Origin of the sequence: Rhizobium phaseoli, assembly GCF_010668805.1 — a bacterium.
Taxonomy (GTDB): domain Bacteria; phylum Pseudomonadota; class Alphaproteobacteria; order Rhizobiales; family Rhizobiaceae; genus Rhizobium; species Rhizobium phaseoli_A.
In genome coordinates, this window is record NZ_WUFT01000001.1 from 335863 (window position 1) to 390967 (window position 55105).

General features: G+C 61.1%; 58 protein-coding genes, 1 tRNA gene and 2 pseudogenes (2 of these 61 running past the window's edge). 35 read left to right on the plus strand and 26 right to left on the minus strand.

Going from position 1 to position 55105, the window contains the following annotated elements; genetic code table 11:
* A protein-coding gene (locus tag GR197_RS01745) for an LOG family protein (protein ID WP_007633718.1) crosses the window boundary here: on the plus strand, positions 1–53 show its end. The gene continues 814 nt to the left of window position 1, outside the view; 53 of the gene's 867 nt are visible here — the last part of the coding sequence; its start codon lies beyond the left edge, outside the window; the stop codon is at positions 51–53.
* A 93-nt stretch (positions 54–146) separates the two neighbouring features.
* Here the strand turns inward: GR197_RS01745 and GR197_RS01750 are convergent, their stop codons facing one another.
* Both GR197_RS01750 and GR197_RS01755 read right to left on the minus strand, forming a co-directional pair.
* Complete coding sequence (locus GR197_RS01750) at positions 147–773, minus strand: EF-hand domain-containing protein (RefSeq protein ID WP_164006317.1); 627 nt, start codon at positions 771–773, stop codon at positions 147–149.
* A gap of 105 nt (positions 774–878) precedes the next feature.
* Positions 879–1595, minus strand: a complete 717-nt coding sequence (locus GR197_RS01755) for a pyrimidine 5'-nucleotidase (protein ID WP_164006318.1) — start codon at positions 1593–1595, stop codon at positions 879–881.
* A 103-nt stretch (positions 1596–1698) separates the two neighbouring features.
* Here GR197_RS01755 and GR197_RS01760 point away from each other — a divergent pair, with 103 nt between their 5' ends.
* Together GR197_RS01760 and GR197_RS01765 are read left to right on the plus strand one after the other, a co-directional pair.
* A complete protein-coding gene (locus tag GR197_RS01760) occupies positions 1699–2772 on the plus strand; it encodes a bifunctional transcriptional activator/DNA repair enzyme AdaA (protein ID WP_164006319.1) in 1074 nt (357 codons plus the stop codon).
* On the plus strand, positions 2769–3539 hold the full coding sequence (locus tag GR197_RS01765; protein ID WP_164006320.1) for an isocitrate lyase/PEP mutase family protein: 771 nt from the start codon (positions 2769–2771) through the stop codon (positions 3537–3539). The genes GR197_RS01760 and GR197_RS01765 overlap by 4 nt, the downstream gene beginning before the upstream one ends.
* Positions 3540–3594: 55 nt before the next feature.
* Here the strand turns inward: GR197_RS01765 and argB are convergent, their stop codons facing one another.
* Positions 3595–4482 (minus strand): acetylglutamate kinase, encoded by an 888-nt coding sequence (gene argB, locus GR197_RS01770; protein ID WP_007633711.1) that lies wholly within the window; start codon positions 4480–4482, stop codon positions 3595–3597.
* Positions 4483–4625: 143 nt separating this feature from the next.
* Here argB and GR197_RS01775 point away from each other — a divergent pair, with 143 nt between their 5' ends.
* The 3 genes from GR197_RS01775 to GR197_RS01785 all read left to right on the plus strand — a co-directional run bounded on the left by GR197_RS01775 (position 4626) and on the right by GR197_RS01785 (position 6577).
* Positions 4626–5165: a sigma-70 family RNA polymerase sigma factor gene (locus GR197_RS01775; RefSeq protein ID WP_164006321.1), complete on the plus strand. Its 540-nt coding sequence runs from the start codon at positions 4626–4628 to the stop codon at positions 5163–5165.
* On the plus strand, positions 5162–5881 hold the full coding sequence (locus tag GR197_RS01780; protein ID WP_164006322.1) for an anti-sigma factor: 720 nt from the start codon (positions 5162–5164) through the stop codon (positions 5879–5881). Before GR197_RS01775 ends, GR197_RS01780 begins: the two co-directional genes overlap by 4 nt.
* Before the next feature lie 141 nt (positions 5882–6022).
* Entirely contained in the window at positions 6023–6577 is a 555-nt protein-coding gene (locus tag GR197_RS01785) for a fasciclin domain-containing protein (protein WP_164006323.1), read from the plus strand.
* 87 nt (positions 6578–6664) lie between these two features.
* Here the strand turns inward: GR197_RS01785 and GR197_RS01790 are convergent, their stop codons facing one another.
* The 3 genes from GR197_RS01790 to GR197_RS01800 all read right to left on the minus strand — a co-directional run bounded on the left by GR197_RS01790 (position 6665) and on the right by GR197_RS01800 (position 9461).
* Positions 6665–7741, minus strand: a complete 1077-nt coding sequence (locus GR197_RS01790) for a sensor histidine kinase (protein ID WP_164006324.1) — start codon at positions 7739–7741, stop codon at positions 6665–6667.
* Between the two features lie 314 nt (positions 7742–8055).
* Positions 8056–8709, minus strand: a complete 654-nt coding sequence (gene yihA / locus GR197_RS01795; RefSeq protein WP_164006325.1) for a ribosome biogenesis GTP-binding protein YihA/YsxC — start codon at positions 8707–8709, stop codon at positions 8056–8058.
* A 119-nt stretch (positions 8710–8828) separates the two neighbouring features.
* A complete protein-coding gene (locus tag GR197_RS01800) occupies positions 8829–9461 on the minus strand; it encodes a TetR family transcriptional regulator (protein ID WP_164006326.1) in 633 nt (210 codons plus the stop codon).
* 87 nt (positions 9462–9548) lie between these two features.
* Here GR197_RS01800 and GR197_RS01805 point away from each other — a divergent pair, with 87 nt between their 5' ends.
* A complete protein-coding gene (locus GR197_RS01805) occupies positions 9549–10205 on the plus strand; it encodes an O-methyltransferase (protein ID WP_164006327.1) in 657 nt (218 codons plus the stop codon).
* Between the two features lie 216 nt (positions 10206–10421).
* Here the strand turns inward: GR197_RS01805 and yidC are convergent, their stop codons facing one another.
* Genes yidC through rpmH form a run of 3 tightly spaced genes read right to left on the minus strand, consistent with a single transcriptional unit; the run spans position 10422 to position 12772 of the window.
* Positions 10422–12215 (minus strand): membrane protein insertase YidC, encoded by a 1794-nt coding sequence (yidC, locus tag GR197_RS01810; RefSeq protein ID WP_164006328.1) that lies wholly within the window; start codon positions 12213–12215, stop codon positions 10422–10424.
* Entirely contained in the window at positions 12215–12616 is a 402-nt protein-coding gene (rnpA, locus tag GR197_RS01815) for a ribonuclease P protein component (RefSeq protein WP_164006329.1), read from the minus strand. The genes yidC and rnpA overlap by 1 nt, the downstream gene beginning before the upstream one ends.
* Positions 12617–12637: 21 nt before the next feature.
* The gene (gene rpmH, locus GR197_RS01820) at positions 12638–12772 is read right to left on the minus strand and encodes a 50S ribosomal protein L34 (RefSeq protein ID WP_007633697.1); all 135 of its coding nucleotides are present in this window, start codon (positions 12770–12772) and stop codon (positions 12638–12640) included.
* Between the two features lie 419 nt (positions 12773–13191).
* Between rpmH and GR197_RS01825 the strand changes: the two genes are divergently transcribed.
* The 4 genes from GR197_RS01825 (at position 13192) to GR197_RS01840 (ending at position 18107) form a co-directional block, all read left to right on the plus strand.
* Positions 13192–15189, plus strand: coding sequence for a methyl-accepting chemotaxis protein (locus tag GR197_RS01825; protein WP_164006330.1), 1998 nt, complete (start codon positions 13192–13194; stop codon positions 15187–15189).
* A gap of 344 nt (positions 15190–15533) precedes the next feature.
* Complete coding sequence (locus GR197_RS01830) at positions 15534–17066, plus strand: ATP-binding protein (RefSeq protein WP_164006331.1); 1533 nt, start codon at positions 15534–15536, stop codon at positions 17064–17066.
* 122 nt (positions 17067–17188) lie between these two features.
* Positions 17189–17265 (plus strand) — tRNA-Arg (locus GR197_RS01835).
* 185 nt (positions 17266–17450) lie between these two features.
* Positions 17451–18107 (plus strand): DNA methyltransferase, encoded by a 657-nt coding sequence (locus tag GR197_RS01840; protein WP_164006332.1) that lies wholly within the window; start codon positions 17451–17453, stop codon positions 18105–18107.
* A gap of 56 nt (positions 18108–18163) precedes the next feature.
* Here GR197_RS01840 and GR197_RS01845 read toward each other — a convergent pair whose 3' ends face one another.
* The 3 genes from GR197_RS01845 to GR197_RS01855 all read right to left on the minus strand — a co-directional run bounded on the left by GR197_RS01845 (position 18164) and on the right by GR197_RS01855 (position 19783).
* Entirely contained in the window at positions 18164–18589 is a 426-nt protein-coding gene (locus tag GR197_RS01845) for a hypothetical protein (protein ID WP_164006333.1), read from the minus strand.
* A gap of 295 nt (positions 18590–18884) precedes the next feature.
* Entirely contained in the window at positions 18885–19130 is a 246-nt protein-coding gene (locus tag GR197_RS01850; RefSeq protein ID WP_003588894.1) for a DUF982 domain-containing protein, read from the minus strand.
* Between the two features lie 131 nt (positions 19131–19261).
* On the minus strand, positions 19262–19783 hold the full coding sequence (locus tag GR197_RS01855; protein WP_164006334.1) for a hypothetical protein: 522 nt from the start codon (positions 19781–19783) through the stop codon (positions 19262–19264).
* Between the two features lie 189 nt (positions 19784–19972).
* Here GR197_RS01855 and GR197_RS01860 point away from each other — a divergent pair, with 189 nt between their 5' ends.
* Positions 19973–20176 (plus strand): hypothetical protein, encoded by a 204-nt coding sequence (locus GR197_RS01860; protein ID WP_164006012.1) that lies wholly within the window; start codon positions 19973–19975, stop codon positions 20174–20176.
* A gap of 53 nt (positions 20177–20229) precedes the next feature.
* Positions 20230–20526 (plus strand): eukaryotic translation initiation factor eIF-2-beta/eIF-5 family protein, encoded by a 297-nt coding sequence (locus tag GR197_RS01865; protein WP_164006335.1) that lies wholly within the window; start codon positions 20230–20232, stop codon positions 20524–20526.
* Between the two features lie 27 nt (positions 20527–20553).
* Here GR197_RS01865 and GR197_RS01870 read toward each other — a convergent pair whose 3' ends face one another.
* The gene (locus tag GR197_RS01870) at positions 20554–21429 is read right to left on the minus strand and encodes a LysR substrate-binding domain-containing protein (RefSeq protein ID WP_164006336.1); all 876 of its coding nucleotides are present in this window, start codon (positions 21427–21429) and stop codon (positions 20554–20556) included.
* Positions 21430–21545: 116 nt separating this feature from the next.
* Between GR197_RS01870 and GR197_RS01875 the strand changes: the two genes are divergently transcribed.
* Positions 21546–22250: an SDR family oxidoreductase gene (locus GR197_RS01875; protein WP_164006337.1), complete on the plus strand. Its 705-nt coding sequence runs from the start codon at positions 21546–21548 to the stop codon at positions 22248–22250.
* A gap of 4 nt (positions 22251–22254) precedes the next feature.
* Positions 22255–22863: a pyridoxamine 5'-phosphate oxidase family protein gene (locus GR197_RS01880; protein WP_204330004.1), complete on the plus strand. Its 609-nt coding sequence runs from the start codon at positions 22255–22257 to the stop codon at positions 22861–22863.
* Positions 22864–22907: 44 nt separating this feature from the next.
* Here GR197_RS01880 and GR197_RS01885 read toward each other — a convergent pair whose 3' ends face one another.
* On the minus strand, positions 22908–24365 hold the full coding sequence (locus GR197_RS01885; RefSeq protein WP_164006338.1) for a hypothetical protein: 1458 nt from the start codon (positions 24363–24365) through the stop codon (positions 22908–22910).
* A 268-nt stretch (positions 24366–24633) separates the two neighbouring features.
* On the opposite strand from GR197_RS01885, the gene GR197_RS01890 reads away from it, so the two are divergent.
* Positions 24634–25221, plus strand: coding sequence for a hypothetical protein (locus GR197_RS01890; RefSeq protein WP_164006581.1), 588 nt, complete (start codon positions 24634–24636; stop codon positions 25219–25221).
* An 89-nt stretch (positions 25222–25310) separates the two neighbouring features.
* Here GR197_RS01890 and GR197_RS01895 read toward each other — a convergent pair.
* Positions 25311–26009: pseudogene (locus tag GR197_RS01895) on the minus strand (class I SAM-dependent methyltransferase).
* A 183-nt stretch (positions 26010–26192) separates the two neighbouring features.
* Between GR197_RS01895 and GR197_RS01900 the strand changes: the two are divergent.
* The 9 genes and pseudogenes from GR197_RS01900 (at position 26193) to GR197_RS01940 (ending at position 34677) form a co-directional block, all read left to right on the plus strand.
* Positions 26193–26513: a hypothetical protein gene (locus tag GR197_RS01900; protein ID WP_164006339.1), complete on the plus strand. Its 321-nt coding sequence runs from the start codon at positions 26193–26195 to the stop codon at positions 26511–26513.
* Positions 26514–26703: 190 nt separating this feature from the next.
* Entirely contained in the window at positions 26704–27075 is a 372-nt protein-coding gene (locus GR197_RS01905; protein ID WP_164006340.1) for a cell surface protein, read from the plus strand.
* Positions 27076–27229: 154 nt separating this feature from the next.
* Complete coding sequence (locus GR197_RS01910; RefSeq protein ID WP_164006341.1) at positions 27230–27529, plus strand: hypothetical protein; 300 nt, start codon at positions 27230–27232, stop codon at positions 27527–27529.
* Between the two features lie 311 nt (positions 27530–27840).
* Positions 27841–28512, plus strand: coding sequence for a class I SAM-dependent methyltransferase (locus GR197_RS01915; RefSeq protein WP_164006342.1), 672 nt, complete (start codon positions 27841–27843; stop codon positions 28510–28512).
* Positions 28513–28531: 19 nt separating this feature from the next.
* Entirely contained in the window at positions 28532–29167 is a 636-nt protein-coding gene (locus GR197_RS01920) for a TetR family transcriptional regulator (RefSeq protein ID WP_164006343.1), read from the plus strand.
* Between the two features lie 352 nt (positions 29168–29519).
* Positions 29520–30319 (plus strand): annotated as a pseudogene (locus tag GR197_RS01925) (aldo/keto reductase).
* A gap of 565 nt (positions 30320–30884) precedes the next feature.
* Positions 30885–32162: an alpha/beta hydrolase gene (locus GR197_RS01930; RefSeq protein WP_164006344.1), complete on the plus strand. Its 1278-nt coding sequence runs from the start codon at positions 30885–30887 to the stop codon at positions 32160–32162.
* 182 nt (positions 32163–32344) lie between these two features.
* Complete coding sequence (locus GR197_RS01935) at positions 32345–33595, plus strand: NAD(P)/FAD-dependent oxidoreductase (protein ID WP_164006345.1); 1251 nt, start codon at positions 32345–32347, stop codon at positions 33593–33595.
* A gap of 44 nt (positions 33596–33639) precedes the next feature.
* Entirely contained in the window at positions 33640–34677 is a 1038-nt protein-coding gene (locus tag GR197_RS01940) for a 4-hydroxyproline epimerase (protein WP_164006346.1), read from the plus strand.
* A gap of 310 nt (positions 34678–34987) precedes the next feature.
* Here GR197_RS01940 and GR197_RS01945 read toward each other — a convergent pair whose 3' ends face one another.
* The gene (locus GR197_RS01945) at positions 34988–35194 is read right to left on the minus strand and encodes a hypothetical protein (protein ID WP_164006347.1); all 207 of its coding nucleotides are present in this window, start codon (positions 35192–35194) and stop codon (positions 34988–34990) included.
* Positions 35195–35661: 467 nt separating this feature from the next.
* A complete protein-coding gene (locus GR197_RS01950; RefSeq protein ID WP_164006348.1) occupies positions 35662–37209 on the minus strand; it encodes a putative bifunctional diguanylate cyclase/phosphodiesterase in 1548 nt (515 codons plus the stop codon).
* Between the two features lie 512 nt (positions 37210–37721).
* Here GR197_RS01950 and GR197_RS01955 point away from each other — a divergent pair.
* Entirely contained in the window at positions 37722–38759 is a 1038-nt protein-coding gene (locus tag GR197_RS01955; RefSeq protein ID WP_164006349.1) for an Ldh family oxidoreductase, read from the plus strand.
* Between the two features lie 68 nt (positions 38760–38827).
* Here the strand turns inward: GR197_RS01955 and GR197_RS01960 are convergent, their stop codons facing one another.
* The 6 genes from GR197_RS01960 to GR197_RS01985 form a co-directional block, all read right to left on the minus strand.
* Positions 38828–39790, minus strand: coding sequence for a dihydrodipicolinate synthase family protein (locus tag GR197_RS01960; RefSeq protein WP_164006350.1), 963 nt, complete (start codon positions 39788–39790; stop codon positions 38828–38830).
* 118 nt (positions 39791–39908) lie between these two features.
* Positions 39909–40613 carry a GntR family transcriptional regulator gene (locus GR197_RS01965; RefSeq protein ID WP_164006351.1) on the minus strand — a complete coding sequence of 235 codons (705 nt, stop codon included), beginning with the start codon at positions 40611–40613 and terminating at the stop codon, positions 39909–39911.
* 144 nt (positions 40614–40757) lie between these two features.
* Complete coding sequence (locus GR197_RS01970; RefSeq protein ID WP_164006352.1) at positions 40758–42479, minus strand: cis-3-hydroxy-L-proline dehydratase; 1722 nt, start codon at positions 42477–42479, stop codon at positions 40758–40760.
* 88 nt (positions 42480–42567) lie between these two features.
* Positions 42568–42951 carry a TfoX/Sxy family protein gene (locus tag GR197_RS01975; protein ID WP_164006353.1) on the minus strand — a complete coding sequence of 128 codons (384 nt, stop codon included), beginning with the start codon at positions 42949–42951 and terminating at the stop codon, positions 42568–42570.
* Entirely contained in the window at positions 42944–43306 is a 363-nt protein-coding gene (locus tag GR197_RS01980) for a nuclear transport factor 2 family protein (protein WP_164006354.1), read from the minus strand. The genes GR197_RS01975 and GR197_RS01980 overlap by 8 nt, the downstream gene beginning before the upstream one ends.
* Positions 43303–43884, minus strand: a complete 582-nt coding sequence (locus GR197_RS01985; RefSeq protein WP_164006355.1) for a TetR family transcriptional regulator — start codon at positions 43882–43884, stop codon at positions 43303–43305. The genes GR197_RS01980 and GR197_RS01985 overlap by 4 nt, the downstream gene beginning before the upstream one ends.
* Before the next feature lie 263 nt (positions 43885–44147).
* On the opposite strand from GR197_RS01985, the gene GR197_RS01990 reads away from it, so the two are divergent.
* The 3 genes from GR197_RS01990 to GR197_RS02000 all read left to right on the plus strand — a co-directional run bounded on the left by GR197_RS01990 (position 44148) and on the right by GR197_RS02000 (position 47215).
* Positions 44148–45011: an alpha/beta fold hydrolase gene (locus GR197_RS01990; protein ID WP_164006356.1), complete on the plus strand. Its 864-nt coding sequence runs from the start codon at positions 44148–44150 to the stop codon at positions 45009–45011.
* 33 nt (positions 45012–45044) lie between these two features.
* Positions 45045–46049: an NADP-dependent oxidoreductase gene (locus GR197_RS01995; protein WP_164006357.1), complete on the plus strand. Its 1005-nt coding sequence runs from the start codon at positions 45045–45047 to the stop codon at positions 46047–46049.
* A gap of 71 nt (positions 46050–46120) precedes the next feature.
* Entirely contained in the window at positions 46121–47215 is a 1095-nt protein-coding gene (locus GR197_RS02000; RefSeq protein WP_164006358.1) for an alkene reductase, read from the plus strand.
* Between the two features lie 14 nt (positions 47216–47229).
* Here the strand turns inward: GR197_RS02000 and GR197_RS02005 are convergent, their stop codons facing one another.
* Complete coding sequence (locus GR197_RS02005) at positions 47230–47823, minus strand: TetR family transcriptional regulator (protein ID WP_164006359.1); 594 nt, start codon at positions 47821–47823, stop codon at positions 47230–47232.
* Between the two features lie 324 nt (positions 47824–48147).
* The gene (locus GR197_RS02010; protein WP_164006582.1) at positions 48148–49203 is read right to left on the minus strand and encodes a GlxA family transcriptional regulator; all 1056 of its coding nucleotides are present in this window, start codon (positions 49201–49203) and stop codon (positions 48148–48150) included.
* A 162-nt stretch (positions 49204–49365) separates the two neighbouring features.
* On the opposite strand from GR197_RS02010, the gene GR197_RS02015 reads away from it, so the two are divergent.
* The 6 genes from GR197_RS02015 to GR197_RS02040 all read left to right on the plus strand — a co-directional run bounded on the left by GR197_RS02015 (position 49366) and on the right by GR197_RS02040 (position 54867).
* The gene (locus GR197_RS02015; RefSeq protein WP_164006360.1) at positions 49366–50244 is read left to right on the plus strand and encodes an ABC transporter substrate-binding protein; all 879 of its coding nucleotides are present in this window, start codon (positions 49366–49368) and stop codon (positions 50242–50244) included.
* Positions 50245–50324: 80 nt separating this feature from the next.
* Positions 50325–51077: an amino acid ABC transporter ATP-binding protein gene (locus tag GR197_RS02020; protein WP_164006361.1), complete on the plus strand. Its 753-nt coding sequence runs from the start codon at positions 50325–50327 to the stop codon at positions 51075–51077.
* Between the two features lie 5 nt (positions 51078–51082).
* The gene (locus tag GR197_RS02025) at positions 51083–51742 is read left to right on the plus strand and encodes an amino acid ABC transporter permease (RefSeq protein WP_164006362.1); all 660 of its coding nucleotides are present in this window, start codon (positions 51083–51085) and stop codon (positions 51740–51742) included.
* On the plus strand, positions 51739–52398 hold the full coding sequence (locus GR197_RS02030) for an amino acid ABC transporter permease (RefSeq protein ID WP_164006363.1): 660 nt from the start codon (positions 51739–51741) through the stop codon (positions 52396–52398). The genes GR197_RS02025 and GR197_RS02030 overlap by 4 nt, the downstream gene beginning before the upstream one ends.
* A gap of 20 nt (positions 52399–52418) precedes the next feature.
* Complete coding sequence (locus GR197_RS02035) at positions 52419–53642, plus strand: Atu1372/SO_1960 family protein (RefSeq protein ID WP_164006364.1); 1224 nt, start codon at positions 52419–52421, stop codon at positions 53640–53642.
* A 1-nt stretch (position 53643) separates the two neighbouring features.
* Complete coding sequence (locus GR197_RS02040; RefSeq protein ID WP_164006365.1) at positions 53644–54867, plus strand: FAD-dependent oxidoreductase; 1224 nt, start codon at positions 53644–53646, stop codon at positions 54865–54867.
* 14 nt (positions 54868–54881) lie between these two features.
* On the opposite strand, the gene GR197_RS02045 is transcribed toward GR197_RS02040, so the two are convergent.
* Positions 54882–55105 carry the 3' end of an RbsD/FucU family protein gene (locus tag GR197_RS02045; protein ID WP_164006366.1) on the minus strand. Its footprint extends 253 nt past the window's final position, so the window shows 224 of its 477 coding nt (coding positions 254–477); its start codon lies off the right edge, out of view; it ends in the stop codon at positions 54882–54884.

The window sequence follows — 55105 nt, forward strand, 5'->3', positions numbered from 1 at the left end:
CCGCCGAAGCCGCCTGGAAGATCGTCCAGGATTTTTATGAGCATCGCGAATAGAGGCTCAGCGCCTCGATCGTGAGACGTCTCTCTTTCCCCGCCGAGCGGGGAAAGAGCGGAGGCAATTGTTCGTCTTACCTTACAGCAGCGACCTTACAGAAGCGGCCGGTCAGGCATGTCGTCGATCGAGATGACGCCATCCTTGTTGCGGTCCATCCGCGCAAACAGCTTGTCGAAGGCGGCGACGGCTTCCTGTTTGGAAATCTGGCCGTTCTGGTCGGTGTCGACCCGGTGGATCATCATCGAGGCGCGCATGAAGTTGCCGCCATGGCGCATCCAGTGATGTCCGTCACGGCCCTCGTGCCCGCCCCGGGGCGGCCGTGCCTGGTCGTTATCCTCAGGTGTTGCGGCGGCTGTATCCGCGTTCTTGGTTTCGCCGGCATCCTGCTTGCGCTGATCCTTCATCGCCTGCATCTGCGTCTTCTGGTATTCGCGGATTTCGCCCGGGGTCAGCGAGCCGTCCTTGTTGGTGTCGATCGCAGCGAAAACCTTGTCGAGGCCGGCGGTCGCCTCCTCCTTGGTAACCTGCCCGTCCTTGTTCGTGTCGAATTGCTTGAGCATTCTGACATAGGTGATTTCGCGGAAGGCGTCAGGCCCTGGGCCGTGCATGCCGGCGTGCTGACGCGGCCCGTCACCGGGCGCGGCAAAGCCTGTCCCGGCGGCTGCGCCGAAGATGAGGGTCGAGGAAAGCGCTGCCAGTATCAGCTTGTTGCGGTACATCGTATTTGCCTTTCGTGAGGTGTCCCCTCACGAAGAAAGCTATGGCAACAGGGCCAAAAGACCCAATTAAACATCGGTAAGCTGAATGAAACTTTGGTAATGCCGTCAGCCGCCGAGGCCGGTGACCTTGTTGAGGAAGGCGGCGAGATCGTCGGTGACGAAGTCGATATGGTCCTCTTCGCCGCTGGTCTTTTCCCACCATTCGACGACCGTCTCTTCGAGATTGCGCGGCACCAGCAGCACGGTCTGCATGCCGAGCGCCTTCGGCACGGTCAGATTGCGCGGCAGATCCTCGAACATCGCCGCCTTGCTGGTTTCGACGCGCTTCAACGCCATGAATTTGTCGTAGGTCGCCTGCGCCGGCTTCGGCACGTAGTCGGCGGCGACGATGTCGAAGATGTCGTCGAAATGCTCGAGAATGCCGAGCGCTTCGGCCGTCATTTCCGCATGCCTGACGCTGCCATTGGTGAAGATGAATTTGCGCCCCGGCAGCGCCTTGATCGCCGCGCCGAGTTCCGGCTGCGGCGTCAGCGCCGTGTAGTCGATCGCATGCGCCTTTTCGAGGAAGTCGTTCGGGTCGATGCCGTGATGAATCATCAATCCCTGCAGCGTCGTGCCATGTTCGAGATAATATTGCTTCTGCAGCTTGCGCGCTTCTTCCCGCTCCATCTGCAAGAGGGCCGCGACATAAGCGGTCATGTTCTTGTCGATCTGCGCGAAAAGATTGACATGATGCGGATAGAGCGTGTTGTCGAGGTCGAAGACCCAATCTGTAACGTGCGCGAAGTCGGCTTTATCAGGCGTGCGGTCGATCTTTGTCATGGCGGACTTATGGCACGGGTACGGCCGCAAGGAAATCGACAACAATAAAATAGACGCCCGATTTTCGGCGGACGTCGCAGCCCCGGGATGCTAGAAAACGGACATGCTTTTCGAACGCCCCAACGATGATACGCTCTATGATGCCCTGATCGCGCGCAGCGCCGATTATGAGGGCCAGGCCTATGTCTGTGTCAGGACGACGGGCATCTTCTGTCGTCTGACCTGCCCGGCGCGTAAGCCCAAGCGGGAAAACACCCTGTTCTTCGAGACGATCGCCACCTGCATGCATTCCGGTTTTCGCCCCTGTCGGCGCTGCCGTCCGCTGGAGCAGCCGGGCAGGGAGCCGATCGTCGACGAACTGCTTGCCGCGCTCGACGGCGAGCCGCAGGTTCGCTGGACCGAGGAGGAACTCATACGCCGCGGCCATGATCCCTCGACCGTGCGGCGCGCCTTCAAACGGGCGCTCGGCATGACCTTCCATGACATCGCCCGCTATCGCAGGCTCGGGCAAGCAGCCCGGCAACTGGCCGATGGTGCGCGTGTCATCGATGCCCAGATCGACGCCGGATACGAGTCTCCGAGCGGTTTTCGCACGGCTTTCCGGCGGCTCGTCGGCAAGGCGCCGGCGCTGTCGCAGAATCGCGAACTGCTCTTTGCCGACTGGTTCGACACGCCACTCGGGCCGATGATCGCGGTTGCCGATCAGACACATCTGCATTTGCTCGAATTTCACGATCGCAAGGCGCTCTTGAGAGAGCTCGAGGCACTGCAGAAGCGTGTCCGCTCCTCGGTCGCGATCGGCCGCACGCCGGCAATCGACCGGATCGAGGCGGAGATCCGCGAATATTTCGAAGGGCGGCTCACCGTCTTCACAACGCCATTGGCGCTCGGCGGCACGCCTTTCGAAAAACATGTCTGGGCAAAGCTCGTCGATATCCCTGTCGGTCAGACCCGCGCCTATGGCGATCTCGCACGGGAGATGGAAAGGCCGGACGTCGTGCGTGCCGTCGGCCGCGCCAACGGCGCCAACCAGCTAGCCATCATCGTGCCCTGCCATCGTGTGCTCGGCGCCGATGGGTCGTTGACCGGCTATGGCGGCGGGCTGTGGCGCAAGCAATGGCTGCTGCGGCATGAAGAGAAGATCAGCATAGAAGCAAGGATGGAGGAGACGGCATGAACCAGACTGAAAAGGCCAAGGCATTCGGCGCGCTGCATCGCAAGGGCGATCCCGTCATTCTCTACAACATCTGGGATGCCGGAACGGCCAAGGCTGTGACGGAAGCAGGCGCCAAGGCGCTGGCGACCGGAAGCTGGTCGGTCGCCGCCGCTCAAGGCTATGGTGACGGCCAGAAGCTGCCGATGGCGGTGCTGCTCGAGACGGCGCGCTCGATCACAGCTGTCAACGAACTGCCGCTCTCGGTCGATTTCGAAGGCGCCTATTCGACGGACCCTGAAGGTGCTGCGGCCAATGTGGCGAAAGTGATCGAAGCTGGCGCCATCGGCATCAATTTCGAGGATCAAAACATTGGCGAGAGCGGCCTTCATCCGCTGGAGGCGCAGGCCGCCCGCATCCGCGCCATCCGGCAAATGGCTGAGGCAAGGGGCATCGATTTCTTCATCAACGCCCGCACCGACCTGTTCCTTCAGGAAGGCGACGGCGCCAGGCATGCAGGTCTGGTCGACGAGGCGATCGAGCGCGGCAAGGCCTATGCGGCGGCAGGCGCCAGCGGCTTTTTCGTGCCCGGCCTCATCGAGCCGGCCCTGATCGAGAAGATCTGCGCCGCCGCCAGCTTGCCGGTCAATATCATGATGAAGCCGGGCGCGCCCGACCCGGCAGCGCTCGGAAAACTCGGCGTCTCGCGCATCAGCTATGGCCCGGGGCCATACCGGGCCATGATGGAGAAGCTGAAGGAAGCCGCGGCGGCAGTCTATCGCCCGCTCTGATTTCGGATCCGGTCTTGGAAGATGCGCCCTTCACCGGTGAAGGGCGCAGCCTCGATCAGGGGACGATCAGCGTTCCGATGCCGTGCTCGGTAAAGATCTCGAGCAGGACGGAATGGGCGGTCTTGCCGTTCAGGATGACGACGCCCTGGACGCCGGCCTTGATCGCATCGATGCAGGTCTCGACCTTCGGGATCATGCCGCCCGAGATCGTGCCATCGGCGATCAGCGCATGCGCTTCGGCGACGGAAAGCTCCTTGATCAGCTGGCCGTTCTTGTCGAGCACGCCGGCCACATCGGTCAGGAAGAGCAGCCGGGTGGCGTTCAGCGCCCCGGCAATGGCGCCGGCAAAGGTATCGGCATTGATATTGTAGGTGGCGCCGTCACGGCCGGGCGCGACCGGAGCGATCACCGGGATCATCTCGGAGCGGGCGAGCAGATCGAGCAGCGTGCGGTCGACCTCGACCACTTCGCCGACGAAGCCGAGATCGAGCACACGCTCGATGTTGGAATCCGGATCCTTCACGGTCTTGCGCGCCTTTTCGGCGAAGACCATGTTGCCGTCCTTGCCGCAAAGGCCGATCGCCCATTCGCCGGTCTGGTTGATCAGCGCGACGATTTCCTTGTTGATCGAGCCGGCGAGCACCATCTCGACGATCTCGACCGTCTTCTGGTCGGTGACACGAAGCCCGCCTTCGAATTTCGATTCGATGCCCATCTTGCTCAGCATGGCGCCGATCTGCGGGCCGCCGCCGTGAACGACGATCGGGTTGACGCCCGATTGCTTCAGGAGCGCGATGTCGCTGGCAAAGGCCTTGCCGAGCTCGGGATTGCCCATGGCGTGGCCGCCATATTTGACGACAATCGTCTTGTTCTCGTAACGCTGCATGAAGGGCAGCGCCTTGGCCAGAAGCCGTGCCTGCAGTTCGCTTTCGGACTCGTTCATGGGGACCCCGCGGAATTGTTCGCGGCCTTTTATCGCAAGTTTCTGACAGAGGGAATAATCCAGAGGGCAATAGTTTTTCGTATCTGGCGCGGAGCCGGTGGTCTTTAGCCTCCGGCGCACGAAAGCATGATATGAGGAACGGCATGCAAGGCGATGAGATTGCAGACCTGATCGGCCGCGTCGCACTCGGCGACCGCAGGGCCTTTATTGCCCTTTACAATCAGACCGGGCCGAAACTTTTTGCCATCTGCCTGCGTATCTTGAAGGATCGCCCGGAAGCCGAAGAAGCCGTGCAGGAAGTCTATATCAGCATCTGGCAAAGGGCCGGAAGTTTCCAGGCAGCCACGGGTTCGGCCGCAGCCTGGCTTTCGGCGATTGCCCGCAACCGGTCGATCGACGCGTTGCGCTCGCGCAAGCCGATCGCCGACGAACTGGACAGTGCCTACGATCTTGCCGATGACGCACCCGACCCGGAAACGCAGACGGTGACAAAGGATGAAGGAAGGCGGATTGACACCTGCATGGAAGAGTTGGAAGCTGATCGTGCGGTCGCGGTGAAACGGGCTTATGTCGAAGGGCTGAGCTATCAGGAACTGGCCGATCAGTTTGGTGTCCCGCTGAACACGATGCGGACCTGGCTCAGGCGCAGCCTGTTGAAACTGAGAGAGTGCATGGAACGATGACATCGCCCGACAAAAGCAAGGGAGACCGCTCCCGCGACGAGGTTCTCGCCGGCGAATATGTGCTTGGCGTCCTGTCGCTGCAGGACCGGCGGGTGGTGGAAGAGCGCATGCGCCACGATCGGCCCTTTGCGGCGATCGTCAGCCGCTGGGAAACCAACCTTTCCGCCTTCAATGACGAGTATGAAACCGCCTCGCCAAACCGGGAAACTTTCAGGCAGATCGAGGCGCGGCTGTTCGGCGATGCTGCGAAACCTGCATCCTTTTCGCAAGGCATCTGGAATTCGGCGGTTTTCTGGCGTTCATTCGCCTTCGCCTGCATCATCGTCGCCGTCAGCGCCGTCATCTTCGCCTCCGGCGTAGTGCCTGAGCCGCAGGGGCCGACACCGCTGGTGGCCTCGCTTTCCGGCCAGAACAGCGCCATCAATCTTCTCGCCTCCTACGAGCTGCAGAGCGGCCGGCTGAAGATCGTGCCGGTGGCCGCCGGCAAGCCGGAGGAGAAGTCGCTGGAACTCTGGCTGGTGCCGGGCAGCGGCCTGCCGAAATCGCTCGGGGTCTTCCAGCCGGGCGAGAGCGGCGAACTCGTCATTCCCGCCGATCTGCGCAGCCATCTCGCCGATGGTGCGACGCTTGCCGTCAGCCTTGAACCCTTCGGCGGCTCGCCGACCGGCCAGGCGACCGGTCCGGTGATCGCAAGCGGCGCGCTGCGCCGGCCGTGATTGGGCGCCGGTCGTAAATCGCGCGCCCATAAAATCATTTTCTCCCGCCTGAAACTCTTTGGCGCAAGCCGCCGTAGTTCGAAATGTCCGGACGACGCTCAGGCATAAAGCCCGCGGATGGTGTCCGGTGAGGAGAAAATCATGATCAAGTCCGTATTGCGCGGTTTTGCGCTCGCCACCGCCCTGTCCGCTGTCGCCTTTGCCGCTGCCAAAAACCCCGAAGTCGGCGGTGCGCCGATGTTCGCCACCAAGAACATCATCGAAAACGCCGTGAACTCCAAGGATCACACGACGCTGGTCGCAGCCGTCAAGGCGGCCGGCCTGGTCAGCACCCTAGAGGGCAAGGGGCCCTTCACCGTCTTTGCGCCGACCAACGAAGCCTTCGCCGCCCTGCCGAAGGGCACCGTCGAGACGCTGCTGAAGCCGGAAAACAAGGCGACGCTCACCAAGGTTCTGACCTGCCATGTCGTTGCCGCCGATGCGATGGCCAAGACCGTTGCCAAGATGATCAAGGATGACGGCGGCGAGCACGACATCAAGACCGTCGGCGGATGCGTGCTGAAAGCCAAGGAAAGCATGGGCAAGATCACGCTGACCGACGAAAACGGCGGCGTCTCGCATGTGACGATCGCCGATGTCAAACAGTCGAACGGCGTCATCCACGTCGTCGACAAGGTGCTGCTGCCGAAGATGTAAGCCTGCGTATGTCGGCAGAGGCGTGGGGCGCTCTCCGGAGCGCCCCAAACACAAATGAGAGAGGCGCCAGCGCCACTGATGAGGTGGTTATCGGGCCGCTTCGGCTCTCGCGAAAACGAGTGTGACACTCATGCCGGTGCCGGGCGACGAGGTAACTTCGACCTGTGCGCGGGCGTTCTGTTTCAGGGACTGTACGATCATCGCGCTCAGCTTTCCCGGGTGCGGCCAATTCACATCTTGAGGAAGACCGACCCCATTATCGGCGACGGTGATCCTGCAGCCGGTATCGCTGACGACACAGCGGAGCGTGATCTCTCCGCCGTCACGCCCCACGAAGGCATGTTTCAGCGCATTGGTGAGGAGTTCGTTGATCACCAGCCCGGCGGGCATGGCCACATCGACCGAAACCGGCCAGGTATCGACCTTCATGTCCAGCCGGATGCCTTCCACGGCGTGGGCCGCCATCACCGAAGCGGCAATCTGGCTCACATAGGTGCCAAGATCGACTGTGGCGCCTTTCTCTTCGTCTGACAGCGAGCGGTACAACAGCGCCAAGGCTTCGATCCGCCCGGCAAGCCGTGCAAATCTCTCGCTTTCCTCGCTCTGTTGCGCATTGCGCGCCTCCATCCGGATCAGCGCCGTGATCATCTGAAGATTGTTCTTCACGCGATGCTGAAGTTCGCGCAGAAGCACATCCTTCTCGGTCAGCAGTTCGCCGAAGCTCTGATCTGCCGCCGCCTCATTGCGCGCCGCAAAAGCCACCAATCGGAACAGTGGGGTGTCGTCATCGTCGACGATGGTATTCGACCAGACATCGATAATGGTCTTGCTCTCAGGTTCGGCCACCAGCGAGAACGCACCAATATACTCCTCGGCAGAGGTCACGGCGGCTTTAAGCGTCGCCCCTCCCGATATGGCGGTGGAATCCAATTCGATCTCGGACCAGGCTTTTCCCTGGACCTGCTTTGCGCTGAGCGCCGTCAGCCGTTCGAACTCGAGATTGACGTAAATCAGCGCCTCGTTGTCATCGAGTTCGGAGACAGCCACAGCAAAGGGGACGTGATCGAGAAAGTGTCGAAACCGATCGTCATCAAGGGCTTCGGCCAGATGGGGCAGGTTGCCGACGCCTTCCGGCGAAAGCGGCTGGTCTTTGCTATCGGTCATCTAATTACTCGCGCACGCGGGCTGCTCTTGCACAGCATGGGATGGAGGGTTGCTTTAAAAACTTCGCGGACGCAAGTGCAATCACTGCCGGTCAGCCTATGCAAGCAGTTTCATACTGCGGCGATGATTGACGTGATGCGCCCCTTGCTTCAGGCAAACCCGGCACTTGCTGTGTCTTGCGCCAGCAGCCACTAAGCCCGATTTATGCCCGATCATAGGCCGCGTGAAAAGCCGAGAATCTGGACATGCCGGAAGCGAACTTCGGAACGCGCCAGACTCACGCGTCGCCGCAAATACTGCAGCCGGGCGGCATGCTATTTCCAGCGAGCGATGCCGACGGTTTCGCCGATCGCCTGGCGCAGATCGTCCAGCCCGTCGCCCTTTTCCGATGAGGTGGACAGCACGCCGGGATAGGCGGCCGGGCGCTTGCGGATCTTTTCAGCGGTCTCGGCAAGCAGCTTCGGTACAGCGGGCGCCTTGATCTTGTCGGTCTTGGTCAGCACGATCTGATAGGAAACGGCCGCCTTGTCGAGCAGATCGAGCACATCATCGTCGTTCTTCTTGATGCCGTGGCGGCTGTCGATCAGCACATAGACGCGCTTCAGCGTCGCACGGCCGCGCAGATAGTCGAAAACCAGCTTGGTCCACTTGTCGACCATCTCCTTCGGCGCCTGCGCATATCCATAGCCCGGCATGTCGACGATCGCCATCGGCGGCAGGTCGCCACCTTCGCCGGAAAAGCCGTCCGGCACGAAATAATTGAGCTCCTGCGTGCGCCCCGGCGTGTTCGACGTGCGCGCCAGCCCTTTCTGGCCGACCAGCGCATTGATCAGGGACGACTTGCCGACATTGGAACGACCGGCAAAGGCCACCTCAAGCGGCCCTTCCGGCGGCAGAAAGTTGAGCGACGGGACGCCGCGGATGAAGATCCATGGGTGGCCGAAGAGCGGCTTTTCGTTTTCGGGCATGCGGGCTCTGCAATCTCCGGCTTCTGTGTCTTACCGGGCTTCGTGGTTTTGAAGGCAGATGTCAAGCTTTGCGGCGGTTTGCAGAACATTGCTTTCCCTCCCATGCGCGGCCCGGCGGGTCATCGCACAGCCAGGCTCTGAAGATAGGCGCAAAGCATATCGGCCATCGCATCGGAATAAGCGTCGACCTCTTCGGTCTTCCGCGGTCTTTCAGAAAATTCCTTTCCGACGGTCGTCAGGGTCGTCATGATCAAGTCGCCGGCCAGCGCGCGGGTGGCCTCGGGGAGGGCGGGAAGCATCTCCGCCAGGAAGGCCTCGATCGCCGGGTCGCCCGCCTGTCGTGCCTCCTGGGCCTCTGGCGCATCCCTGTAGAGAGGGGCCGCGTCGCCGAGCGCCACCCGGACGGCTGCTTCTTCGCACTCCGACCGAATGAAGGCCTGAACCAATCTGCGCACCCGCCGAAGCGGCGGCTCCGATCGGTCCTTCAGGATCTCATTCAGCAGATCGGTGGTTTCGCGCCACTCGTCGCTCTGCAGCCGGAACAGGATCGCCGCTTTGTTCGGAAAATATTGATAGAGCGATCCAACGCTGACGCCTGCTTTTTCTGCCACTCGTGCAGTGGTGAAGCGGTGCGCGCCTTGCTGTGCCAAAACCTGAACAGCGGCCTGCAGAATTGCCGAAACGAGCTCGTTCGAGCGCGTCTGTTTCGGCTGTTTTCGTGAGGAAAGTCTGGAGCTTGGGCGGTCGGTCATCTCTAGGCTTCCGGATGCGATTAGCGAATGCGACGAATTAATCGTATTTTCCCGGTGGGCACAACAACGCTCCATGAAGGATTTGATATGACCACTTTAACCACCGCTCCGCTCGCATCGCTGCTCGACCAGCTGTTCGATGAAGCCGACAAGGCGACCAGCCCCGGCATGGCGGCGCTGTCAGAGGGGGAGCGTGATCGCCTCTTCCACAGCAAGACGGAATACCGGAATTTTTATGGCCTGATAAAGGATCTCTGGCTTCCGGTGTCGCGCCAGACCGGAGAGCTGCTCTACATGCTGACACGCAGCAGTGGAGCACGCGTGATCGTCGAGTTCGGCACGTCGTTCGGCATTTCGACGCTCTATCTCGCCGCCGCCCTGCGCGATAACGGTGGCGGCCGGCTCATTACCACCGAGTTCGAGCCCGGGAAGGTCGCCAGAGCACGGCAGCACCTCCAAGCCGCAGGGCTCGCCGATCTTGTCGAGTTTCGCCAGGGCGATGCGCTTGAAACCCTCGGCGCCGATCTTCCGGGCAGCATCGATCTGGTCCTGATGGACGGCGCAAAGTCGCTCTATCTGGAGATTTTGCAGATCCTGGAAGGCCGCCTTCGCCAGGGCGCGATCATTATCGCCGACGATGCGGACGCCTGCCCGGAATACCTCGGTCACGTGCGCGCGCTTGGCAGCGGTTACATGTCCACACCGTTTTCCGAAGACATCGAACTTTCCCTGCGCGCCGCCTAGAACAGGATGATTTTAGGCTCGCTCGGCCTAAAATCTGAATCCTGTTCTAAATTAAATAGTTAGAGCATGATGTCGTCCGAAAACCGCACACACTTTTCGGCATCATGCTCTGAAGCGGACGTCGGGCAGGATGATTATCACAGATCCGAAAAGAAAAAGCCCCGCCGAAGCGGGGCTTGTCTATCGCACTTTGAGCTGCAGCAATCTGCAGCGGCGTCATTTCGACGGCGCCGGTTTTCGTCGGAACAGACCCTTCAGATTGTCGAAGAGTTCGACCTTGACGCCGTGGCGCTTCATGATCACCGACTGCTGGGCGACCGAGAGCGTGTTGTTCCAGGCCCAGTAGATGACCAGACCGGCCGGGAAGCTTGCCAGCATGAACATGAACACCAGCGGCATCCAGGTGAAGATCATCGCCTGCGTCGGATCGGGCGGCGTCGGGTTCATGCGCATCTGCAGGAACATGGTGACGCCCATGATCAGCGGCCAGACGCCGAGATGCAGCAAGGTCGGAGCCTCGAAGGGCAGCAGGCCGAACAGGTTGACGATCGACGTCGGATCGGGCGCCGAGAGATCCTTGATCCAGCCGAAGAACGGCGCATGCCGCATCTCGATGGTGATGTAGATCACCTTGTAGAGCGAGAAGAAGATCGGGATCTGCAGCGCCACCGGCCAGCAGCCGGCAATCGGGTTGATCTTCTCTTCCTTATAGAGCTGCATGGTCGCCTGCTGCAGCCCCATGCGGTCGTCGGCGAATTTCGCCTTCAGCTCCTCCATCTTCGGCTGCATGCGCTTCATGTTCGCCATCGAAGCATATTGCTTGCTGGCGAGCGGGAAGAACAGCGCCTTGACGACGATGGTGGTGCACAGGATCGCCACGCCGAAATTGCCGAAGAAGCGATAGAAGAAGTCCATCAGCTTGAACATTGGCTTGGTGATGAAATAGAACCAGCCCCAGTCGATCAGCCGGTCGAACTTCGGGATCGAGTAGCTGGTCTCGTAGCCGTCGATGACAGGCACTTCCTTGGCGCCGGCGAAGACGAGGTTCTTGAGCTCGATCGATTGGCCCGGCGCAACGGTGAAGGCATCTTCCTTGTAGTCGGCCTGATAGCGTGGCTGGCCATCGGCAAAATGCGAGAAGCGCGCTTCATAGGCGGCACTCTGCGGCGGAATGATCGTCGCGGCCCAATATTTGTCGGTAATGCCAAGCCAGCCGCCGGTGGATTTCGCCGGCATGACGGCTTCCTTCTCGGCGGCGGCATATTTGGTTTCGACGAGGCCATCCTCACCGATGACGCCGATGAAGCCTTCATGCAGGACGTAGACGGAGGGCGTCGTCGGCTTGTTGTAACGTGTGACGCGGCCGTAGGAGGAGAGCGATGCAGGCGCCTGGCCGGCATTTGCGATCTTGTCGGCGACGGTGAACATATAGCGTTCGTCGACGGAAATCGTCCGCGTAAAGGTCAGGCCCTTGTTATTGGTATAGGAAAGCGTCACCGGCGTCTTCTCGGTGAGCTTGGCGCCTTCCGGCGCCGTCCAGAGCGTCGAGGCCCCGGGAACGTCGCCCGTGGCGTCGCTGCCGATATAGCCGAGCTCGGTGAAGTAGCCGTCCTTGGTTTCGGCCGGGCTGAACAGGGTGATGGTCGGGCTCGAGTCGTCGACGGTCTCGTGATAGCCCTTGAGCTTCAGGTCGTCGAGCCGGGCGCCGGCAAGGTTGATCGAGCCGGAAAGCGCAGGAGTATCGATGACGACGCGAGGGGTCTTTGCGAGCGCCTGCTCAAGCGTCGCCGTGGCGACGGCCTGACCGGAAGGCGCTGTGCCATTCGTCGGGGCGGGCGTCGCACCGTCGGCGGCAGGCTGCTGCACCTGTTCGGTCTTCTGCTGCGCCTTCTGGGCTTCCTGCGCCTTGCGCTGGGCCTCGATCCGCGGGTTCATATAGAGAAACTGCCAGCCGAGGACGATCAGCACCGAGAGAGCGATCGCAATGAAGTAATTGCGGTTTTTTTCCATCATACGTTCCTGGGGCGTCCGTCTCCGGAGCGCCGGGGTTTCGGCCTGGTTTCCACGCGAAATTTCAGTTCCGCGGCCAATTCTTTGAAGGACGCTTTAAGCACGTCCCTGCGCGCGACAACCACATAGTCGTGTCCGGGCTGCATTGCAAACCCCGCATGAAGCCGCACCGCCTCTTTCAGGCGGCGGCGCATACGGTTCCGTTCGACCGCGTTGCCATGTTTTTTGGTGACTGTGAAACCGACGCGGGCCTGGCTGTCGGGTTCCTTCCGGTCGAGGACTTCGAGAAGGAAGAAGCCGCCGCGGCGTTTTTCGCCCTCGCGCGCAGCAAGAAACTGCGGGCGGCTCTTCAGCCGCCCGACAGTGTGTTTTTCTTCTTTGGTCGTCAATTCGCCCGCCATCTCTTCTCGGGCAACCCGGCCTTAAGCCGAAAGACGCTTGCGGCCCTGCGCGCGGCGGGCAACGATGACCTTGCGGCCACCTTTTGTGGCCATGCGCGCACGGAAACCGTGGCGACGCTTGCGAACAAGCTTGGATGGTTGGTAGGTACGCTTCATTTATTTAAACACCGCGGAGTGCGGCCCTTCTTGAATTTGCATAATGCAAGGAGCGTTGTTTTTCGAACGGGCGGGCCATGAAAGGCTGAATGACCGGACGTGCGGCGGCTTATACGGATGAAGCCTGTGAAAGTCAATTATACCGAATAATTTCACTTTGCGCCGTCGGCTTGACAAGTATTTTCGCACTCTGGTGTTAAGAATCTGGACATGCCCCGACTGGTTGTAGTTTTGCCGCCGCTGCAGATGGACAGCCCGGTTTTCAAGGGTTTCCGCCTCCCGATCAAAGCCGACATGGATCATTTTCCGTCGCCACAATCGTAAACATTGGAAATCTAACTTTAATAAATTTCGCCGATATTCGGATCATCGGCTGGGAATGTGCTTTCCAGATAGTCGCGTCGCAAGGGGGCATTGCATTGAAGATCCGTGGCAAAATTAATCTGCTGGTTTGCGTGATGGGCGCAGTGGCGCTTTTGATCGGCGCAACGGCGTTGTCGGCCATGCACGAATACAATCGCAACCTGACCGCCTATGAGGAGGCCGCCGCCCGCGCCTATGCCGGCGAACGCCTCAACCGTTTCGTGACCGCCGTGGTCATGGAAGCGCGCGGCATCTATGCCGCCAAGACGATCAAGGACACGCCGAACTTCGCCAAGGGCATTATGACCGATCTCGAGGAGATCGATAAGGTCATCGCGGGCTGGGCGCCGCTCGTTCCCGCGGCCGAGAAGGATGATTTCGCCAAGCTCGTCGCCCGCGCCGCGGAATTCCGCACCTTCCGCACCGAGACCGCCCGTCTCGGCACCGAAGTCGGACCCGAGGCGGCCAGCGCCCAGGGCAACAATGATGCCAATCGCGCCAACCGCAAGGCGTTCCAGGCCGAAATCGACGCCGTCGTCACCACCGACAAGGCAGCGCTCGAAACCGTCAACACCGAGATCGAAAGCTTCCGCACCTGGGTGCTGATGCTGGTCCTCAGCATCACCGGCATCGGCATCGCCGTCGGCATTGGCATGGGCTTTTATATCGGCACCAGCCATCTGAGCCGCCCGATCAAGCGCGTCACCCGGGCGATCAACGAGGTCGCCAGCGGCAATTTCGATGCCGAGGTTCCCTTCGCCGGGCGCCAGGATGAAATCGGCGAGATGGCCGCAGCCGTTGCGGTCTTCAAGGCCAACGGCCTTGCCGTCCAGCGCCTGAACGCCCAGGAGACGGCGATGCGCGCCAAGAGCGACGACCTGCAGTCGAGCATGTCCGTCGTCGTGGCTGCGGCTGCGGCCGGCGACTTCGGCCACCGCATCAGCAAGGACTACGAGGACGAAAACCTCAACCGCTTCGCCGGCAACATCAACACGCTGCTGTCGAGCGTCGATGCCGGCATCGGCGAGACCCGCCGCGTCATTGCAAGCCTTGCCGATGGCGACCTCACCCAGACGATGAACGGCAACTTCCAGGGCGCCTTCGCCGAGCTGCAGCAGAACGTCAACAACACCTTCGTCACCCTGCAGGCGACGATGCGCGAAGTGCGCCAGACGACGGAAGCAATGAACGGCAACACCGCCGAGCTGCGCAATGCCAGCGACGACCTGTCGAAGCGCACCGAGCAGCAGGCCGCGGCCCTCGAACAGACCTCCGCGGCACTCGATCAGATCACCGCCGTCGTTCAGAATTCCACCGAGCGGGCGCATGAAGCCACCATCATGGTGTCGGAAGCCAAGGACAAGTCCGGCGCATCAGGCGTCGTCGTCGGCAATGCCGTCGAGGCCATGGGCCGCATCGAGCAGGCATCGCGCGAAATCAGCCAGATCATCAACGTCATCGACGAGATCGCCTTCCAGACCAACCTGCTGGCGCTGAACGCCGGCGTCGAGGCGGCACGCGCCGGCGAGGCCGGCAAGGGCTTTGCGGTTGTGGCACAGGAAGTGCGCGAGCTCGCCCAGCGTTCGGCAAAGGCTGCCAAGGACATCAAGGCGCTGATCACCAAGTCGGGCAACGAGGTGCAGGTCGGCGTCAAGCTCGTCCAGGCGACCGGCGAGGCGCTGGCCGAAATCGGCACTCGCGTCATTGCCATCAACGATCATATCCATTCGATCGCCACGGCTGCGACCGAACAGTCGACCGGCCTCAAGGAAGTCAATACCGCCGTCAACCAGATGGACCAGGTCACCCAGCAGAACGCCGCCATGGTCGAAGAGACCTCCGCCGCCACGCACAGGCTTTCGGCCGAAGCCGGTGGGCTGGTACAACTCATTTCCCGTTTCAAACTGTCGGATGATGCACCGGCGCCGGTGGCGCTTGTTCGCAATGAGCCGCAAAGGCCGGTCGCTTCGCCCGCCCGCCGGGCGATCGCCAAGGTCGCCCGCGCCTTCGGCGGCAATGCGGCCGCGGCAGAGCAGAGCTGGGAAGAGTTCTGATCTGTTATTGACCATCGCTATTTCTAACGCCGCCTCCGGGCGGCGTTAGTTTTTTCTGCCCGGTCCGCGCTGGCGAAGACCCCGCCCCAAACCCCTCCCCACAAGGGGAGGGGCTTAACCTGTCGCACCGGCGCTTCCCACTTCACCGTCTCATCCGCGGAAAGGCTGATATTTGCTGCGCGGGCGCCGCAAATTAGTCCCTCCCCCTTGTGGGGAGGGGCCGCCTCCGGGCGGCGTTTCTTTGTGACGACGTGACGCTGCTCGCAAAGATTTGAAAGCGGAGCCGTTTGGTCTAATATAGAGCGAGAGGGCGGCTGAAGTGCAGCCGTTCGGGCGAGACGAGAATGCCGGTACAAGATCAGGGCGACAATCCTTCGGCAGAAATCCCCGCGGCCGGCGAGGCCGCAAGGGCGCCGTGCCCGTCTGCTGGCATGTTTGGCGGCATGTTCGGCGGATTGTCGGGCAAGCTGCTCTGGCTCACCGTCTTCTTTATCATGCTCGCCGAAATTCTGATCTTCTTCCCCTCGGTTGCCAGCATGCGCATCCGCTGGCTGGAGGAAAGGCTGAACACGGCCGCCGCCGCCGCCATCGTCATCGATGGGCTGCAGCCGGTCGAGCTGCCGCGCGCGCTGCAGAAGGAGACGCTGGAGGCGACCGGCACCAAGGCGATCGTGCTGCGTAAGGATGGCACCTCACGGCTGCTGGCGACGACCGATATGCCGACCTCGGTCGACGAGGCCTATGATCTCACCGACGTGCCGCCGGCAACGGCAATCCGCGATGCGCTCGACACCTTGATCTTCGGCGGCGGCAGGATGATCCGCGTCTACGGCCCGGTCGGCGACACCAATACCGGCGTCGAGGTGGTGATGAAGGACAAGCAGCTGCGCACGGCGATGTTTGCCTATTCCCGCAACGTTCTCCTGCTGTCGGTGCTGATCGCGCTGTTCACTGCGACGCTGATCTTCTTTGCGATCAACCGCATCCTGATCGGCCCGATCCGCCGGCTGACCGGCAGCATGCAGCAATTCTCCTCCGATCCCGAAAACCCCGCCCATATCTATATCGGCGATGGCGGCCGCGACGAACTGGCGGTCGCCGGCCGCAATCTCACCTCGATGCAGATGGAGCTGCAGAAGACGCTGAAGCAGCAGAAGAACCTTGCCGCTCTCGGTCTCGCCGTCTCCAAGATCAATCACGATATGCGCAATATCCTGGCCTCGGCGCAGCTGATGTCCGATCGGCTGGTCGATGTCGATGATCCGATGGTCAAGAGCTTCGCCCCGAAGCTGCTGCGCACCATCGACCGCGCCGTCGGCTATACCACCGAGGTCCTGTCCTACGGCAAGGCGAGCGAATCGGCACCGCGCCGCCGCCAGATCCTGCTTTTGGAACTCACCCAGGACGTCAAGGACATGCTGGCGATCGATCCGCAAAGCGGCATCGAATTCGCCGAGCAGATCGGCGCCGATCTCAAGGTCGATGCCGATGGCGAGCAGCTGTTCCGCGTCATCCACAATCTCTGCCGCAACGCGCTGCAGGCGCTGACCGCGCCGGGCGAGGCTGCCCCGGGCGGCGTCAGGCGCATCACCGTCGCCGCCCAGCGGGTCGGCAGCGTCGTCAGCATCACGGTCGATGATACCGGCCCCGGCATGCCGCTCAAGGCCCGCCAGAACCTCTTTGCCGCCTTCCGCGGCTCCGCCCGCTCCGGCGGCACCGGCCTTGGCCTCACCATCGCCCGCGAGCTGGTGCTCGCCCATGGCGGCACGATCGCGCTGGTGGAGAAACCGACTGTAGGCACCCAGTTCCGCATCGAGATCCCCGATCGCCCGGTTTCGCTGGAGGATTACCGCAGCCGGACGCACCTTGAGAAGTGACCGGATTTCGAAAGCCGCGGCCGCAAATTATGAAACGCGCGATTTTTTCCGAAATGCTCTTGCATTGTCCCGAAGGACGCTTTAGAGGATCGCCCACGCAAGCGGCACCGCCGCAATTGCACGCACCCGTAGCTCAGCTGGATAGAGCACCAGACTACGAATCTGGGGGTCAGGAGTTCGAATCTCTTCGGGTGCGCCATTTCCTTTCATCGCCTGTAATTCCGCTTGGTATATGAAGGGCAACGTCATCTGACGTGTATTCCCTGACACCGTGTATAATCGAACCAGCATCTGCCGCTGGGTCGCGACCAGACGATCGAGCTCTTCCCACGGTTCCAGCGGAGGAACTGTGTCCGGTGGCATTGCCTGCGGAGGAAGTTTGCCGTGGCAATTTCAGATTTATTGACGGTCTCCAACCGACATGAATTTTCCCTTCCGGATTTTCAGCACGGGGATGAAATCAGGTTTCCCGGCGCTTTGGTGTCGGCATTGCTTGATCGGTTTACAAAATCAGGAGACGCCGTATTCGATCCCTTTGTCGGCTTGGGGACGACTTTCTTTGTCTGCGAGCAAAGGGGCCGAATCCCCTATGGGATAGAAGCCGACCGGCAGAGATATGAATGGGTCGGGGAACGCATCACGACAAAGCATCATCTCTTCTGCGGTGATAGTGCGGAGCTGGCAGCCTTCGATTTTCCCGAGATGGATTTCTGCATCACATCGCCGCCATACATGCCCCATTGGCATCAATGGAACCCGCTCTACAACGGCGATCCGGATTATGACGGCTATGACATCTATCTGAAAAGAATGCAGGAAATATACGGCCGGATCTGCAAACGCATGAAGACGAACGCCTATCTTGTCGTTCAGGCCGACAATCTGACCAGCGAACAATTCTCTCCCCTTGTCTGGGATCTGGGAAGAGCTTTGTCGGAGGTCATGACGCTCGAGGGGGAAATTATGGTGAATTGGTCTGATGCGGTGGAAAACGGCAACCGATTCACCCAGTGCCTCGTATTCAAGAATGCAAGCGGATGAAAAGTTCGCCGCGATGGCCGCTACAGTCTGCGCCCCCAAGGCAGCGAAGCGAAAAACTATTGCTTGGCCGGGAAGTCCCTTTCATAGGCTTCCCTTTCTTCCTTCCCAGAGGCGGATGAGTAATAGCCACTGCAGATGAGATAAGAGCACTCATCCGGGTCGCCCATTTCCCATCCCGGCAGGCAGGTTACCACGCGCTGGAATTTTTCATTGCAAAGGCCGTGGTTTGCCAAGAGCCGCGGCTCGTTTCCGAAATACGCGCTTATGGCTTTCTGGCGAGTCCATGCAGGAACGACTTTCCAATCAGCGGCGCCGCCCTCAGCGCTGACATTGCCGGTCGCACAGAGCGACCAGTTGGAAATCACGATCGGCTGATCGCAGGCAAAAGTCTGGACGGTGCTTCCCAGCAGGATCGAAACCAGTGCCAGCAACCGCTGGCCATAGATCATCGCGCCCTTCTCCCTCACGCCGAACTTTCGCATTCCGGCCTCCAACCGTGTGCAATTGCCTGTCCCTGATGGGATCAGGCGATCTCAAAAGACGCCCTAAGATTTTTTTCCTAGTTCATGAAACGTTCTTACGCTGGATTGCTCGCCGTTGCAACCATGGAATGTTGAATGTCGAAGAATATTGTGGCGATAGGTGATGCGGACGCTCGGGCCGGTCTTTCCGACCGCACGCGTGAGAGAACGACAAAAGCCGCACCAATGCCAAAAGCCGCCGGCTCGTGCCTCTCGGTGGAGGCGTCACGCCCAACAGAGTCCAAATGCCCTGGCGCTACTCCTTGATCGGGATGCCGGCTTCGATTGCAGCTTCGATAAAGGCCTGCCGCGCCTCTTCCCGGTTTCGTTTGCCCGACATGACATCCGCGCAAACCGCGCACGCCCGATCGAGCGCAGGGCCCTCCTCGGTCGGCCAGTCTTCGACCAGCGCCCATGTTGCGGCCTGGGTCGTCTGGATCACCACCCACTGATCCGGGCCTTCAAGGGCTAACGTCACCGGCTTTTTCCAAATGGTTTGCATTGTCTGAGGATCTCCGCTGCGTGCTCTCTGTCGCCTCCTCACATAAGGCTGTTTATCCAGCGTGGCGAGGCGACTGCTAGAACGAGATGGTTTTTTCGAGCAAAGCCGATTGCAAGCTTATGCAGCGCTTCTCAAAAATCCTGGGCGAATTCACACGCCAGCAATGTTTTGCCCGGCAAGGCCTCTCCCTGGCGGGCGACGATCGAGATCTTTCCAGGCCCGGCAAGTCCCGCTTCGGGTTGCTGATCTGCTGGAAGCTCGCGCGAATAACCCTTGGTGGATGTTCCGAGCAGGTCCGAACTTTCCGGCTTCAACCCGTATTTTTTCGCCAGATCGTCAGCGCGTTCTCCCTCGACCAGAATCCCGACCGCGTTGCTGGAAAAGAAAACCTCGGTCGATTTGAAGCCGTCGCGGCCTATCTGGTTCGGAATCTTGTAGATCGCTGCACCGAGCGACGAGGTGTCCGGCTTGGCCAGAGCTTCCGCTGCGTCATAGATCTCCATAGTGGATGTCATCGAATAGGGTGGTTTGCACAGCGCCGCGTCAAAGAACTTGCTATTGGCCGGAGCGGCCATGACGCCTTCGGCTTGAAATGCCGCAATAGCGACGCCTAGCGAGAAGGCGGCGTAGTGAATGAATTTGGCGTTGTGCATGTCATATTCCCGAAAGTAACTGCAGTTGGTCGCATTCGTGTGCGAATTCCACGTGCTTAGGGGATTCGGAGCGGGATTGCCACCTTGAGTTTAGTTTTCGGCCTTTTCGAAAGTGCCGCCAGATGTCTAATTACAGGTCGCTGTCCGGCTCGGATTGAGCGGCTTCGCCTGTCGAGACAGAGCATCACAGTGTCCTTACGACAGCAGGAAAGCCATGATCGCAGCTATATCGATGAAATCATCATGTTTTGCGCCGGCCTGTGGATGGCGCTCGTCGGCTTTGGTTATCTGCCGCTGCCCGGCTATTCGGCCAAACCGCCTCTGGTTCTTCACTTCAAGTGGATGGGTCCCCTGCTGCTCGTCATCGCCATCGTTCTGGCCGCCGGCTCATAGGCTCGCCATTCTGGAGACCGGAGAGGCTTGCAAGCTCAGGCTGGAGTGAACCAATGAACAATATAATGGCCTGCTCATCGTGCGGATTGGACAAGACAGAATCGATCGTGCACCGCGGTTCGTACATTCTTCGATGCGCCGCCTGCGGCGAGGCAATCGTCGCGACATCATCCATGGGCATGTTCGACTCGGATCACACGTTTTCAGGCTTTGCCGATCCAGGTCCCGGCAAACACCCTGCTCCAGAGATGCTCATCGCTCGTGGACCGTTCCGGCAGATCTCAACGACAATCAGCGGCGCGGCGCGTAACGGAACGCTTATACGCCTGATCCCTGAACCCAAGGATTGAAATCCGACTTGGCGTCGGTTGACCGGTTTAACCGACCGACAGCCGCGCCGCGCACCAGTGCCATACCGCATCGACCGCCTTTCGCGGTGATGACGAGCGTTTGCGGATAAGGAAGTAGTCCGGTTCGATCGTCGTCGGCGCATCGATCACCTGCACCAGCCGCCCCGCCTCGAGATCCGCCGCCACGAACGCCCGGCACGCCAAGGCGACGCCCTGGCCGGCCAGCGCCGCATCAAGTGCCAGCGTCGTGTGGTTGAATACAGCACCCGGCAGCTTCTCGCGCGATCGCAGGACGAGCGGCCAGGGGCTGACTGTGTCATGCAGAAGCGGCAGCCTGCGAAGCTCGTCGGCCGTCAGCGGAAGCGGCAGGTCCTTGACCAGGTGGGGACTGGCGACCGCGACCAGCTCCTGGCGGAACAGTAGCCTGGCCTCCAGGGAGGCCGGAAAAGGCCCGCGAGTCAGCCGCACCGCAATGTCCACCTGATCGCGGTCGAAGTCGGACAGCGCCTCGGTGGCGACCGTCCGCAGTTCCACGTCGGGAAGGGCTGCCTTGAACTCGGCGAGGCGCGGGATCAGCAGCTTGGCGGCGACCGTCGGGGTGACGCTGATCGTCACGGCATCCGGCCGGGCGAGAAGCCGTCCGGTCGCCTCACTGAGCGTATCGAAGGCACGGGTCACATCGGCAAGATAGGCAGCGCCCTGCGGGGTCAGAGCCAGTCCGCGCGGCAGGCGCTGAAACAGCATCAGGCCGAGTTGATCTTCCAGCGCGCGTACCTGTTGCGCCACCGCCCCCTGTGACACCCCCAGTTCCTCGGCAGCGGCGCGGAAATTCAACCTGCGGCCAGAGACTTCGAAGGCGCGGAGCGCATTCAGCGGCGGCAGCTTGCGGCGGGGTTTGACCATGGGATTTTCCGGAGGCTTTCCAGTAGATTTTCTACAGTCTGACATGTTTCTTTCTGAGGCGAAAGTCAGCGCTGTCTCTGGCATACTGCTTGGCAATTCAACGATTGGAGGCTCGGATGTCTAAAGAAAAAGTCGCTCTCATCACTGCAGGCGGTTCCGGCATGGGTGCCGCCGCAGCAAGGAAACTGGCTGCGGATGGCTATCGCATTGCGGTGCTCTCCTCGTCGGGCAAGGGCGAGGCGCTCGCCAAAGAATTGGGCGGTGTCGGCGTCACCGGCTCGAACCTGGTGAACGACGATGTCAAGCGGCTCGTCGATCTGGCGATGGAGAAATGGGGGCGGATCGACGCGCTGGTCAATTCCGCTGGCCATGGGCCGCGCGCGCCGATCCTCGAAATTACCGATGAGGACTGGCACAAGGGCATGGAGGTCTACTTCCTCAGCGCCGTGCGGCCGATCCGCCTGGTCACGCCGATCATGGAGGCCCAGGGCGGCGGCGCCATCGTCAACATCTCAACGGCATGGGCTTTCGAGCCGTCGGCGATGTTCCCCACCTCGGCCTTCGCCAGGGCCGGGCTGGCAAGCTTCACCAAAATCTTTTCCGATACCTATGCGGCGAAGAACATTCGCATGAACAATGTCCTGCCCGGCTGGATCGACAGCCTGCCCGCCACCGACGAGCGGCGCGACAGCGTGCCGATGGGCCGCTATGGCACGGCCGAGGAAATCGCCGCAACGGTTGCCTTCCTGCTGTCTGAGGGCGCCGGCTACATCACCGGCCAGAATATCCGCGTCGACGGCGGCATTACCCGCTCCGTTTGACGCCATGGAGACCGATTATGAAGCGTCGCCGTTGAACCTCGCCGATATAGACGCTTCGGCATGGCGAGAGCTGGAAGCAGCGGCAGCAAACCCGCAGTCGGGTTTCCGGTTCTTGAACCTCTGCTCCGTCGATGCGGAGCAGAGGCCGCAGGCGCGCATGGTGGTCCTGCGGCGCGCCGACGGGTCATTGCGGGTTCTGGAATTTCACACTGATATGCGCAGCCCGAAGTGGCGGGAGTTTTCGGCAAATCCGCATGCCACGGTCCTTGGCTTCTGCCCGCAGACGCGGTTGCAGTTTCGGCTGCAGGGGATGGTCGAACTGCATGCAGCCGGCAGCGATCAGGCCAAGGCCGCCTGGGACAAGCTGTCCCCTTGGACGCGGACAACCTATGCCGGCGGTCCGCCCGGGGACGAGCGTGCCTTTGACGCCGTCGACGCGGCGGCTCTGTCGAAACCTTCGGATGAGGCTGAGGGAAAGCCGCATTTCGGCCTGCTGATCTTTCGCGCCCGGACGCTGGACTGGTTCGAGTTGCGCCAGCAGGACAATCGAAGGGCGCTGCTGACCTATGACGAGACAGGCGCTCTTGCAGCCTGTCGATGGGCTAATCCATGATATGGGGCCACGATATGGGGCCACGATATGGGATGGGCGCGCCCTCACGGGCGCAGCCGAACGACGATCGAAGCTCCCGGGAGGCTCAACTGTTCAGCCATTGCCTCCAGATCTTTCCCATCCGTTCCCGCCAGCACAATGCGGCCATCCATGATAGGCTCCCTCATCCAGGGTTCCATGACGACTGTATCTTTGACCAGCAACTGCGTTTGCCGTCCCAATGCGGCTTGCGTGAAATCGCGGAATTTGGCGGCGCTTTCCGGAGTGAGCAGGATATTCAGGCCTTGGTCATAGGACACAGGGGACCTGGCAACCTCCGCGCTTTTCACCTCGAGCGAGACAGGCGCGATCGCCTTGCCTTCGTCACTGCCTGTCGCAACGGCCGTTTCTTGCGCTGCCGGCGGCACCTGCTTGGTTGACAGCTCGTCCAGGATGCCCGGCCCGGCCTTTTCAGATGGCAGCGGCTCGACATGCAGATCGGGCGTCTGCAAGACCTTGGCCGTCAGCACAGCGGGGAGCGGCAAGCGTGCCGGCATGTCCTCTCGCAGGATGTGGGTGTATGTGCGCAACACAAACCCGCCGGTGGTCACGCTGACGATCTCGGTGGCTTCGACCGCCGAGCCATCGTCCAGCGACACCACGAATTTGACGCTTCGGGTTTTGCCGGCGCGTTTGATGGAAGCCAGCTGATCGGCGGTAAGGTTCTTTACCCGTTCGGGAAAGGCCGCCATCATCTTTGCCATCGCCGGCTCCTGCGCTTGGCTCAAAGCTGCAGGGTCGAATTCTTCCGAGACGGAAAGAGTTGCCGTATGGGAGGCCGCGTCGGTGGACTCAAGGGTCCAGGTCGACGTCACGGCGACATTGACGCCATTATAATCCTCGATCCGCGACCCCACCGCGGCTTGCCCGATCTGCATGACCTGGTCCTGATAGAATTGTCCCGACGCGAGCAGCTGCGACTCCGGCACCAAGGCGGTGACAATCAGCAGCGGGTTTTGCTCTATCTTGCCGATGATGCCATTGACCCCGTTCTCTCCACCCGGCGCATTGGCGGCCATCTCCCGCATATGCGCCAGGATCCGATCGACGCCGACTGGATTGCTGGGGAAGCCGTTCAAATCCGTTTCGAGCTCGAGCGTGCTGGTGCCAGAGGCTGCCAGGGAGTTCCGATAGAGCAGGTTCATCTGATAGCTGTCGGCAGGGCCCGTGGTGCCTTCCGGCAGCTCGGCGTTGAGCGACCAACGAACCCGCATACCGGCTTCATCCCGCGACAAAACCGTCATGCGTGGGTGAAATACGCCCCGCGCCGTCACCGAGGCGCCTGAATTGTCGAACCAAAACGACATATCGCTTTCGGTTGCTTTTTGAACGCTGTAGCCACGCTCGACGCCGGTCGCCGGCCCATAGCCGGGGATGGTGACGCCGTCGTCGGACCATGCCGGACCGGAGAGCGCGACGCCGACGCAAAACCAGACCACTCTTTTCCAGTGCGATGATTTCATGCTGCCTAGCCTCTGACATCCCTGCCAACACTTTAGCAGGAAGACCTCGGTGATATAAGATCAGGACTAAGAATATTTTCCTAGCCCATGGATCGTTCCCGCGCTAGGTTGCACGCAATGCAACCATGGAATGCCGGATGTCGAGCAAATTTTTCCCTATCGGCGAGGTGATCGCCTCGACGAGCTTTGGCCGTCGCCTGCAGAATTCCCGGCCTCGCAAGGTTGGCGTCTTGCCGAAGGGGCGGACGGCAATGAGGGCGAGGGGCTGATGGTGGAATTCAACCCGCGTGACAAGAGCCGAACCAGCGCCGGAAAGACGCGGGCGATGGTGCGCAAGCATACCGCTCCGCCCGGCGGGACGGATGACGGCAGCCTGCGCTGGCAATGGTTGACGATCCAGCTGCTGGAATCGCCGGCTTTCACGACATTGAGCGCCAATGCCTGTCGCGCCTTCTTCCGCATCGTCATCGAACACACATCGCACGCTGCCTTGGAAAACGGCAAGCTTATCGTGACCCATCCCCAATTCGTGTCCTACGGCGTCACCGGCGAATATGTTGCCGATGCGCTCGATGAGCTGGAATATAAGGGGCTGATCAAAGTTCGCCGCGGCCGGGCAGGCAACGGGGTCGCGCATCCCAACCGGTTCACGCTGACTTTTGTGGGAGACTATGAAGGTGCGCCACCCACCGATGAGTGGCAGCGGTGCACGGCTGAAAACTGCCGGAAATGGTCCGAGACCGACCGCAAACTTGCCGCCGACAAACGCGGGCACGTCGGCAGGAAGAAAAAAATCCCACTTCGGGATCCCGAAATTCCCCCGCTTCGGAATCCCGAAATCCGCCGCGCTTCGTGAGCGGTGACCCTTGGGAAATATTCAAGGATTTCAATGCCCCAACCAATTTCGGGATTCCGAAGTGCTATATAGAGTCTGGTGGGAATTACCTAACGAAGGCACTTTGCCACGATCAGAAACTCCGTCTCCCGCCCGCCGATCCTTCCGGCCGAAACCGTGCGAAGCAGAAGGCCGAAAGCCTCATAGAGCCAATAAAGCGGAGGAATTCGGTCCTTGAGCGCAAACACCTACGTCGACACATACTCGCCGACGAAGACGATATCCATGCCGAGCTCCTTCAGTGTCCCGGCAATCTCGGAATGCGATGCTTCTGCGGCGTGCTCGACGCGAAAGGGGGCATAGCCCGGCTTTCCGGCGTTTTTCTGCCGCAGGACGTAGCGATAGAACAAGACGTGGCTCCACCAGGGCGTCAGGTCGGTGAAAATCCCTTTGGCCGAACTCAGGATCGGACCCTTGACGAACACCAGGCCACCGGGAGACAGGGTGTCATGGGCTCTCAACAAGGCGGAGCGCGGGCTTTCCAAATGCTCGAGAACGTCCCAGAAGACACAGGCGTCGAAGTGACGATCTCCGTAGTCGACGGTTTGCGCATCGCCGAGGATCCGGTCAGAAGCGTCGCGGTTCTTCTCGAGCTGCTCCTTCGAGATGTCCAGGACCGTATATCGGGCACCCTCCAAGGGGATATGGGTGCGAGAGCCGCCCCCGACCTCAAGGATATCTGCGTTTATCTTGCTGGAAAATGCAGATCGCGCGTGCGACAGCGCGTCGTTCACCCACGGCGAAGCCATAATCCTTCTCCCCCGGAGAGATTAGTGTCTACGCCCATAAGCATGCATTAATATAATATTTAAGCAATATTTAAACTTCTGGTACCGCGGCGCCCTTCCGGGCCACAAGCATTAGTTTCGCGCAACCTTGCTGATGTAAGCGCAGATCTGATGATCTCAGAGGCGGTTAGGCCGGAGGAATGCATGACGGTGGGAATTTTTCGGGCTCTGGCTGCCCTGGCGATGGTGACGGCGCTTGCCGGCTGCATCGACCATGCCAATGATCCGGTGCTCCTGGCGGTCGGCGTGCCGGTCAATCCGCCGCCTGTTGCACACGGCATCTGCATGACCGACGGCAACGCCATGTATCGTGAGGCGAGGAGCCAGTATCAGCTGCGCGCCCAGCTGACCGGTTATGCGCAAGCCGATGAACTGGAGGCGGAGACGATAGCGCGGGCTGCGGCCCACCGGCAATATGTCGCCTGCCTCTCCGGTCAAGGCTACCGGACATTATACGCGAATTGAGAACAGAGAATTCGCAATTCCGCCCTGCGCCGTTTGAGCGCTGCTGCCGATCGCAGCTTTTCACGTTTTTTGGCGTTTTGGTCACGCCGGATCGCCTGCAATCACGAGTTTAGGAAGTTGCATGCGAGCCCGGAACTCGGCGGGTGGGAAAGGCATTGTCATCAGGTAAATCCACTAAGGAGGGTTTATCATGAAGATGCTCAGACTTGCCCCTTCCACCGTCGCGCTCAGTGCCTTTCTCGCCCTCGCGTCGATTGCCCCAGCGCAGGCAGCCCCCATCCAGGCGGTTCGGCCGCCCGATGTCCAAGCCGTAAAAATGGTGCAATATAAACCACATGCCGGATCCTGGCATGGCTATCAAGGCTTTCGCAGCGAGCGGCCCGGCACCCGCCGTCATTCCGATGGCTACTGGTATCCACTTGCCGCCTTCGGCGTCGAGGCCGGCACCACGGGCTCGATCGTCCGCCAGCCGGTGAACCGACCTGCAGCCCCGGAAATGTGCAACCCTACGTTCTCAGGATCGATCGGTCCCGGCAGTATGCCCTGCGATAACGGCTATTGAGCCGGCAAATGAAAGAGGCGGCGATGAGCCGCCTTTTTCTCGATCATGGGGCCGCTCACATATCCGTGACCTCGGCTTTGGCACCGTAGATTGTGACAGATCGTTTTCCTAACTCCGGGGCGTAAATTCGCTGAATCCTCCCAAGGAGACGATTATGACAACGACTTTCAAGACCGGCCTGATAGCCGCCGCCCTCGGTGCAATCCTCGGCCTCTCGGCCTTTTCAGCCGCGGCAGCTCCCCTCCAGTCGAGCGCGACAGAGCAGGGTACAGCCACCCGTCCGGTTACCCAGCAGCAAACCAGGCTTGAACATGACAGGCGCACGACCGGTTCGATCGGCGAGCGCGGGGAAAGAATGGGCTTGACCCACTATATGGCGAACCCGAAAAAGCCCCTCAACATGGATTGCAAGCTCGGCTTCAACCCGACGAGCAGCTCCAGCTGCAATTATTGACGCAGCGCACGACCGTTCGCGGACGTAGATGTGGGCCGACTCTGTCGGCAATCTGGAGGCGGCCGTTGGGCCGCCTCTTGCGTTGAGGGCAGCGGTCAGCCGGACTGGCCTGTCCCTGCGCAATCATTCTTCATGAGATTTGCATCAGCTGCAAAAATGCAGTAAATACAAAATTACACTGTGTTTCGACAGGAAAAGTCGAGGCAATCGCCTGTTCAGGCAGGAGATTGCCGGTTCTGCCTTGGAATTGCCATGCTCGCCGCGATGGTCGCTTTGCATAATCAATTGAATTTCAGACAGGTGGGATAGTCATGACCGCAAAGGCTGCATGCGCCGATTTCCTGCATTTTTTCCGCTCCTGGATTAGCAATCCGCTTCGGGTCGCGGCCATCGCGCCGTCGGGCGATTCGCTTGCCAGGATCATGACCAGTGAAATTGCCGCACTCGACGGGCCGATCATCGAGCTCGGCCCCGGCACCGGCGTTTTCACCCGGGCGCTGCTGGCGCGCGGCGTCAGCGAAGCGGACCTGACCCTGATCGAATACGGTCCGGAGTTCATCACTTCGCTGCAGGCGCGGTTCCCGACGGCGCGCGTGTTGCAGATGGATGCGGCCCATCTCGCCCATGCCGATATTTTCGAAGGCGAACCGGTTGGCGCCGTTATCAGCGGCCTGCCGCTTCTGTCCATGTCGCCGCGCAAGATCGCCTCGATCCTGGCCGGCGCTTTCGCCTATATGCGGCCGGGTGGGGCGGTCTACCAATTTACCTATGGTCCACGCTGCCCGGTGCCGCGGCCAATCCTCGACCGTCTCGGCCTGAAGGCTGTGCGCATCGGCGGCACGGTGCGCAACCTGCCGCCGGCCTCGGTCTACCGGATTTCCCGCCGCAAGCCGCTGGAGCTGTCGCGCGACCGCTTCAGCTATCGTGAGAGCGAAGCCGAACTCGACGATGTCGCCGCCTTTTCCAACGAGGCCGGCGGCTGAACGATGATGCCGGGCAGGAATGGCTGACAGCAAGCGGACGGCAGCGACGGAAGGCAGGCGGCAACGCAAGCGGCGGCAGACCCGCGAGCGCATCGAGCAGGCGGCGATGAGCCTCTTTCTCCAGCGCGGTTTCGAGGCCACGACCATCGAGGACATCACCGAGGCGGCCGATGTCTCCAAGCGCAGTTTCTTCGACTATTTCCCCTCCAAGGAAGAGGTGGTTTTCGCCTGGCAGGATGGCTTCGCCGATCGGCTGATGGCCGAGATCGCCGCAAGGCCGGCGGAGGAACCCTCGGTGGCTGTGGTCGAGGCGGCGATCACCGCCACCGTCATCGCCTCTGTCGACGAGCGCGGCCTGGCGCTCAGCGAACTCATCCGTCGCACGCCGGCGCTGAAGGCCCGCGACCAGGTGAAATATGCCAGGCTCGAACAGAAGCTCGCCGAGGCGCTGCTTCTGCGCAAGGGAAACGATCCGGGCGAGCGGTCGCGCATGCGCGTGCTTGCAGCGGTCGTCATCGGTGCGCTGCGCGTCGGCGGCGAACTCTGGCAGCAACGCGAGCCTGGCGCCTCGCTGCACGATTTCGCCCATGAGATCTTCGCCGGGCTCTGGAAAATCCTGGCGGAATTCGGCAACGAGGCAAAGAACAGGTTTTGAAAGCCGGCTTCGCCGGCGGCAAATTGCCTGGCGCCGCGATATGGCCGCGCGCATACGGCGTGCCGCGCATCTTTTTATAACGGCAGCAAGCGCCGGCTCATTGCATCTGGCAACCCTCCGGCCCATCTCCTGTCAAGGCGCGCGGCAATGCTTCCGCCCACGAACAGATTTTTGAGTATCCCACACCGAATTTAGCGCCTGCCAACGGCGACCCAGTTTCAGGCGATCAGTTTCTCCGGCTTTGAACCTATTGATCAAGAGAGGAAAGACCATGTCCAGTCATAACGCAGCCAAGTCAGGCAGCTTCAAGATCGGCGGCGATATCGAGATCAACCGTCTCGGTTTCGGCGCCATGCGCGTTACCGGTGACGGCATCTGGGGCGAGCCCGCCGATCATGCCGAATCCATCCGCACGCTGAAGCGCCTGCCCGAACTCGGCGTCAACTTCATTGATACCGCCGATTCCTACGGTCCCGATATTTCCGAATGGCTGATCAAGGAAGCGCTGCATCCCTATGGCGCCAAGTCCGTCGTCGCCACCAAGGGCGGCCTGACCCGTCACGGCCCCAATCTCTGGCTGCCGGTGGGCCGCCCGGAATATCTGATCCAGCAGGCGCATAAGAGCCTGCGCAATCTCGGGCTCGAGCAGATCGATCTCTGGCAGCTTCACCGCATCGATCCGAAGGTGCCGGCCAAGGAACAATTCGATGCGATCAAATCGCTGCTCGATGCCGGCCTCATCCGCCATGCCGGCTTAAGCGAAGTCTCCGTCGCCGACATCGAAGCGGCCTCGAAACACTTCAAGGTGGCGACCGTCCAGAACCGCTACAATCTCGTCGATCGCACCAGCGAGGACGTGCTCGATTATTGCACCAAGCACAATATCGGCTTCATCCCCTGGTACCCGCTTGCTGCCGGCGATCTCGCCAAATCAGGCTCGCTGCTCGACACGATTGCCAAAAGCACAATGCCGCGCCGAGCCAGATCGCGCTCGCCTGGGTGCTGAAGCGCAGCCCGATCATGCTGCCGATCCCCGGCACCTCCAAGGTCAAGCATCTCGAAGAAAACGTCGCCGCCGTCGATATCACCCTGTCGGACGAGGAATTCTCGGCGCTCGATGCCGAGGGCCGGAAGGCGTTTAAGGCGGCGTGAAGGAAGCTGACTGGCGGCGCAGGTGGCTGCCCTTCACCTAACCCTATCCCCGTTTTACGGGGAGAGGGGACGTGCCCTGCGAGAGGTTTGTGGGGAACGGAGAGCTTGCGGCTTGCCCCCTTCGCCCCGCGCGCGGGGAGAAGGTGCCGGCAGGCGGATGAGGGGCGAGCCATCGGCGATCCGTCAGGCCTAAATTTTCCGCACAATTTTGACCATCTGGTCAAACATGCTGCAAAATGAGGCGGTGGCCTGTTAATTTCAGGGCAAGCCTTGCATCCAGTGCATTGCTGCATTGCGGTATTTTCGCTGTTCCTGCTCGCATGAACGCGGTACATGTATCTCCGTAAGCAGCGCACTCCTCCTCCCAGCGCTCTTACATCGGACTGACAACACTCCTCCTCCCAGTTGTCAGTCAGGATCAAGAGCCCGACGCACCTCCTCCCGCGTCGGGCTTTTTTCTTTTTCCATCCCAGATCTCAATCGCGCGCAATTTGACTCGGCAAGCACCGTCGGCCTATTTGAACGGGCGCCGCCTGCCGGTGCGTGCACCGGTTGGAGTTTAGTCATGATCGGCAAATGGCGCGGCCCGCGGGCGGCTATGACAGGTCTTGTGCTTGTGGCGTTTGCGCTCGCCGGCTGCGGCGGCAGGCCGGTCGGTGTCATGCAGGCGGCCGGCAGCGTTCCGCCGGGCACCTCGAAAGTCGATCTTCTCGTGGCGACGACACGCGCTGCCGACGACAATCCCGCCGTGCTTTTCTCAGGCGAACGTGGCACCGGGCTCACCGTCAACGCCGTCGATGTCTCGATCCCGCCGGAAGCCAATCGCAAGGTCGGCCAGGTGCAATGGCCGAGGCGGCTGCCGGCCGACCCCTTACGCGATTTCGTCACCGTGTCGGTCGATCCGCTCGAAGGCGAGCGGGCCGGCGAGACCTGGCTGAAAGGCCATATGCCTAAGAGCCGCCGGGTGCTGGTCTTCGTGCACGGCTTCAACAATCGTTATGAGGACGCTGTCTACCGCTTCGCCCAGATCGTCCATGATTCGCATGCCGACGTTGCCCCCGTCGTCTTCACCTGGCCCTCGCGCGCCAGCATCTTCGATTACAATTACGACAAGGAAAGCACCAACTATTCCCGCGACGCGCTGGAAGAGCTGCTGACCCGCACCGCCGCCAATCCCGCCGTCAGCGACGTCACCATCATGGCCCATTCGATGGGCACCTGGCTGACCGTCGAAGCGCTCAGGCAGATGGCGATCCGCAATGGTCATGTCGCGTCCAAGATCAACAATGTCATCCTCGCCTCGCCGGATCTCGATGTCGACGTCTTCGGCCGCCAGTTCGCAAGCCTCGGCAAGGACCGGCCGCACTTCACCATCTTCGTCTCCAGGGACGACCGGGCGCTCGCGCTGTCGCGGCGCATCTCCGGCAATGTCGATCGGCTCGGCCAGATCGATCCCTCCGTCGAGCCCTACCGCAGCAAACTCGAGGCCGCCGGCATCACCGTGCTCGACCTCACCAAGCTCAAGGGCGGCGACCGGCTGAACCACGGCAAATTCGCCGAAAGTCCGGAAGTGGTGAAGCTGATCGGCGACCGGTTGATCGCCGGCCAGACCATCACCGATTCCAATGTCGGCCTTGGCGAAGCCGTCGGCGCGGTGGCGATGGGCGCTGCCCAGACGGCCGGAAGCGCCGTCAGCGTCGCCGTCAGCACGCCGATCGCCATCTTCGATCCGCGCACCCGGCGCAACTACGACGCCCAGCTGAAGCGTCTCGGCCAGTCGATGGACAATACCGTCGGTTCGGTCGGCGACAGCGTCGGCGCCGGCCTGCCGGAAAGCCAGTAAAAATTCCACAAAGCAATTCCAGCAAAAGCGCATGGCGGTTTTGCGTTTCGGAATTGCGAAAACAAAGAGATAGAGAATTTCCGTGCTTCGGAGAAAACGGAAATCTCTAGGCATGACCAGCGATCTGATATATCAGGTTGGCGAACGGCAATTCTGTCTGCCGTCTGGGTGGGGTTGATCGCATGGCGGATGAGACGAAGAAGAGGGTGGTTGTCGTTGGCGCAGGCGTGATCGGCGCCTCGATCGCCTTCGAGCTGCAGCGGCGTGGCCTTGAAGTGACGCTGGTCGACAAGGCTGAGCCGGGACGCGGCACGTCATTCGGCAACATGGCAAGCATCGCGCTCGATTTTGTCGCCGGTTCCGGCCCTTCGACCTGGAAGAAAATGCCCGGCTGGCTGCTCGATCCGGAAGGCCCGGTCTGGCTGCGGCCCTCCTATGCGGCCAGGATGCTGCCCTGGTTCCTGCGTTTCCTCGCCGCCGGCCGGCCGTCGCGTCTGCGGCAGATCGAGGATGCCGGCATGAGCCTGTCGCTCCGCGCGCTCGCCGATTTCAGGCAGATGCTCGAGGCGATCGGTGCCTCTGAGATGATGACCGAGGAGGGCTGCCTGGCGATCTACGAGACCGAGGCGGAATTTGCCGCCGATCGCGGCCACCTCGCCATGATGCAGCGCTACGGCCTCGAATTCGAGGTGTTGAGCAACGGCGCCATTCAATATTACGAGCCGGCGCTTTCGCCTTCGATCGCCAAAGCCGTGCTACTGCCCGACAACAAGTCGATCCGCGATCCTTACAGACTGGTGGTGAAACTCTTCGACGCGGCGAGAGCTGCCGGCACGATTTTCGTCTCCGGCGCGGTCAGGAATATCGAGCGCAGGGGCAATGGCACCGCCGTCGTTCTCCTCGAAGATAACAGCCGCATCGAGGCGGATTCGGTGGTGTTCGCCGCCGGCGTCCACACCCGCTTCCTCGCCGCAAAGCTCGGCGAGCCGATCCCGCTCGAGACCGAGCGCGGTTATCACACCCAGATCATGAAGCCCGGCATCGCCATGCGCTATTCGGTGATCTGGCCGCATCGCGCCTTCATGGTGACGCCGACGGCCGGCGGCATCCGTGTCGGCGGCAATGTCGAACTCGCCGGTCTCGATGCCGCCCCCGATTTCCGCCGTCCGCGGGTGCTGGTGCGCCATGCCCAGCGGGCGCTGCCCGGCCTGAAGGTCGAGGAGACGACGGAATGGATGGGCCATCGCCCGGCGCTGCCCGACACGATCCCGATCATTTCGCCGTCGTCGAAACTGCCGGGGGTCTTCTATGCGACCGGCCACGGCCATCTCGGCCTGACCTATGCGGCAACGACAGCCCGGCTGATCGGCGATATGATGACCGGCATCGAACCGCCGGTCGACATGACCCCGTTCCGCATAGACCGATACTAAAGCATCGAACCTTCGACAGTTACGTCTGAACTGGAGTTTTCAATATGAGATGGAAGCGCACGATCCAGCTGCTGGACGTTCATGCCGAAGGCGAGATCGGTCGCGTCGCAATCGGCGGCGTGCCGAAGATCCCCGGCGAAACCATCGCCGCCCAGCTGCATTGGCTGAACACCGATCCGAAGGGCGACGAGCTGCGCCGCTTTCTCTGCCTGGAGCCGCGCGGCGCCCCGATCGGCTCGGTCAACCTGCTGCTGCCGGCGCGCCACCCGGAGGCGGATGCCGCCTTCATCATCCTCCAACCCGACCAGGCGCATGCCAGTTCCGGCTCGAACTCGATCTGCGTGACGACGGCGCTGCTCGAATCCGGCATCGTCGAGATGCAGGAGCCGGAGACGACAGTCACGCTCGAAACTGCGGCAGGCCTCGTCAAGGCGACGGCAACCTGCCGCGACGGGCGCTGCGAGAAGGTCCGGCTGACCATGGTGCCCTCCTTCGTGCATGAGCTCGATGTCGCAATCGACACGCCTCATTGGGGAAGGATCAAAGCCGATCTCTGCTATGGCGGCATCTTCTATGCGCTCGTCGATGTCGATCAGATCGGTCTGAAGATCGAGAAGGCCAATGCCTCCGGGCTGGTCCAGGCCGGCATGATCCTGAAAGAACTGATCAACCGCGATATCAAGGTCGTCCATCCCGAAATCCCGGCAATCTCTGGCGTCGCCTATGTGATGTTCCGCGACACCGAGGCCGACGGCACGGTGCGCACCTGCACCACCATGTGGCCGGGCCGGGCCGACCGCTCGCCCTGCGGCACCGGCAATTCCGCCAATCTCGCCACGCTCCATGCCCGCGGCAAGGCCAAGGTCGGCGATGTCTTCACCTCGAAATCGATCATCGGTTCGCAATTCGAAGTCGGGCTGCAGGCGGTAACCGAGGTGGCCGGCCGCCCGGCGGTGATCCCGACCATCACCGGCCGCGGCTTCACCTTCGGCCTGACCCAGGTGGCCCTCGACCCCTTCGACCCGCATCCCTTGGGCTTCGCGCTCACGGACGTCTGGGGGCCGTCGGCCGGCGATATTTGACGTTCAGGGCAGGGCGCTTGAAGCGCGAAACAATTTTCCGGCGGGGTCCTGCATATCGAAGCGGACCACCGTGCCCCTCGAAAGCTAGACATGTCCGACCGTCTTGCCTGCCGGACCAGTTGCTGTCCTGCTTCGGGGTGGTCAGGAAGTGCTGAGCGACTCCAGCGACGAGGAAGCCGCACTTGCCGAAAACCAGATAGATCCAAATGAAAGCGGTGCGCGGATACTGACATTCTATTCCGCGCCACCGGCTCTCTTCACCGCGGCATGAGCCGGCGCGGCCATCATGGCCGCTCAAGCCTTTGCTCGGTCAGTTGATCGCGCTCGTTTCTGGCCGCTTAAACCGAAGAGCTTCACGAAGAGAGGTCTCGATTGCCTCACGCAACGCATGGCCGCCGCGCACGGTACCTTTTTTGTCGAGCCACTGGGCGGCGTTTACCAGAATTAATCCCTCACGCTTGAGAATTTCCTGCGCTCGCTGAATAACCCACAGCTCCAGCGCCTGGTCGTTTGGCATCATGCCCTCCTTTCACCAAATCATTCGGTGGGTCCTTACGGTTGGTATTTATATACAAATTGCCCATGTCTCAGGACCGATGAAATTGGATGATCGAACCCGCCGCCAACTATCGAGCGTCATTGGGACAGCGTTTGCGTAAACGGGATAGGTAACGGGCCATCCGGGGCATTCCTTGCACTATAGCTACCTGCGCGTCATTCGGCTCCAAGCCGCTCATGACCAACTCGCTGATCCTTTAAATCGAAAATCGGTTCACGAGATTTGCGGGTACCGCGATCCACGAACTGACAGGGTGGCTTGCAGGGGCGAACAACCACCTTTGGAGAAAACGCCTTTTATTGTCGAGTTCGGACTGAAGGTGACGAGGCAGTTCGGTATCAGGATAGATTTCGCGAGGTGGATTCGGTCGGCGTTCCGGGGCTCGCCCGCTGCCCCGCACCTGACGTTCCGGGCGGATCGTCCCATCAACCGCGTTGCAAAATCCTGGTGTTGACGTGACCTGCGGTGATCTCCTCGATCGGCACAGGTCTGCCAAGCAGATATCCCTGGCCGATGTCGCAACCGAGGTCCTGAAGCCGCTGACGCTGGCTCTCCTCTTCGATGCCTTCGGCCGTTATCGTCACGCCAAGTCCGGCGCCGAGAGCGATAATGGCCTTGATCACCTTGTCCTGCTTGTCATTGCTCTCGAACGAGGCGACGAAACTCCTGTCGATCTTGATCTTGTCGAACCGGTAGTTCGACAGTTGGGAGAGGCTGGAATAGCCTGTTCCAAAGTCGTCGAGAGCAATCCTCACCCCCGCATTCACCAGATCGTCGAGGACGATCCGTGCCGTGACGGCGTCCTGGATGATGGCGCTCTCCGTTACCTCAAGCTCGACCCTGTACGGGGGAAGACCGACATCGCCCAATATCTTGAGAATTCGCAGGCCCAGCAACGGGTCGCTCAGTTGGATCGGAGAAAGGTTGAACGACAGGACGAGATCATTTGGCCAGGAAAGCGCATCGGTGCAGGCGCAGCGAAGCAACTGATCCGTCAATTCGACGATCAGGCCGGCTTGCTCTGCCACGGGAATGAATTCGCTCGGCGGGATGAATTCGCCGGAGGTCGTTTTCCAGCGCGCCAGCGCCTCGAAGCCGATAATCTTGTTCGCCTTCAGGTCCACGAGCGGTTGGTAATAGGGAACGATATCAGCCTTCCGGATGGCTGCTCGCAGATCCCCTTCCATGCGAATCCGTTTTGCCAACTCCTCCTGCATCGACGGCACGAAGGGCATCACCAAATCGCGCCCCTGCTTTTTCGCCACAGACATCGCACAGTCGGAATGTCGAACGACTTGACCGAGGTCGTCGCCGTTCTCCGGATAAAGCGCCAAGCCGACGCTGGCGCCGAGATCAACGACGACACTATTGAATGTGAAAGACTTGCCGATCACGCTGACGATGCGGCTGCCCAAAGCGGCAGGATCGGGATTTCCCATCCGCCGCGCCAGAACGACAAACTCGTCTGCCCCAAGGCGGAAAACGTGCTCACGCGGAAAGAGGGCGGAGAGCCGCTGAGCAACAGCCTTCAGCACCACATCACCGTGATCGCGCCCCAGCAGGTCATTGACCTTCTTGAAGCCGTCGAGATCGATGCTGAACACGGCATAGGTTTCCTCTGACCTTTGATCGATCATCGCCTGCGCGCACACGGAATCCAGAAATCTGCGATTGGGCAGCTCGGTCAGCGTGTCATGACAGGCAATCCAGTCAACGTTCTTTTCGGCCTGCAGCCTGCGGCTGACCTCAAGCGAAAGATCCCGGATCCGCAACGCGGAATAGATCAGTCCCAGAAACCCGGAGATGCTGATTGCGAGGAGCGCGTGGTCGAGGGGATAGCCATGATGCCGCTCGACAAACCCATCCAATCCTTCATGCCAATGCAACCGCCAGGATAGGCAGAAGAGAAGCAGGAAGATCGAGATCCAGACCAAAATCTCCATCTGCGGTCTGGTTGGCTGGATGCGAGGCATGGGAAGGCTCCTGTTGGGTGAAGAACCATCATGGCCAGTTCGCAGGACCGCATCGTCCCCTAGATATTTTCCAACACCGCCACAATTCATTCGGGCGGAATTAAGCAGGCCGGCTTTTGCCGTCGTTGATCAAGCGCACAGCACCGACCAGCCCGTAAGACTATCTGAACTTCGAACGTTAATGGTGGGTTGCCTTGACGCCGCCGCCGGCATTTCGCTGCGCAGAACGGACAGCTTCCCCGCAAACTGGATCGAGTGTCACCGATCGAAAGCGTGGCGCAGGCCATTGAAAGGTAGGGGTAACACTCCAGTGTCCGAGACCATGGAGCCGTTCTGCCGCGGATCCTTCGCGTCGACGGAGCATGGATCGCCCAGCGACAAAATGTTTCCTGCCGAGTGAAGACCCGTGCTTTCGGCCGTTACAAACTGAACTTGCCGATGGATTGAATACAATATGTATGCAACATGGCGATGCCTGCCTGCCTGTTTGGCCAGGCTGAGATGGAGAAAAAATGACTGAGACAGCCACCATGTCGATCAGCCAACTGCACGAGTTGGTTGAAGCAATCTTTCGGCGGGCCGGGTTGAATGCGGTGCAGGCAGTTGCATTGACGAATGTCATTGTGGCTGGCGAGCGCGACGGCTGCAAATCTCACGGCATCTACCGCATCGAGGGCGCCTTGCGCACGGTGAAAGCGGGAAAAGCCAAGCCCGATGCCATTCCGGCGATAGCCCCGCAGGCAAGTTCCGGTATCGTGACGGTTCAGGGGAATGGCGGGTTTGCAAATCCCGCCTTCGAGCTTGGCGTGCCGCTGCTTGCTCAATCGGCGCACGCGTCGGGAATAGCGGCGTTGGTTGTCAATGATGTCGTCCACTTTTCCGCGCTCTGGTCTGAGGTGGAGGCCCTGACCGGACAAGGCCTAGCGGCGATTGTCATGTGCCCGAGCTATGCCGCGGTTGCTCCGGCAGGCGGCAGCAAGCCACTGCTGGGGACCAACCCGTTCGCCTTCGGCTGGCCGCGAGGGGACAAGCCGCCCTACGTTTTCGACTTCGCGACATCCATGGTGGCCCGAGGTGAAATTGAACTTCATCGCCGCGCCGGCAAGCAGCTGCCTGAAGGCTGGGCAATCGATGCGCACGGCGCCCCGACCACCGATCCTGATGAAGCTCTCGCCGGCGCAATGCTGCCCTTCGGCGGCCATAAGGGCTCGGCCATAGGAACGATGATCGAATTGCTTGCCGGGGTCATGATCGGTGATCTGACAAGCCCTGAGGTGCTGGATTATCTCGGGACGACGACACTGTCACCCGTGCATGGCGAACTGATCATCGCCATGTCGCCGAAGGCGTTTTCGGCGGGCCGTCCGGGTGACCCGTTTGCGCGCGCAGAAGCGCTGTTCGACGCAATCATCGGCGGTGGCGCGCGGCTTCCCTCCGAACGCCGTTTCATTGCGCGCGCAAAGTCTGAAAGCGAAGGGATCACCCTGGCCTCGGCTGAATTGGAGCAGCTCAGCCGCCTTCATGACAAGGGCCTGGACGCCGTTTCTTGACGAGGTTTCGACGTGGCATGAAACCAACAGGCCCCCGAAGGAGGCCTGTTCATTGAAGGGATAAAGGATCAGGCCCTGTATTTTTCGACCGCGCCAGGCAGTTTGCTCCATCCGGCATACCAGGTGTCGAACAGCTTCAATTGGCGCTCGACATAGCCGCGCTGGCTTTCGGACAGTTCATCGGTTTCGTTGAATTGCAAGGCGTATTCCGCGTCACCCTTCAGCACCATCATGTGCTTGAAATAAAGCACGAGATCCGGACCTTCATCGAAGGACGAAAGCACGCCGAGCGCCGATTCCAGTTCGAGCGCACGCTGACGGGCATCGGGGTCGCCCTTGGCGGCAGCCTGCGAAAGATTGCACATGTGGATGACTTCCTTGGGCAGGACGCAGCCAATGCCGGTGATCGCGCCGACAGCACCGCAATTCACGAACCCATGGAAGACACAGGTATCGACGCCGATCATCAGCGACACATCATCGTCGCGGCTGGTGATGTTTTCCGCGGCATAACGCATGTCGGCTGCACCGCCGAATTCCTTGAAGCCGACGAGGTTCGGGTGGTCTGCGCGCAGGGCAAAAAACAGATCGGCCCGGGTTGCGAAGCCATAGTAAGGGCTGTTGTAAATGACGGCAGGAAGATCCGGCGCGGCCGCAAGGATGGCCTTGAAATGGTTCTTTTGGGCAGCAACAACGGTGCCGCGGGAAAGCACGCGGGGGATAACCATCAGTCCCTGAGCGCCCACTTTCTGAGCGTGCGCGGCATGGGCAACGGCTGAAGCGGTATTGACCGCGCCTGTGCCGACGATAACCGGGATGCCGGCATTGATCAGGCGCTCGACGCCTTCCATGCGCTGTTGATCAGTCAAAAGCGGCCAATCACCCATCGAGCCGCAATAGACGACCGCCGACATTCCCTGTGCGATGAGTTCTTTGCCCTTGCGCACCAGCCCGTCATAGTCGGGGCTGCGGTCATCCTTGCAGGGCGTCATCAAAGCGGGAACGACGCCCGAAAAAATCTTGGCTTTCATCGTGAAAACTCCTCGGTGAGACGAAACGGAAACGGGTGGCGGATGCGGAGCGTCGCGCCTCTATAAAAGGAATATACATCTTTGTATTTTTTTTGTCGACAAGAAATTGCCCTGTTTTTTAAAGACTGATGTCGAACCGGTCTTTCCTCGCAAACAGCTTCTGAATCTGCTCGACAATCTGTTCCGCGTGAATGCGCGCCAGCCGGTCGGCGAGGTCGGCGTCACGCGCGGCGACTGCGGCGATGATCTCTTCGTGTTCGTCGACGAATTGCTGCGGCAGCCGATCTCCATAGGACTGGTAGTACAGCCGGAGAATGCGTCGTCCATCATCGAGGATGCGATTGAAAACGGCGACGAAGTATGGATTGTGCCCGGCTTCTGCAATCGAAGAATGAAGAGCGGCGTTGGCCGCAATCATCGCCAGGGCGTCCTGGTTCGCGACGGCGGTTGCGAATTCCAATTGGCGAGCCTTGATCTCCAGCAAATCTGCAGGACGGTGATATTGCGCCGCCAGCTTTGTGGTGACGCGGTACATCAGCACCAAAGCGTCGAAGAAGGTATGCAGGTTGAGAAAGTCGATATTGGATACCATCGTCGACCGATTGGGCAGGGTATCGATCAGGCCTTCACCCGCAAGGCGGACCAGCGCTTCGCGGATTGGCGTGCGCGACATTTTGAAATGTTCGGCGAGCTGGACCTCGTCGATCGGGCTGCCGGGTGGCAGGACCAAGTCCAGAATGTCGTTGCGCAGAAGCTCGTATACGGTTTTCGCACCGGAACCGCGCTTGCGTTCAGCGGAGGGAGATTGCGTTTGCGCGGCCATTTCAAAATCCTTGTTGTCGACAACGGGTACTTTGAAACATTCACGCGGGCAACTGTTCGTGTTCTGCTCTCGTCCTTTGCAACAAGCGCAAAACTCTCGCCGCGGACGCCGGCCGGCACGCAATCGGCTATTGACAGCGGTCGATCATACCGGCAGCAGGGCTTCGCCTGTCCATCCTGCTGCTCGCGGCGTCACGCGTCCTGAAATCGCCGCTTCCACGCAGTCGCTCAGACTGGCGAGCCGCACGGCACGACCCGAGAGGCCAGGGCCGTAATGCGCATATTTTCCGGAGTTCGTGATCACCGCCTTGGTCCTGGTGGGAAACACCGGTTCGGAGATCGAGCACCAGCAAAGGTCCGGGAAAACCTGAACCCCCGCCTGACGCAACGCCGCAAGCGTGCCGTCGCCTTGAGCCTGGTCGATCACCTGTCGGCCGGCCGTGACAATCACTGCGACGCCCGGATGGCGGCGCCTTCCCATCAATGCAGTCGTCAGCGCGCCGGCCAGCGCGCGGCATTCCTCGATCGATGCATGCGGGCTCCCGATCGCGACGAGCTCGACATCTGCCGGGCCGTCATTCAATAAGCGCCACGCATCATGCATGTCCTCGACGGTGATGCTGACCTGACCGGCGTCCGGATGGACTGGCCCGTCTGCCTCGGGCGTGACCCCTGCAACGTGCAGCATTGGCGAGGCTGATGTTGTTCCGAATGCAGCGCAGAGCGCTTTCAAATCGTCTCGAGACGGGCGGGCCTGCCCAAGCCCTTTGACCAGCGGAATGCAATCCGGCGCCTTCTTGCCGATCAGATATCCGATCAGCGGCCAAAACGCGTCGTTCACGGGTTCAGGGGTTTCAACCTCGATAACCAGCCGAGCGTGCCGATTGATGTCGAGATAAACCCCGGATTCCGGGGCTCTGCCTGTCAATGCGATACAGAGATCCAGGAAGTCAGGGTGTTTGGCCGTGCGCGCACCGAGCACGGTGTTGGCGAAGATGACGGCATTGGACTCCGACCAGGCAATCGTTTCGCCGGTTTGCGGCGCGCTGTCCAAAAGATAGGGAGAACAGGTGAAGGTTGGCCGGCAGCCCATTCGCACGTAAGCGTCGGCAAGGCGTGCGGCCGGTGCGCCGAAGGACGGTGGTATCCCCTGCCTTTCCCAGTTCGCCCGATCGACCGAGATCGCATTCATCGTGGTCGGAATACGCACCCGCGCACCGAGATCGGCGATCGTCTCGGCAAAAGTCAGGTTGGCCGGACTTGCATAGATACACCCGTCGATATGGCCTTGGCTGACATCGATGAGCCGCGTGGCACCCTGCTGGGCGGCCATTGCACAAATGATCCGCATCGCCTGCATCGCGCCCGGACCATCGGCGCCACTAAGCATGCTGCGGTCTTCCTCGGTCAGTTGGAGGTCGGCGAGGGCAGGCGCAGGCAGTTGCGTATTGAGGCTCTGGGAGGTGATCACGCCACTCTCTATCGACGCCGATTGAGCCTGGGAAAGACGTCGAAAATTCTCCGGGCTGAGCCTGATGACCGGCATGGGCCTATCGAACATCTCGGCTGCTATCAGTGCACCGAGCGTCAAGACGTCTTCTGCTTCGCTGAAGACCAGAGCGGCCGGACCGCGGCCTGTCAGGATAAGGTCGAGCAACACGCCGGATCCCGTGCAGGAGCCACGGCTCGTCGGCATCATCAAAATGGCGCCGGTCAGGGAAACGCCGCGCAGCGGATGGTGCACGTCGATGACATCTCCGGTTGCCGGGTCCACGCCGCCCCAGAAGCTCAGTGCCTCCTCCGTTGCGACAACGCGGCCGGTTGCGGAGCCGTTCAAAACGATCCGCGATGCTGATGCGATGGTCATTGGCTGTCCCGTCTGCTCATTTGCTCGACTTTCGTCGTTTGCCCTTGCCAGTGGATCGTCTTGCCGACGCCAGGCAGTTCGAGCCGCCTCAAGAGCACGGATCTTCGACGGCCATGATCGTGTCGGCGCGTCTGCGGCCGGGCGTGGGGGTCGCGTGCAATGCTCGCTCCGAGCAGGTTTGCAGCAGCGCCGGATCGTCGATCACCTGTGCCGGGACTGCGTAATAGCGGCGAACCGTCACCTCCCTGCCAGCAGCGCGGTAGCGGAATGGTTCGGAGCCATCTGCCTCGAACTCTGCGCGCATCGCGGCGTCGACGCGAAGATATAACGTGCCCTTCATGACGAAGCCGAACTGCGCGCCGTTTCGCACGAGGGCGGATCCGCCGAAGAACCGCCGGACATCGATGCCGCCGGCCGGAGCGATCTGGCTGGCGAAATCGAGTGCCAGGCTGCGTGTCGCCTCGCTACCCATGGTGCTGCCCCGCCAGAGGATCGAAGAAGCCGGTGATCGTGCCGAGCCGGCCATCGGAAATCACCCCGAAGCTGGTGCCGGTTTGCAGGACGCGCTCGTCTTCGTGGCGCAGTTCCCAGCGGGCCAGCGAACGTTGATTGTGATGGAGGACGCCCAATATTTCGAACCGGCCTCCCGGTACGCTCTCCTGAAAACCGGCCATGTAAGCCGAAAGACCGGCTCGCCCGGCGATCGCTCCATTGGGATCGCAATAGGTGACATCGTCAGCGAGGCAAGCCAACATTTCCGGCTCGCGAGCGTCAGCATCCAGTGACCAGATGGCCGCATATCGGTTCCATAGTGCTTCAGGTGTCATAACAGTGTCTCCAGTTGATTGAATTCGTCTTCGATCGCCTGCCGCAGGCCGGCCTTGTCTTCGCCGCCGCGAATGAGCACGAGCAGGCCTTGATAGAAGGCAAGAAGACGGATGGCCGTGCTGGCCGCCCTGGCTCCATCCGCATCGCGAGCCAGGGTCGACTGCTCGGTGAGCCGCAAGCGGAATGTGGTGCGAAGGAGATCGAGCGCTGCCTCGACACGGGGATGCGATTTGACCCCACCTCCGAATTCCACCGCGGTGTTCGTGATCAGGCAGCCAAGGGAGCCATCATCGGGCTCATGCAGGAGCGAGAGGAACAGTTCGCGCAAGCCTTTAACTCCGCTCCCCGGCGGCGCAAACCGCTCGATCCGTCCCTCCAGGACCGCCCGGTTGTAATGTCCGAATGCCGCGTCGAAGAGGCCGGCCTTGTCGCCGAAAGCGTGATAGATGCTTCCGCCTTTGAGGCCCGTCGCCTCCTCGAGATCGCGGATCGACGCACCTTGATAGCCGTGCTTGCGAAAGATGTGCATCGCCCCCTTCAGCACCGCCTCCTCGTCGAATTCTCGCGCTCTGCCCACAATCACTCCGATTCTTTATCGATCATTCTAGAATGACGGATCAAGAATGCAGATGCAAGAGTCTTCCCTGACAATCTGCGGAAAAATTCCGCTTGACAATTTTGATGATGAATATCATTAAAGATCAATGATGACGGTTGTCATTAAAAATTTGAGTGACCGCAGTTGGTTTCCTTTTGCGCGAAAGTCGGTGGTCGATGCGGAAGGGCAAGGATAATGGCGATGATGAGCGTGCCGGTACGAGCCGGGGTGTGGAGTAAACGATGAACACGACGATAAGATTCCTTCGCTCTGTCACCTGCTACGCCGAGGCGCCAAATCTGTGGATCAATGTCGGGGAGACGCCTTTCGTCTATCGCGACCTCGGTCCCCAAGGCGGCGTGCCGGTCATTCTTCTCAATCATTGGGGCGCGGTGCTGGACAATTTCGATCCCCGGATTGTCGACGGTCTCGCCACCAAGCATCATGTCATCGCGACCGACTACCGGGGTATCGGCGCCTCAGGCGGCACGGCTCCGGTGACCATCGACGAGATGGCGCGCGACACGATCGCGTTGATCCGAGCGCTTGGGTTCAGACAAGTCGATCTGCTCGGCTTTTCCCTTGGGGGATTTGTCGCGCAGGACATCGTGATGAAGGCGCCGGACCTCGTCCGGAAACTGATTTTGACCGGAACGGGCCCAGCCGGCGGCACAGGGATAGAGAAGGTCGGAGCCGTGTCCTGGCCGCTGATGGTCAAGGGTCTGCTGACGCTGCACGACCCGAAAACCTATTTGTTTTTCACCTCCACCGCCAATGGTCGCCGATCCGCGAACGCCTTTCTGGATCGCCTGAAAGAGCGCAAGGTGGGAAGGGACAAGGGCCCGACCCCAAGGGCATTTCTGCGGCAACTCAAGGCGATCAAGGCCTGGGGGCGGCAGGCGCCTCAGGATCTCGGCCGCATCAATATCCCGGTTCTGATCGCCAAAGGCGACAGCGATATCATGGTTCCGACGGTAAACAGCACCGATATGGCCCGACGCATTCCGGGCGCGCAACTGGTTATCTACGAAGATGCCGGACATGGCGGGATTTTCCAGAATCACGCCGATTTCGTGCCGAAGGCTTTGTCCTTCCTTGCAGCCTGACATCACAACAGACTTCGAATTGGAGGAAGCCTCATGAAGGCATTCGTCGTTGATAAGTACAAGAAGAAGGGCGCTTTGCGCCTGGCCAACCTGCCGGAACCGGAATTGCAGGACAATGATGTCCTTGTCCGGATTGGGGCCACGGCCGTAAACCTTTTGGACTCCAAGGTCCGGGACGGAGAGTTCAAGCTTATTCTTCCCTATCGTCCGCCCTTCGTGCTCGGCCACGACGTTGCCGGAACGGTCGTCAGGACGGGACCGAGGGTCAGGCGGTTCAAAGTGGGTGACGAGGTCTACGCACGGCCGCGCGATCATCGGGTCGGAACATTCGCCGAATTCATCGCCATCGATGAAGCCGATGTGGCGCTGAAACCAAACAATCTCAGCATGACCGAAGCCGCCTCCGTCCCGCTGGTGGGGCTGACCGCGTGGCAGGCGCTGGTCGAGCTGGGCAAGGTGAAGCCCGGCCAGAAGGTCTTCATTCAGGCCGGTTCCGGCGGTGTCGGGACTTTCGCCATTCAGCTCGCCAAGCATCTTGGCGCGACGGTGGCGACGACGACCAGCGCTGGAAATGCCGAGTTCGCGAGAAGTCTCGGGGCGGATGTGGTTGTCGACTACAAGAGCCAGGATTTCGAGAAGGTCTTGTCGGGCTATGATCTGGTGCTGAACAGTCAGGATCCGAAGACGCTCGAAAAATCTCTGGCTGTGCTGAAGCCGGGCGGCCGGCTCATCTCCATTTCCGGTCCCCCCGATCCCGCATTCGCCAAGGAACTCGGCCTGAACCTGTTCCTGAAACTGGTATTCCGCCTGCTGAGCCGAGGGGTTCGCAAAAGGGCCAAGCGTCTCGGCATCGGCTATTCATTCCTGTTCATGCGCGCCGAGGGGCGGCAGTTGGGTGAGATTGCCCGCCTGATCGAACAAGGCGTGATCCGACCGGTCGTCGACAAGGTCTTCCCATTTGAAAAAACCGGCGACGCGCTGGCTTATGTCGAGACCGGGCGTGCAAAGGGCAAGGTGGTCATCGCGGTCGTAGACTGAGATCGACCTGACCGGCATGGCGTGCGTTGCGAGACGAACGCAGAAATAGTTTCCAACTCTGAAAGTGACAAATGACCAGCAGCACACTCTTTGAGCCCGCCATACTCGGCCCTTTCACACTATCCAACCGCATCGTCATGGCGCCATTGACGCGCAACAGGGCGGGCGCCGGGTTTGTGCCGGGCGATCTCATCGCCGAATATTATGCGCAACGGGCCTCGGCAGGCCTGATCATCTCGGAGGCGACGCAGATTTCGCAGCAGGGGCAGGGCTATCAGGACACGCCCGGCATCTACACGCAGGCGCAGATCGACGGCTGGCGCAAGGTGACCGATGCGGTGCATGCCAAGGGCGGCCATATCTTCCTGCAGCTCTGGCACGTCGGTCGGGTATCGCATGTCGACCTGCAGCCCGATGGGCAGCCCCCCGTAGCGCCTTCCGCGATCAGGGCCGAAACCAAGACCTTTGTGAACAACAGCTTCGTCGACGTGTCGGCCCCTCGGGCGCTCGAATTGCATGAGATCGCCGGCATTGTCGAGGATTTCCGCCGGGCCGCCGCCAATGCCATTGCCGCCGGTTTCGATGGTGTCGAAGTTCACGGCGCCAATGGCTATCTGCTCGACCAGTTCGCCAGGGACGGAGCCAACACCCGCACCGACGCCTATGGTGGGTCGATCGAAAACCGGGCCCGGCTGACGCTCGAGGTGACGGCGGCGGTCATTAAGGAGGTTGGGCCGGAGCGAACCGGAGTTCGGATTTCACCGGTGTCGCCGGCCAATGGAATATCCGCAACCGATCCGCAGGCGCAGTTCGGCTATATCGTCGAGAAGCTCGACGCGATGGGCATTGCCTACCTCCATGTCGTCGAAGGCGCGACGGGCGGGCCGCGCGATGTCGCACCCTTCGATTACGAGGCGCTTCGCCGCAGGTTCAAGAATAGGTACATCGCCAATAACGGCTACGATCTGGAACTCGCGACGGCCAGGCTGGAGCAGGGGCTGGCGGACCTGTTTGCCTTCGGCAGGCCGTTCATCGCCAACCCGGATTTTGTCGAGCGCCTGAAGGTCGGTGCATCGCTGGCCAATCTCGATATGGCGACGCTCTATGGCGGCGGCGCGGCGGGCTATACGGACTATCCCGAAATGGCCGAACCGGTCGGCGCGTGACGGCATAGGGCCGCTTATTCGGCGGCCCTATTATCCCGCGTCCGATTTTCGATGGCGTCGCGGCAATCCGCCCGGCAGGCGTCGAGCAGTTCGTCGGCCAGCGGCGAATCGTCCGGGCAGGCCCTCGACAGCACGATCGCCCCGACGGCCTGAGCAAGGACGGTGATGGCTTGTGCGCGGTCTCCGGCGCCGGAAGCGTGATGGCGAACAATGCCGTCCTCGATCGCGCGCACCAGTCTGTCTATTCCTTCAGCAAAAATGGCCTTCGTTTCTTCAGGCTGTCGCGCTGCATCGCAACTCAGCGCCGCGGCGGTGCACCCCTGGCCGCGCCCATCCCGGTGTTCGCGCGCGAGATAAAGTTCCATGACGGCGAGGACGTCATAACCGGCATAGCGCTTCAAGGTCTCGCTCAAGCCATTCTCGGTCGACTCCGCGATCAAATCCTCCTTGGAGCGGAAGTGATTGTAAAAGCCGCCATGGGTGAGCCCCGCGCGCTCCATCAACTCCGCCACCCCGACGCCATCGAACCCGCGTTCGCGAAACAGCTCCGAGGCCGTGGCGATAATCCGTTCGTAGTTTTCCTGCTTCTTTTCCTTGGTGATCCGCACTTTACAGCCCTTTCGACCGTCATGCCCGAACTATGATGTCAAGTATCATTATAGCTCGACTTATTGATGATGTACATCATTAATAACGGCGGTGCACAGGAGACTATCTCCGCTCCGATCGCCGTGGCGCTCAAACTTTGGCTTGCTGGAAGACAGTCTGCATGGAGAGGCTGGCGCTATGGGGGACGACGACACCGGCGCGCAGTCACGCGGTTCAGCCGCGATAACCATGGTTTCATGCCACTGTCGACAAACGGGTAGGCCCAGCTTGCTTACCGCTGCATGCCGACCGTGTCGGGGAGGGCGGGCGGAAACCGAAATCCCTTATCTCAATTGCCGCGGCGACTGGTTGAATTTCTGACGGAAAGCGGTTGCGAAATGTGCGGCATCCGAAAAGCCGGTCTCAAAGGCGATCTGCGTCATCGAGAGCGTGCTGTTCTCCACCAGGAAGCGGGCGTAACGCAGGCGGGTCTCGATGATGAACCGCTTCGGAGTCATGCCGATGCCTTGCTGGAACAGGCGCCCGAACTGACGCGGCGACAGCCCGATCATGCTGGCTGCCTGCTCGGGTGATACGTCACGGCCCTTGCGGCTCTCGATCAAAACGACCGCGCGCTGAATGCGGGAATCCTCGACATGTCGAAAGCTGGAAACCCGGCCTTGGTCGAAAGCGCTCAAGCCCTTGTGCTCGGTCAGCGACAGCTGGTGAACTGCCTTGGCCGCCCGGTCGGGGCCGCAATGGGTGCCAATGAGTTCCGTCATCAGCGACAGGATCGAGACGCCGCCGGGAACGGTGATGCGGCCGTTCTCGATCAGGAAGTCGTCGCGCGTCGAGAATGCCTGGCGCGGAAAGGCGATCTTGAAATCCTCGGCATGGAAGGGATGAACGGAGGCTTTGCGCCCAGTCAGCAGACCTTCTTGGGCGAGTACGAAGACGCCGGTGCAGACGCCGATCACCGGGATTCCGGCGGATGCGGCGACCCGCAGGTAGTCGCGATGCTTGCTGGGTGCTGCGCGCAGATGCGGCAGGAGGCCGCCGATGACGGCGATATAGTCGAAGTCCGTCGGGTTGATATAGGGCGCATCGGCCTGCACGCGGATGCCGCAGCTCGCCACCGCGGCGTGGCCCGGCGCTCCCATGATCGACCAGCGGCAATGCAGGGGCCGGGAATTGTCGGCGAAATCGGCCGCATGCCGCAAGGGCTCGACGATCCCGGTCAGCGACATCATCGGGAAGCTCGGCCAGAGCAGAATGCCGATGGAGAGATCGGCCTTGCGGTCTCGGGCGGCCAAAAGCCGTTCGGCCCACAAACCATCGAGCCAGCGGACATAGTCCGGCTCGATGGCAGGTGCATCTGAAAGGCTGGCGTCTGTGTTCATAGCGGCCGACCTTACGTCAGCCATGTCGCTCTTTCAAAGAAAATGTCCGATTTCTAAAATTCAGCGCCGCCTTTCGGTGGCAAGCTCTCTCTCGTCGAACTCGACATCCGGCGACAAGACCCACCGGACCGGGGAACCAAAAACAAATCAAGGATCAGAACAATGGCACTTTCTCTTTCGAGAAGGGTGGTGATGTGCGCGCTGCTGGCAGGCAGCTTCATGGCATCGGCACCGCTCGCAAACGCATTCGAACTTGCCGAGCAGGGCAAGCTGACGGTCGCCTTTACGGGAGACATGCCGGGCTCCGGCTGGCAGGACGGCAAGCTGATCGGTTACGATGGCGAGATCATGCAGCGCATCGCCGACAAGCTCGGCCTCAAGATACAGCCGGCCCTGATGGAATGGTCGGGCACGATCGCCTCCGTGCAATCCGGTCGCGTCGACGTGATGCTTGGCACGATGGGCTGGACCGAGAAACGTACGAAGATCATGACGTTGTCCGAGCCGATCCATTATTTCAAGAACGGCATCATGCAGTCGAACAAGACCAACTGGGAGAAGCTTTCCGACCTGGAAGGCAAGAAGGTCGGCACGATCACCGGCTTCTCCTTTGTCCCGGAACTGAAGACGATCAAGGGCATTGAGCTCTCGCTCTACGACACCTCCGACGCTGCCGTGCGCGATCTCATTGCCGGGCGTATCGATGCCGTCATCGGCGACCCGCCGGTGGTTTCCTACGCCATCAAGCAGAATCCGGATTGGAACATGCACTTCCTCGCCTTCACGGATAACAGCCCGGATTTCCCGCTGCTCACCGGGCTCGGTCAGGTCGTCTACGGTCTCAACCAGAAGAACGACGATCTGCGCCAGAAGATGGACGCGATCATCGCCGATATGTGGAAGAGCTGCGAGATGAAAGAGATCGGCGCACGCTACGGATTGTCCGCCGATGTCTGGTTCAAGCCGGTGGGTGCAAACTTCCGTGCCGGCGTCGACCGCCCCGGCGATTACAAGCTTCCCTCCTGCGCAGCCGGTGGCTGACTGGGCTGACGGATGAAGGCTGCGGCAAGCGGCTTTCATCCGACCTCTTCGCCAAGACACAACAGCACAAGGAAACGGCGATGAATGCGCTTTTGAGCGTGGCGGGCCTGCGCAAGAGTTATGGCCCTGTCGAAGTCCTGAAGGGGATCGATTTTACCGTCGCACCCGGCGAGAAGATTGCCCTGATCGGCCCCTCGGGCTCCGGGAAGTCTACCTGTCTGCGCTGCATGAATTTTTTGGAGAAACCGAGTGCCGGTGAGATCAGCCTCGATGGCGAGCGAATCGGCGTTCGCAACGGCCGGGTGATGAGAGACCGGCAGCTTGCGCCACAGCGCGCCGAGATGGGCATGGTCTTCCAGCTCTTCAATCTCTGGCCGCATCTCTCGGTGACGGAAAACGTCGCGATCGCCGCACGCAAGGTCCGCGGCCTGTCTGCCGCCGAGGCCCGCGAATTGGCCTTGGAGATGTTGGCGAAAGTGCACATGACGCATCGCGCCGATGCCTCACCGCTGGAGCTGTCCGGCGGCCAGCAGCAGCGTGTGGCCATTGCCCGGGCGCTCGCCCAGAAGCCGAAACTCATGCTTTTCGACGAACCGACCTCCGCTCTTGATCCCGAACTGGTCCACGAAGTTCTCAAAGTGATGGAAGAACTCGCCGCCGAAGGACGCACGATGCTGATCGTCACGCACGAGATTGCCTTTGCCCGCGACATCGCCGACCGGGTGCTGTTCCTCGACGGCGGAAAGATCGTCGAGGCCGGACCGGCGCGCCAGGTTATTACCGCGCCGCGCGAGGCACGTACGCAAGCCTTCCTCAACAAGATTCGGCACTAGGCGACATGAGCGGATTCTCGCTATTCTTCTCCGTCGTCCAGGGGCTCGCCGCCGGGCTTGAGGTAACCGTCCTGGTGACGCTGGCCTCGCTGGCTTTTGCAATCGGCATCGGCTTCCTTCTCGCCCTCGTCAGGCAATTCGCAGCGATCAGGGTCGTCAATCTGGCGATCGACGCCTATTGCGAAATCCTCTGCAACGTGCCGGCTCTGACGCATCTGTTCATCCTCTATTTCGGGCTTGCCAGCATTGGCGTCAGGCTGACGTCGATTGCCGCCGCCATTCTGGGCCTCGGGCTGATCGGCGCAGCCATTACCTCAGCGATCTTCCGCGCCGGTTTCGCCTCTTTGCCAAAAGGCCAGGCGGAGGCGTCGCTTGCTGCAGGTCTGACGCCACTTCAGACGATTTTCGAAATTTTGACGCCGCAGGCCATGCGGATCGCCCTGCCGGCGCTCGGGAATTACGCGGTGCAGCTCCTCAAGGACACCTCCGTCGTCTCGGCCATCGCGGCGCCTGAAATCATGTTCTTCGCCCGCTCCATGGTCACCTCGTCCTTCCAGACAACGATGATCTACGCGACGGCGGCGGCACTCTATTTGCTGCTGAGCCTGCCATTGATGCAGGCGACGCGATTCCTCGAAAGGCGTTACGGGAGACTGAAAGGATGAGCGGGTTTTTCGCACCCTACAGCGATTATGGTGGCGAATGGCTGCCCTTGTTGTTGCGGGCAATGGTAGATACGGCAGTGCTTTCCGTGTGCGCTTTTGCTCTGGCGCTCGTGCTCGGTCTGCTGCTTTCGCTGTGCCAGAGATCAGGCTTCGCGGCGCTACGGCATTTCGCGGCCCTTTATGTCACGGTCGTGCGCGGCGTGCCGCTGCTCGCGGTGCTGTTTCTGCTTTACTTCGGCCTGCCGGGCATTGGGATCGTCTTCGATGCTTTCGGCGCGGCGATCACAGGTTTGGCGCTGTGTTTTGCGGCTCAGATCGCCGAACTCTTCCGGGCCGGTCTGAAGGCGATCCCGGCGGGGCAGGGCGAGGCGGCCCTGGCCGTCGGTCTCACGCCGGTTCAGAGCTTCCGGCTGATCATCTTCCCGCAGGTCGTCCGCGTCATCCTGGCCCCGATGATCGTCACCTTCGTCGCGCTTCTCAAGGATTCCTCGCTCGCATCGCTCATCACCGTCAACGAACTGGTTCTGACCGGTCGGGCGATGGCGACCGAGTATTTCCTGCCGCTGCAGATCTATGTGGCAGTCGGCTTCTGCTACTTCGCGATCGCCTGGCCGTTTTCGGTCGTCTCCCGCCGGCTTGCCGTGCCCGCCCGCTAATTCATCACAAGGTTCAGATCATGACCACCGATATGACCGTTGCGGCGGTCACCGCGTTTCCCGCCGCGCCGGCACGCAAGGCCCGCCCCCTCATTCTCATAACGCCCGATCTCGGCGAGACGCCGCAACAGCCGACCGAGTGCGAATATGTGGTGCGCTCGAACTATGCCGAGGCAATCACCAGCGCCGGCGGGGTCCCGCTGATCCTGCCTTATGAGGCCGAAAACATCGAGGCGGCGCTGGCGCTTGCCGATGGTATCGTCCTGACCGGCTCCCGGCCGGGTGCCGAAGTGGCCGATCGGCGCCGCGACTTCGAGCGTCAGCTGGTGGCCAAGGCGCTGACGACAGGCAAGCCGCTCCTCGGTATCTGCCATGGCATGCAGCTGATCGGCGAGTGCCTTGGCGGAGAATTCCTCAGCGAGCTTCCGGCCGCCGGCATTTCGCACATCCCGCAGGATCTGCCCGATGAACTGGCGCACGAAATCATCGTCGAGCCGGGCAGCCTGCTTGCCGGCTGGGTCGGGACAGGACCGACCCGGGTCAACAGCCTGCATCGCCATGCGCTGTCCGGTCACGGGCGCTTTCGCGTCATCGCGCGGGCACCCGATGGGATCATCGAGGCATTCGAGGGCGAGACCGAGGCATTTTGCCTGGGCGTCCAGTGGCATCCGGAATACCGTCTGACGGCCCTCGACCTCGAAATCCTCAAGGCTTTTGTCGCGCGCAGCGCCGAAGCCGGGGAAAGCAGAAGGGCTGAGCCGCGCATGAGCGGAAGCGATGCCGTGCACCGGCGCCTTGCCGCCCTCGGCCTCCCCTTGCCGGAAGCCGCAATGCCGCCCGGGGCTTTCGCCGGCGCTGTGCGAACCGGCAATATCGTCACCGTTTCCGGTCAGGTGCCGTTGACCGATGGAGCCATTTGGCGGACCGGTCGGCTCGGGGCGGATGTCTCGATCGAGGAGGGCCGCGAATGCGCGCGCATCTGCCTTCTCAACGTGCTTGCTCAGCTTGAGCGCGCCAGCGGTGGGTTCGACAAGGTGCGCGGCTTCGTGCGGCTTGCCGGCTATGTTGCCGCGACGGATGATTTTACCCGCCACGGCGCGGTCGTCGACGGCGCGTCCGAGCTGCTGCGCGATCTCTTTCCGGATCGGTGGGAGCATGCCCGCATTGCGATCGGCGTGTCATCTCTTCCGCGGGGCGCTTCGGTCGAGATCGAGCTGACCGCGCTTGTGGGAAACGAGGTGTGACATGGCGCAGATCGCGGTCATCGGCGCCGGCGTGATCGGCGTTTCCTCGGCCTACCTTTTGGCCAAGGCAGGGCATGATGTGACGCTTATCGATGCAGCAGCCGAACCCGGCAGCGGCGCCAGCGGCGGCAACGCCGCGCAACTCTCCTGGGCCTATGGCGATGCGATGGCATCTCCCGGACTGCTCCGGCATCTGCCGGCCATTGCTCTCGGCCGCGATCCCGCGTTCCGGATTCGCTGGCAGCTCGACCCGGATTTTTTTCTCTGGGGACTGCGCTTCCTCGCCAACGCACCATTTTCGCGATGGTGGAGCAATACACGCGCCATTCTGGAACTCGCCGGAGAGTCGCGCCGCGAACTCGCATTGCTGTTGGCGGAAACCGATCTTTCCTTCGACTACCGGCTTGCGGGAAAGCTGCATCTCTATCCGGATCAGCGCAGCCTTGCCGCGGCCCAATCGGCCGTCTCGCGGAAAAATGCACTCGGATTCGAGCAGCACATGCTGTCGCGCGCAGAAGCCCAGGAAATCGAGCCTGCTCTTGCCGGCTACCAAGGCGAAATCGCCGGTGCGGTCTACACACCGGGTGATGCGCTCGGCGATGCAGCCGGCTTTTGCCGTCAGCTGACACACCATATTGCACAGCACCACCGGGTGTCGCTGCTCTTCGGCCGGAAAGTGGCGGGCTTCTCGCGAGAGGCGGACAGGCTTGCAGCCGTGAGGTTCGACGACCGGGAGGAACTTGCGGTCGATGCCGCCGTCGTCGCTGCGGGCGCTCAGGTCCGTTCGCTTGCCGCGGAGCTGCCGGAGGTCCGCCCGGTGCGTCCGGTGAGAGGCTATTCGCTGACCGTGCCGCGGACCGCTGCCGCACCCGCCATCAGCCTCACCGACGTCAAACGCAAATTGGCTTTCGCATCGATCGGGGACCGTTTCCGCGTTGCCGGTCTTGCCGATATCGACCGCCCTGGCGCAGGCTTCGACCCAGCACGATTCGAAGCGCTGCGCAGCGCAGCCGCCGGCGTCCTGCCGGATTTCTTCAACAGCAGCGTCGTTCTGATGCGCTGGTCGGGCGAGCGACCGATGACCCCGTCATCTCGCCCGATCATCAGGCCCTCCGAGCATCTGAAAGGTGTTTACATCAACACCGGCCACGGAATGCTCGGCTGGACCTTGGCATTGGGCTCGGCCCGAAAAATGGTGGACCTGATCGCCACGCAAACGAGATGACGGCTAGACGATAGCTAGTAGACGAACGGATCCACTCCGGCCGCCGCCTGCGTGCCCGGTTCCTTCGGATAGATCACCCCCTTGCGCAGGATGATGTTGGCATAGAGTCTGGGCTCGCTTGTCTGGATTAACGCATGGGCGGCTTTCACCCGCCCGTAGAAATCCGGGCCGATCAGCGGCACCACCTGGCGATGCGGCTCGTGGCGGGCGCAGCAGGCGATCATCTCCTCATGCACCG

Coding starts and splice junctions, on each gene's coding strand:
- GR197_RS01750 (WP_164006317.1), bottom strand. CDS start 773: ATGTACCGCAACAAGCTGATACTGGCAGCGCTTTCCTCGACCCTCATC.
- GR197_RS01755 (WP_164006318.1), bottom strand. CDS start 1,595: ATGACAAAGATCGACCGCACGCCTGATAAAGCCGACTTCGCGCACGTT.
- GR197_RS01760 (WP_164006319.1), top strand. CDS start 1,699: ATGCTTTTCGAACGCCCCAACGATGATACGCTCTATGATGCCCTGATC.
- GR197_RS01765 (WP_164006320.1), top strand. CDS start 2,769: ATGAACCAGACTGAAAAGGCCAAGGCATTCGGCGCGCTGCATCGCAAG.
- argB (WP_007633711.1), bottom strand. CDS start 4,482: ATGAACGAGTCCGAAAGCGAACTGCAGGCACGGCTTCTGGCCAAGGCG.
- GR197_RS01775 (WP_164006321.1), top strand. CDS start 4,626: ATGCAAGGCGATGAGATTGCAGACCTGATCGGCCGCGTCGCACTCGGC.
- GR197_RS01780 (WP_164006322.1), top strand. CDS start 5,162: ATGACATCGCCCGACAAAAGCAAGGGAGACCGCTCCCGCGACGAGGTT.
- GR197_RS01785 (WP_164006323.1), top strand. CDS start 6,023: ATGATCAAGTCCGTATTGCGCGGTTTTGCGCTCGCCACCGCCCTGTCC.
- GR197_RS01790 (WP_164006324.1), bottom strand. CDS start 7,741: ATGACCGATAGCAAAGACCAGCCGCTTTCGCCGGAAGGCGTCGGCAAC.
- yihA (WP_164006325.1), bottom strand. CDS start 8,709: ATGCCCGAAAACGAAAAGCCGCTCTTCGGCCACCCATGGATCTTCATC.
- GR197_RS01800 (WP_164006326.1), bottom strand. CDS start 9,461: ATGACCGACCGCCCAAGCTCCAGACTTTCCTCACGAAAACAGCCGAAA.
- GR197_RS01805 (WP_164006327.1), top strand. CDS start 9,549: ATGACCACTTTAACCACCGCTCCGCTCGCATCGCTGCTCGACCAGCTG.
- yidC (WP_164006328.1), bottom strand. CDS start 12,215: ATGGAAAAAAACCGCAATTACTTCATTGCGATCGCTCTCTCGGTGCTG.
- rnpA (WP_164006329.1), bottom strand. CDS start 12,616: ATGGCGGGCGAATTGACGACCAAAGAAGAAAAACACACTGTCGGGCGG.
- rpmH (WP_007633697.1), bottom strand. CDS start 12,772: ATGAAGCGTACCTACCAACCATCCAAGCTTGTTCGCAAGCGTCGCCAC.
- GR197_RS01830 (WP_164006331.1), top strand. CDS start 15,534: ATGCCGGTACAAGATCAGGGCGACAATCCTTCGGCAGAAATCCCCGCG.
- GR197_RS01845 (WP_164006333.1), bottom strand. CDS start 18,589: ATGCGAAAGTTCGGCGTGAGGGAGAAGGGCGCGATGATCTATGGCCAG.
- GR197_RS01850 (WP_003588894.1), bottom strand. CDS start 19,130: ATGCAAACCATTTGGAAAAAGCCGGTGACGTTAGCCCTTGAAGGCCCG.
- GR197_RS01855 (WP_164006334.1), bottom strand. CDS start 19,783: ATGCACAACGCCAAATTCATTCACTACGCCGCCTTCTCGCTAGGCGTC.
- GR197_RS01865 (WP_164006335.1), top strand. CDS start 20,230: ATGAACAATATAATGGCCTGCTCATCGTGCGGATTGGACAAGACAGAA.
- GR197_RS01870 (WP_164006336.1), bottom strand. CDS start 21,429: ATGGTCAAACCCCGCCGCAAGCTGCCGCCGCTGAATGCGCTCCGCGCC.
- GR197_RS01875 (WP_164006337.1), top strand. CDS start 21,546: ATGTCTAAAGAAAAAGTCGCTCTCATCACTGCAGGCGGTTCCGGCATG.
- GR197_RS01880 (WP_204330004.1), top strand. CDS start 22,255: ATGGAGACCGATTATGAAGCGTCGCCGTTGAACCTCGCCGATATAGAC.
- GR197_RS01885 (WP_164006338.1), bottom strand. CDS start 24,365: ATGAAATCATCGCACTGGAAAAGAGTGGTCTGGTTTTGCGTCGGCGTC.
- GR197_RS01890 (WP_164006581.1), top strand. CDS start 24,634: ATGGTGGAATTCAACCCGCGTGACAAGAGCCGAACCAGCGCCGGAAAG.
- GR197_RS01900 (WP_164006339.1), top strand. CDS start 26,193: ATGACGGTGGGAATTTTTCGGGCTCTGGCTGCCCTGGCGATGGTGACG.
- GR197_RS01905 (WP_164006340.1), top strand. CDS start 26,704: ATGAAGATGCTCAGACTTGCCCCTTCCACCGTCGCGCTCAGTGCCTTT.
- GR197_RS01910 (WP_164006341.1), top strand. CDS start 27,230: ATGACAACGACTTTCAAGACCGGCCTGATAGCCGCCGCCCTCGGTGCA.
- GR197_RS01915 (WP_164006342.1), top strand. CDS start 27,841: ATGACCGCAAAGGCTGCATGCGCCGATTTCCTGCATTTTTTCCGCTCC.
- GR197_RS01920 (WP_164006343.1), top strand. CDS start 28,532: ATGGCTGACAGCAAGCGGACGGCAGCGACGGAAGGCAGGCGGCAACGC.
- GR197_RS01930 (WP_164006344.1), top strand. CDS start 30,885: ATGATCGGCAAATGGCGCGGCCCGCGGGCGGCTATGACAGGTCTTGTG.
- GR197_RS01935 (WP_164006345.1), top strand. CDS start 32,345: ATGGCGGATGAGACGAAGAAGAGGGTGGTTGTCGTTGGCGCAGGCGTG.
- GR197_RS01940 (WP_164006346.1), top strand. CDS start 33,640: ATGAGATGGAAGCGCACGATCCAGCTGCTGGACGTTCATGCCGAAGGC.
- GR197_RS01945 (WP_164006347.1), bottom strand. CDS start 35,194: ATGCCAAACGACCAGGCGCTGGAGCTGTGGGTTATTCAGCGAGCGCAG.
- GR197_RS01950 (WP_164006348.1), bottom strand. CDS start 37,209: ATGCCTCGCATCCAGCCAACCAGACCGCAGATGGAGATTTTGGTCTGG.
- GR197_RS01955 (WP_164006349.1), top strand. CDS start 37,722: ATGACTGAGACAGCCACCATGTCGATCAGCCAACTGCACGAGTTGGTT.
- GR197_RS01960 (WP_164006350.1), bottom strand. CDS start 39,790: ATGAAAGCCAAGATTTTTTCGGGCGTCGTTCCCGCTTTGATGACGCCC.
- GR197_RS01965 (WP_164006351.1), bottom strand. CDS start 40,613: ATGGCCGCGCAAACGCAATCTCCCTCCGCTGAACGCAAGCGCGGTTCC.
- GR197_RS01970 (WP_164006352.1), bottom strand. CDS start 42,479: ATGACCATCGCATCAGCATCGCGGATCGTTTTGAACGGCTCCGCAACC.
- GR197_RS01975 (WP_164006353.1), bottom strand. CDS start 42,951: ATGGGTAGCGAGGCGACACGCAGCCTGGCACTCGATTTCGCCAGCCAG.
- GR197_RS01980 (WP_164006354.1), bottom strand. CDS start 43,306: ATGACACCTGAAGCACTATGGAACCGATATGCGGCCATCTGGTCACTG.
- GR197_RS01990 (WP_164006356.1), top strand. CDS start 44,148: ATGAACACGACGATAAGATTCCTTCGCTCTGTCACCTGCTACGCCGAG.
- GR197_RS01995 (WP_164006357.1), top strand. CDS start 45,045: ATGAAGGCATTCGTCGTTGATAAGTACAAGAAGAAGGGCGCTTTGCGC.
- GR197_RS02000 (WP_164006358.1), top strand. CDS start 46,121: ATGACCAGCAGCACACTCTTTGAGCCCGCCATACTCGGCCCTTTCACA.
- GR197_RS02010 (WP_164006582.1), bottom strand. CDS start 49,203: ATGAACACAGACGCCAGCCTTTCAGATGCACCTGCCATCGAGCCGGAC.
- GR197_RS02015 (WP_164006360.1), top strand. CDS start 49,366: ATGGCACTTTCTCTTTCGAGAAGGGTGGTGATGTGCGCGCTGCTGGCA.
- GR197_RS02020 (WP_164006361.1), top strand. CDS start 50,325: ATGAATGCGCTTTTGAGCGTGGCGGGCCTGCGCAAGAGTTATGGCCCT.
- GR197_RS02025 (WP_164006362.1), top strand. CDS start 51,083: ATGAGCGGATTCTCGCTATTCTTCTCCGTCGTCCAGGGGCTCGCCGCC.
- GR197_RS02030 (WP_164006363.1), top strand. CDS start 51,739: ATGAGCGGGTTTTTCGCACCCTACAGCGATTATGGTGGCGAATGGCTG.
- GR197_RS02035 (WP_164006364.1), top strand. CDS start 52,419: ATGACCACCGATATGACCGTTGCGGCGGTCACCGCGTTTCCCGCCGCG.
- GR197_RS02040 (WP_164006365.1), top strand. CDS start 53,644: ATGGCGCAGATCGCGGTCATCGGCGCCGGCGTGATCGGCGTTTCCTCG.